Below are 57671 nucleotides of genomic sequence, written 5' to 3' on the forward strand. Positions count from 1 at the left end.
TTATCATCCTCGGACAGTTCCGTCTGTGATGTGGGTTCTTCCACCTTCTTTTCCATTTCCTTAAAAAGAAGATAAGCGTCGATATTACCTGTATTTTCGAATACTTTCCAGGTAAGATTTAACATGAAATACCCCTCCTAATCATCGGCTTACAATTTCAAGTTGCTTAAGATTAGAATAGCCATTTCAAGAGTAAATCATGTAACACAAAATTTAGTAAATCCCCACTTAATATTCGTCGGCTCTAAATCCAAAATCTCTAAGATGTGTGGAACGATTGCGCCAGTCTTTTTGAACCTTTACCCAAAGCTCTAGAAATACTTTAGATCCTAATAAGTTCTCAATATCTACTCGAGCACGTTTTCCAATCTCTTTTAACATTTGCCCTTGTTTCCCAATGATAATCCCTTTTTGCGAAGATCTTTCAACAACAACTGTTGCGCTAACATAAACAGCATTTCCACCTTCACGTCGTTCAATTGCTTCAATCGCAACAGCAATTGAATGAGGAATTTCTTCACGTGTTAAATGAAGTGCCTTTTCACGAATAAGTTCGCTAATAATAAAACGCTCAGGATGGTCTGTTACCTGATCTGCTGGATAGTATTGAGGACCTTCTGGTACATAGCGCTTTACTTGTTCTAGCAATGTATCAACATTGTTTCCTTCCAATGCTGAAATTGGAATAATCTCTTTGAAATCGTAAAGTTCTTTATATTGTTCAATAAGGGGGAAGAGCTCGTCTGGATGAATTTGGTCAATTTTATTCATCACTAAAAAGACAGGAGTGTTTGTTTCCTTTAAACGCTCGATAATAAACTCATCGCCACGCCCAAAACCTTGTTCAACGTTCATCATAAATAAAACAAGGTCAACTTCACGAAGCGTATTTTGAGCCACTTTCATCATAAAGTCACCAAGTTTATGCTTTGGTTTATGAATTCCTGGCGTATCAATGAAAATGACTTGTGAATCGTTGTCTGTGTATACTCCTTGAATTTTGTTTCGGGTTGTTTGAGGTTTGTCACTCATAATCGCAATCTTTTGGCCAATTACTCTGTTTAAAAACGTTGATTTCCCTACATTTGGTCTACCGATAATTGACACGAAACCTGATTTAAACTTTTGTTCACTCATGTAAATCCTCCGCTGTAAATGCGCCCGGCAGCAGTTCGCTTACTGTCATTTCTGCTACGTCGCCTTTTAAATTCGTTAAATATACTTTCATATCGCTTGGACACAGTTCTGAGATAACTTGTCGACATGCGCCACAAGGGGAAACAGGACGATCTGTGTCTGCTACTACAGCAAGTGCTGTATATTGTTTATTCCCATCTGAATGCGCTTTAAACAGCGCCGTTCGCTCCGCACAGTTACACAAGCTATACGCTGCATTTTCAATGTTACATCCTTTGTATACATCACCGTTTTCTGTTAGCAAAGCAGCTCCAACTTTGAACTTTGAATACGGTGCATAAGCAAGTTCTCTTGCCTTCTTGGCTTCTTCCATCAACGCTATTTTATCCATATTCATTCCCCTATTCACTCAGTAGTAAGATAAATACTATCAAAAACTATCTTCTCTCACAACTTTAAATTCCTAGATATGGCCAAAAAATAATTATGCCAATGACCATAGCTCCTATTGCATACACAAGCACAGCTCCTGCAGCAATATCCTTTGCCTTTTTAGCAAGATGATGATAATCTCTTGTAACCAAATCGACTGTTTTCTCTATGGCTGTATTCATCATTTCTAAACTGAACATTCCCATAATCAAAAGAATAATTACAATCCACTCTATTTGTGTAATCTGGAAGTAGAAACCACTGCCCAAAGCTAAGACTCCCGCAAACGAGTGGATTTTAAGATGTAACTCACTTTGAAAAGAGGTCTTTATCCCTGAGAAAGCATAAGAGAAGCTTTTGAGAAACGAATGTTTATCGTGTAAGCCCATAGCGTTCTAAAATTTCTGTTTGTCTAGTGAACATCTCTTTCTCTTCTTCTTCTGTTTCATGATCATACCCTAATAAGTGTAAGAAACCATGCACAGCTAAAAACCCTAGCTCTCTCATAAAGGAATGACCATATTCTTCTGCTTGTTCCTCTGCTTTTGGAATCGAAATGATAATATCTCCTAAAGCTCGTGGTAAATCTTCACCAACAATTTCAAGCTCTCCTTCTCCCATTTCTTCCATAGCAAATGAGATTACATCTGTTGGCTTATCTTTCCCTCGATACTCTCTATTGATGTCTTGAATAGCGTCATTGTCTACAAATGTAAGTGATAGTTCTGCATTGCTTACTTCTTCCATTTGAGCTGCAAGCTTTAATAATCCGTGAATTTTTGTTTCTTGTTCTTCCGTTATGTTTCCTGTTTCGTCAATAAAATCAACTGCTAGAGTCATCTTCATTCTCCTTTTCTTTCTTCATATCCGGATACTCAATGCGCGAATGGAAAATACCATTCAATGTTTCACAAAGTGCTTTCGATACAGTTCCAAGCTCCCGTAGTGTTAAATCACATTCGTTCAACTGTCCGTCTTGAAGTCGATCTTTAATAATATTTGAAACTAAGTTTTCAATTTTTTCAGGAGTTGGATTTGACATCGATCTTACAGCAGCTTCAACGCTGTCCGCAATGCCAATAATTGCTGATTCTTTTGTTTGTGCTTTTGGACCTGGATAACGGTATTCGCACTCAGGTATTTCTTTTTCGCTTTTTTCTACTGCTTTGTAGTAGAAAAATTTAAGTAATGTTGTTCCGTGATGCTCCCGGGCAATATCTACAAATTCTCTTGGAAATTTGTGTTTCCGTAAAATGTCCGCTCCATCAACAGCATGGGCAATAATAATATTTTTACTAACCTCTGGAGGTAGTCGGTCATGTGGATTCTTGATGTTCATCTGATTTTCAATAAAATAGTGAGGACGCCTTGTTTTTCCAATATCATGATAATAAGATCCTACCCTTGCTAACAGTCCGTTTGCTCCTATTGCTTCACAAGCAGCTTCAGCTAAGTTTGCTACCATTACGCTATGATGGTACGTTCCTGGTGTTTCAGTCAAGATTTTTCTTAACAATGGATGATTCGGATTTGAAAGTTCAATAAGCTTGATGCTTGATAAAATACCAAATCCTGCTTCAAAAAAAGGTAGAATTCCGATTGTTAAGACTGAAGATATAATACCAGAAGAAACGGCCATCAAGCTATAATAACCAATCTCCATATTATCAATCTGACCATTTTTCAGAAATACAATCGCAAAAATCGCCACGATGTTCATAAAAGCTATAAATAAACCTGCTTGTAAAATTTGTGATCTCCGCTGTTGGTGATTGATAAATAAAATACCAGCTATAGAGCTAATAAGGAAATAAAGAGCCATTGGCATATTAAAAACGTTTGTAACTTCTTGATTAAAGATAATACTTCCACAAATAGCTACAACAATGCTTGAAATAACAGCTACCTTTTCATTTAAAAGAAGCCTTAATAAAAGTCCTCCTGTTGCGACAGGAGCTAAATAGCCAAGATCAGATATCTCTTGTTCCTGAAATAAACTAACAAGTTTTATAATTGTAATCGTAATCATCATTACGATTACGTAAAGAACAAGAGGCTGATACGTCTTTTGATGAAATTCTTTTAAATAATATACGATAGCACTAATCATGATAACAACAAGCAAGCCAAGCCCAACAAACGGTGGAATAAGATGCTTATTATCTAATAATCCAACAAGCTGTAGCTGATGATAAATATCAGAGGTAATAAGCTGACCTTCTTCAACAAGAATTTGGCCTTGCTTAATACGAACAGGGTCGATTTTTTCCACTGCTTCTTGACGATTTTCTTTTGTTTTGTTCGGATCATAAACTACATTAGGAACAACAGCAAATTCAGCAATAGCTCTCATCGCTTCTTTCACATTATCATCAACATTTGCATACATAAGCTGATTTGCTGTATCTTTGCGTTTATCGCTAATATCTTGAACAGTGACGCGATTTTTCATCGTCTGGTGGATAGCTGTAATAATGGTATCCTTAGCAGCTGAAAGCTGTTCTTTATCCGTTTTAACAAGCGTTTCAAATACATCTTCTGACAAGCCTCGAGAAGCTTCCTTTGGCATCGTCTCTTTGAGCTGACTTTTAACATCTACAATTTCTTCATCCGTAATTCCTTTGTTTTGTTTCTTGAAATCATCTACAGCGTTAAAAATGGCCTCTACAAGATCTATTCGATTTTGGGCATATTCCGTTTTTAACGTATATACATCTGCAACAGATTCCTTTGCTTCCTCACGCTTTTTTTCTGTACTCTCCTTGTCTTCTATGGTAATAGGGGAGTACACAGTTTGTTTTGAGATGGTGAATTTTCGTAAATCAAGCTCTTCTGGCTTTACGTTGTTATACATTATGGAAAATAGAAATACTCCTAACAAGGCGTACAGACCAATCTGGATGAATTTCAGTTTATTCAACTGTTCCATCATTTGTTTCCATAGCTTTAACACAACCTTGTTCCCCCTTTAAAGTAAAAACAAACGCTGTACTGTAACTTCATTATGTAAAAAAGACCCTATCCTTAGGGAAGGGTCTTAGCTGTGCTTGTCATAGGCTTCAATAATTTTCCCAACAAGCGGATGACGGACAACATCAGACTGTTCTAAGTATATAAAAGAGATGCCTTTGATGGAAGCTAAAAATGTTTTAGCTGCTTCAAGACCTGATGACTTTACTCCTTTTGGCAAGTCAACTTGAGAGATATCTCCTGTAATAACCATTTTAGAACCAAATCCTAAGCGAGTTAGAAACATCTTCATCTGTGCTTGTGTTGTATTTTGAGCTTCATCTAAAATAACAAACGCATCGTCAAGTGTTCTGCCGCGCATGTAAGCAAGAGGAGCAATTTCAATAACCCCACGTTCAATTAATCGACCTGTATGCTCTGTTCCTAATACATCGTGAAGAGCGTCATACAGCGGTCGTAAATAAGGGTCAACTTTCTCCTTAAGATCGCCAGGCAAAAACCCTAAACTTTCTCCAGCTTCAACAGCGGGTCTCGTTAAAATAATGCGTTTTACATGTCCATTTTTCAAAGCATTAACAGCCATTACAACGGCTAAATATGTTTTCCCCGTTCCGGCTGGTCCAATGCCAAATACAAGATCATTTCGCTTCATTGCTGAAATGTAGTGTCTTTGTCCAAGCGTTTTAACTCTTATTGGTTTTCCCTTTACATTACGAGCAATCTCTTCTTCATAAAGATCGACAAAAAATTCAAGCGATCCTTTTTTACCCATTTCAATGGCATATACAACATCTCTTTCTGAGATTGTTATATTCTTTCTAATTACGGCTAACAGTTTTTTTAGTACTTCTTCTACTACTTGTACTGCTTCCGCATCGCCTGAAACGCTCACCGTTTCACCGCGCGTCACAATAGACACATTCATTTCTTGTTCAATACGTCGTAAGTTTGCATCTTGAGTACCAAACAAAGCAACAGCTTCATTTGGATTATCAACCTGTAAATTCATCGTAACTAGCTGTTCTGCCATTCTTTAGTCTCCTTGAATAATTGGTTGTGTGCCAACAATGTTTTCTATTACTTGGTAATAAACCACTAATTTTACTTTACCATTGTCCGTCGTTTGGTGCAAAACATTTTCATCCACGATCTTAGCCTCTCCATCAACCTTGCTCAGTAAATCTTCACGAGCAATTTGGAGGCCCCGTTTCACAGCTTCTTTCTTTGTATATTGACGTGTTACTTTTTCGTTTTCCCGAATTACCTGTTTTTCATACTTTAAAGGTGTTTTCCAATTAAAAAAGTAGACGGGTTTTACAATTCTCTCCTTTTTCTTTGTTTTATAATCATCACCGAAAAAGCCCCAAAACGGTAGTTTGCCTCCAAACAAGCTCACTGAATGTTTTGTTTTGCTTTCTCCTGTCAATACTTCAAATTCTGTTTTGATTGGCACTTCTACGGTTGATTTATACCATACTTCACCAAGTATTTCCCCTTTGGCAGAGATGGCTTTGCTTTCTTTTTCATTTCCGATTATGCCTGAAACAAGAGTTTGTCCTTTTTCTACATGTTCATTCACTTCTACGATTGGTTGTCCTTTTTCAACAAACATATAGTTAATAATAGCTTTCTTTTTCGCAATAAGATTTTGAGGTGAAGATCCTTTTGATTCTTTTGGAGCCTTTTTTTCTACAACTTGAAAATGATACGAAGTTCCCCGTAGCTCAACTCCAATCCACGTAATATCTTCGATGCCGTCTGTGATCTTTTTTTGAAGGGTTTCAGGATCGTCAATTGTAAACTGACTTTTTCCTACTTTCACGCCAAGTTCGTCCAATTTCTTCATAATCTCATGCTCTGTTTTAGGGTTAGCCCCTTTTATCTCTATGCTCCACACCATGTTTGATAAAAAGAGGATGACAAATAAGCAAAGGAGTGTACCACATACAAACCCAACGTTTTTTAACAAACGTTTTTGCCAAAAAGGAGCACCCTCACTTTTAGTAAAGTGAATTTTGCAAGGGTGCTTGCGGATGATTGTACGAATTTTTGATAAATCTTTCAATAAAAAAGTGGCTCTTACTTCTCCTTCATTTTTAAACTGTACGTTAAGAACTGAAATATCTTGTCTTGTACAGTCATTCAAAAATCGCTCAATACCTTCACCAGTTAATTTTAAATGAATTTTTCCTACCCAAAAATGCAGCCATTGATTTTTCATGAAGAACCTCCTATTGATCAATATAAAGAACTTGATCGATCTTCCCTTCTACAATGATCTCTTCCGGTAAAATCGCTTTTATAACAAGATCTTCACCTCTTATGATAAGTTGGTTATGCTTTAAGAGGATCCGAATTTCTTTATCTGAAAACGCTAAGAGTCCTTTATGATTCTCTATGTAAATGTGAATATGGCCCACCATTGTAATACGCGCCAAATCCATCGTTACATCTTGGGGTAGTTCCATTTGTCGAGTCATCCATCTCTCCAAGTGCTGTCTCCATTTTTTAGGCATAAAAGAACCCCCTTTCATCTCATATTTATGAAAAAAGGGGGAAATTATCACCGTAAATTATGTTTTCGTTTTGCTCTTGGCTTACCTAATATTTCAGACCAAATCATTCCTTCAACAGCTTTCTTCCTCGAAAGCTCTATTTTAGGCTTTTTGCCTTTTGTTTTAGTGGAAAGAGTAGGCGCTTTCTCAACGCTTTTAAGAGCACTCTTGTAGCGTTCTTGTGCTTCACGAAGTCTTCTCTGCTGTTCTTCTCGTTCACGCTCAAAAGCGGAGTGTGTTTCTTCAACACGATGTGGGGGTGATACCTCTCTTTTCTGTTCTTCTTTCATTTCAACAGGTTGTCGTTCATGTCGCTCTCCCTGCTCTTCGGTTTTTCCAAGCGCCTTTTGAATAATTCCCCAAATAAAGCCAAGAACCGCAATCACAATGACAATATTACTTAACAGAAAGTCAATGAGTGTATCCACTTCTCCACCTCCATTCCATTATTACCATGACTATACTGTTTATTGATCTTCATCATCGTCTTTTGTTAATTTGCCAAATGAATCACGCATATCTGTGTCTGCGTCAATATTCTTAATGTTCATGTAATCCATCACACCAATGTTACCTGAACGAAGCGCTTCTGCCATTGCGAGTGGAACTTCCGCTTCTGCTTCAACAACTTTAGCACGCATTTCTTCTACACGTGCACGCATTTCTTGCTCTTGAGCAACGGCCATTGCACGACGCTCTTCTGCTTTGGCTTGTGCAATGTTTTTGTCTGCTTCAGCCTGATCTGTTTGCAGAACGGCCCCAATATTTTTCCCAATATCAATGTCTGCAATATCAATCGATAGAATTTCAAACGCTGTGCCTGAGTCAAGTCCTTTACTTAATACAGTTTGAGAAATCATGTCCGGATTTTCAAGCACCTTTTTATGATCTATTTGTGAACCAATTGTACTAACAATCCCCTCACCAACACGGGCGATCACTGTATCTTCTCCAGCTCCCCCAACAAGGCGATCAATATTTGCGCGAACCGTTATTCTTGCTTTTGCTTTTACTTCGATTCCATCCATCGCTACCCCTGCAATAAACGGCGTTTCAATAACTTTTGGATTAACGCTCATCTGTACAGCTTCAAGAACATCACGTCCAGCTAAGTCAATAGCTGCACAGCGTTCAAAGCTTAAATCAATGTTAGCACGGTGTGCAGCTATTAGCGCGTTAATGACGCGGTCAACGTTACCACCTGCTAAGTAGTGACTTTCAAGCTGATTAATCGTCACTTCTAGCCCAGCTTTTTTTGCTTTAATTAACGGATTCACAACGCGTGACGGAATAACGCGGCGAAGCCTCATTCCTACAAGAGTAAAAATACTCACTCTCACACCTGCGGCTAATGCTGAAATCCACAGCATTACTGGCACAAAGGTGAAGAAAACCCCTAGTAGAATAATCCCTAATCCAATTAAAATAAGTACGGTAATGTCCATCTTATTCCTCCTCTATTTCTTCTTTGATGGGTCTTACAACAATACGTGAGCCTTCTACCTTTATAATTTTTACTTTTATATCTAAACCAACGTAGCCTCCCTCTGTTACGACGTCTAGATATTCTTCATTTAAAAGAACGGTTCCAGACGGTCTGAGAGGCGTTGTTGTAATCCCTTGCTGTCCTATTAAATCTTTGCGATCCCGGCTTGAAATATAGCCTTTCTCAGTGCTTGTGGAATCACTTAACACAAGCTTTCGGAACCCATTTAATCTACGTTTAAAGAACTTCATTAATATAAATGCCCCCCCAATCGCTACAATAGCAGCAATCGCAATTGAAATAGCCATAAGCATGTAGCTTGTTGTAGCCATAAAAAAACTTGTAAATATTGCGCCTAAACCAATAATTCCAATGATGCCTCCAGGTAGAAAAACTTCTAAAAAGAGGAGAACAAGCCCAATAATAAAGAGAACGATTGTTTCAATTCCTGCAAATCCGGCAATCATATGACCAAAGAAAAACAATAGAAGCGATAAAATCCCTACAAATCCAGCTAATCCAAATGTTGGCGTAAAAAGCTCAATAATAAGGGCTAAACTCCCTATTGAAAGTAAAATAGGTACAACAATTGGATTTGTTACAAAGCGAGCAATCTTTTCGGAAACGGACTCATCAACTGCCGTAATAGAAGCATCACTATAACCAAGCTTTTCTAGTAAACTGTCTAAATTCTCTTCTGTTCCTTTTGAATAGCCAACTTCGAGTGCGTTCTTAGCTGTTAATGTTAACAATTTATCTTCCCCTGCTCCATACTCAGATACATTCACAGATTCATCCGCCATTGCTAACGCATATTTTGAATCAACTCCATAGCTGTTTGCAGCAGATTCCATTGCAGCGTTCCATCGTGATTGTGCTTTCTTACCTGCTGTATTTCCATCCATCGTAATAGGTGCAGCGGCCCCCATAACAGCGGATTTTGTCATATAAATTTCATCTGTGTTTAACGCAATGTAGGCTCCTGCCGAAAGGGCCTCATTATCTACAAATGTGACGATTGGAATTTTTTCGTTAGAAAAGCGCTTTCCAATATCAATAGCACTATCAACCGCTCCTCCAGGTGTGTCCATTTTGATAACAATTAAATCAGCTTCAGCCTTCTCTGCTTCATGAAATCCTCTATTTAAAAATTTATACATTCCTTTTCCAACTTCGTTTTCAAGTGGAATAACGTATACTTTCTTTGAAGCCCCTTGCGATTGACTTGTAAAAGAAAAGAAAGAAAGAACAGAGACAATAATGGTGAAAAATAATAGGGCTTTTCTCTTCAAATGCTCACCTCCCTTTTTACCATTATATCTTCTAGATATCTTTATATACGAATGAACATTGTTTAGGTTCCCACTTTTCTAAATTTATTTTCACATATGAAAAAAGCATCTTACATAGTGTAAGATGCTTTTATGAAAGATGCTCACGAACGAGCTTATTTACTAGTGATCCGTCTGCTTTGCCCTTTACTTTCGGCATTACAGCGCTCATTACTTTTCCCATATCTGATTTAGAAGAAGCTTGTACGTCAGCAATTGCTTTTTTCACAATTTCAACCACTTCTTCTTCAGTTAACTGTTCAGGCATATACTGCTTTAAAATAGCAAGCTCGTGGTTTATTTTCTCAACCAGGTCGCCCCGACCTGCCTGTTCGAATTCATGGAGGGATTCTTTACGTTGCTTTACCTCACGAGAAAGAATGGTTAACTCATCATCTTCTGTTAAAGGTAACCCACTGTTAATGCTCTCATTTTGAAGAGCTGCTTTGGTCATGCGAATAACAGAGAGTTTTTGCTTGTCTTTATCTCTCATCGCCTGTTTCATATCATCATTTAAACGATCGAGAAGACTCATAAATACACCCTCTTTTAAAATTTACGTTTACGTGCTGCTTCAGACTTTTTCTTGCGTTTTACGCTAGGCTTTTCATAGAATTCACGCTTACGTGCTTCTTGCAAAGTACCAGTTTTTGATACTTGACGTTTAAAGCGTCGAAGAGCATCTTCAAGCGATTCGTTTTTACGAACGGTCGTTTTTGACATTCTATTTCCCTCCCTCCGAACAAACCACTACCATCGATTAATTACATGTGAAAAAACATGTCTTTTGCAATTATAATACAAATGATTTTAAAGGTCAACTGTATTCGCATATAAGTTGAATGAGAAAATAACGTCTTTTCTGTCCTAAAAAGTTGGCATAGAAAAACATCTCTTTTCACTATAATGAGAAGAGGTGAAATTTATGATTGAAGTGCTTTCTTTTTTCGCTGTCTTTTTGACAATTTTTCTTTTTGGAATGCTCCTTTTAAAGATAGGACTTCAAAATTTTGAGAACCAACCTTTAAGAAATCAGCTTTCCTTTCTTACAAAAACATCTGTACACAGTTTCCTTACAGGGATACTTATCACATTTATTACTCAAAGCAGTTCTGTTGTTATAATCATTGCCATTGTGCTTGTTTCAGCTAGATTTCTCACCCTTCATAAAGCACTATCTGTTACACTAGGAGCAAACATTGGAGCTTGGATTCCTAGCTTCGTTTTCTTCCCTGTTTCAAATTTGGTGTTACCACTTTTACTTCTCGGTACACTTCTTATTATGTTATCATCTCGAAAAAGTTTTTCAATTGGTGTTATTCTTTTTGGACTTGGATGTTTAACAGTCTCTCTAAATGGATGCAAGGAGCTTTCACATACCCTTTTCCCCCTTACTTTTGTACAAGACTCTATGAATGCTTTGTCATCAAACGAACTTCTTGGTTCAATTATTGGAGTATTATTAGGAGGAATTATTCAGTCCCATACATTTCTATTTGAAATTGTGCTGGAGGCTATTAAAGAACAAGCCTTATCTTTTAAATCTTCTCTTTTTCTGCTTTGGGGAATCAGTATTGGCACCTCTCTCTTTCCTTTAGTAGCAAGTATTGGGAGCAATAAAGAAGGAAAGTTTTTAGCTTTATTTTATATACTAATCAACACTTTAGGAACAAGTATCTTTCTTCCGCTATTCTATGCATTTCATCACGTACTCTCGATGCTATTTTTCACAGAAGAAGAATTGTTACGCTTATTTTTCTTAGGTTCTCACATCTTTTTAGCAGCTGTATTTCTTCCACTCCTACAATTGATTATTCATGTTAAAGAGAAAAAAAGACCTTACCGCCCAACATAAAAAAGGAGGTACGGCATAAGCCGCTCCTCCTTAATAATCAGTATCTGCTGTATAGCCGTTTACAATAGCAATGCCTGAGCTTGCACCAATACGAGTAGCTCCTGCTTCAATTACTGCTTTTGCTCCTTCTGCGTTACGTACGCCCCCAGATGCTTTCACACCAACGTCTGGTCCAACTGTTTTGCGCATTAATGCTACGTCTTCTACAGTTGCTCCGCCTGTTGAGAATCCTGTTGATGTCTTCACATAGTCCGCTCCTGCTTCAACTGCAAGTTTGCATGCACGAATTTTTTCGTCCTCTGTTAATAGACAAGTTTCAATAATGACTTTTACAAGAACACCTTTTGATGCTTCAACAACTGCTTGAATATCACGCTTTACTTCTTGATCATTTCCATCTTTAAGAGCTCCAATGTTAATGACCATATCAACTTCTGTTGCTCCATTTGAGATAGCATTTTGGGCTTCAAACGCTTTCACTTCAGGCGTGTTTGCTCCAAGTGGAAAACCAATAACTGTACATACTTTTACATCTGTTCCTTCTAATAGAGAAGAAGATAAACTTACCCATGTTGGGTTAACACATACAGAAGCAAAATGATGTTCTTTTGCTTCCTCACAAAGCTTTTCAATTTCCTCTTTTTTAGCATCTGCTTTTAGCAGTGTATGATCAATCATTTTAGCGATCTCTTTTGACATAATATTTGCTCCTTTCAAAGCACCTTATAGTTGTCCGTACCTGTTGATTCTATCATTTTCTTCCCAAAAAAACGAGTCGAATTCAATATTTACGAAAAGAAAACTCTGTATCCAGAATATGGACACAGAGTTTTTATTATGAGCTTAGTTTTATATGTTCAGAAGTAAGCGTATCTTCTACAACACGAAGGAATTGTCCTTCATTATATGGATATCCTGATTTCGTAATCTTTATACGAACGAGTTTACCAATCATATCTTCTGTTGCTTGGAATTTCACTTTCAAATAGTTATCAGTATAGCCAATGAAAAGGCCGCTTTCTGGGTTTTCCTTATCCACTTCTTCTGGAATAACTTCCAACACTTCACCTTCATAGTTTGAAGCATATTCTTTTGCTAGCTGATCTGAAAGTTCAATAAGGCGATGAACCCGTTCATTTTTAACTTCTTCATCAATTTGATCTTCCATACGAGCTGCTGGTGTTCCCGTACGTTTTGAATATGGGAAAACATGAAGCTCAGAGAAGTTGTAGTCTTTAATAAAATTATAAGTTTCCATAAATTCTTCTTCTGTTTCACCAGGGAAGCCAACGATAACGTCAGAAGTAATGGCAACGCCAGGAAGAGCTTCACGAAGACGATCAAGTCTCTCACCGAAGAATTCCATTGTATATTTACGACGCATTCTTTTTAAAACAGTGTTAGATCCTGACTGAAGAGGCACATGTAAGTGACGAACAACAATGTTAGAGTTGTTTAAAACGTCAATTACTTCATCTGTAATCTGACTAGCTTCAATAGATGAAATACGAATTCTCTTTAATCCAGCTACTCTCGCTTCTAAATCACGAAGCAGAGCTGCAAGATTATAATCTTTCATATCTTCACCATATCCACCTGTATGAATACCTGTTAACACAATCTCTTTATAACCTGCATCAACAAGCTGCTGCGCTTGACGAATGACTTCTTCTGGATCACGAGAACGCATAAGACCACGAGCCCAAGGGATGATGCAGAACGTACAGAAGTTATTACATCCTTCTTGGATTTTTAAGGACGCACGCGTACGGTCAGTGAAAGCCGGTACGTCTAGCTCTTCATACACACGGTTTCTCATAATATTTGTTACACCGTTAATTGGCTGGCGCTCTTTTTTATATTGTTCAATGTACTCAAGCATTTTAATACGATCTTGTGTTCCAACAACAATATCAACACCAGGAATAGCCATAATTTCTGCTGGTGATGTTTGCGCATAGCATCCTGTTACACAAATAACTGCGTCAGGATTTTTACGAATGGCACGACGAATAACTTGGCGACTCTTTTTGTCTCCAGTATTCGTCACAGTACAGGTATTGATAACATATACATCTGATGTTTGCTCGTATTCAACGCGCTCATATCCGTTATTTTGGAAAAGCTGCCAAATTGCTTCTGTTTCGTAATGGTTTACTTTACAACCTAATGTATGGAATGCCACTTTTGGCATTGTAATCACCTCATTAATTCAGTCTCGTAGGAAACAGCAGAAAGTGCATAAAAAGGGGCTGTTTCTGTACGTAATATTCTTGGTCCAAAGCTGCATGGAACAAAGTTAGCTTGCCTTAACTTTTCCACTTCTTCCTCTGTTAGACCTCCCTCAGGCCCAACAACAATAATAATTGAATCGCCCTTTTGAAGACGTGACAAAATGGAGGCAAAATTAGCTTTCTCACCACGTTTTGCTTCTTCTTCATACGCGACAATTTTATGTGTATACGTTTCACTAACCTCTATAAGCTTATTCAATGAGCATGGTTCAACAACACTTGGGACAACAGTACGATGTGACTGTTCTGCTGCTTCTTTTGCAATCTTTTTGAAACGCTCTACTTTTTTAGAAGCTTTCTTACTATCCCATTTAACAATTGAACGAGCAGCAATGAAAGGGATAAACTCGGCTGCTCCAAGCTCGGTTCCCTTTTGGATAACAAGCTCAAGCTTATCCCCTTTAGGCAGCCCGTTCGCAATTGTTACGGAAACAGGAAGCTCTTTTTCTTCTTCCTGCCACTCTTCTACCTCTAAAAGAACACAATCATTTGCTATCTCTGTAATCATGCTTAGCGCTGTTTTGCCTTCCTTCGTACAGCAAAGCACTTTATCACCGCTTGTCATTCTCATCACTTTTACAATATGACGAGCATCTTCTCCACAAATCTCAATTTTATTATCAACGTGTTTTTCTACGAAATATCGCTGCATATTTACACCACTTACTGTTCTTTCTTCGCAATAATCGCTACCCAGTCTTCCATAACCATAACTTCTTCAATAAGGAAGCCTGCTTTTGTTAATGCTTCTTTCACTTCTTCTTTCTTGGTCATAATAATACCTGATGTAATAAACGTACCGCCATTTTTCACAAGCTTATAAGCATCGTCAACAAAACGAACGATAATTTCAGCTAAAATATTGGCCACAATAATATCAGCTTGTCCTTCCACATCGTTCAGTAAGTTGTTTTGACCAACTGTTACGACTTCATTCACACTGTTTAGCTCAATGTTTTCACGCGCTGATTTTACCGCTACTTCATCTAAATCATACGCTCGCACATGTGAAGCTTCAAGAAGGGCTGCTCCAATACTTAATACACCAGAACCTGTTCCAACATCAATTACCGTATCACCTTTTTGAACTGTTGCTTCAAGTGCTTGAAGAGACATAACTGTTGTTGGATGTGTTCCAGTTCCAAAAGCCATCCCTGGATCCAATTCAATAATAAGTTCATCTGTACTTACTGGCTCATAGTCTTCCCACGTTGGCACAATAGTAAAACGCTGTGAGATTTTGACCGGGTGATAATACTTTTTCCAAGCTGTTGCCCACTCTTCTTCATGAACTTCACTAATTGTCACTTTATTTAGACCAAGATCAAAATTATAGGATAAAAGACCGTTAATAGACTCTTTAATGCCATCTACTGTCTCAGGAAGAAAACTATTTAGAGGTAAATAGGCTTTTACAATAACCCCATCATCTGGATAATCTTCAGAATTGAGTTGGTAGATTTCACCAAAAGTTGTATCATACTCCTTCACTAAATCCGTAGGGTCTTCAATTACGACCCCACTTGCACCTGCTTCATGTAAAATATTCGAAATCGGTTCAATTGCTTCATTCGTTGTATGAATACAAATTTCAGACCATTTCATATCTACCAACTCCATTCTATTCTAAATTCTCTTTTATTTTTATATTATTCACCTTTGAACGCGCGTTTCACACGGTCAAAGAATGAATTTTCATGTTCATCAACTGCTTCGCCACTCTCTTCAGCAAAATCGCGGAGAAGCTCTTTTTGCTTTTCAGACAATTTTGTTGGCGTAATAACACGAATAACAACATGTTGATCTCCTTGGCCATAGCCGCGCACATTAGGCACACCTTTACCACGGAGTCGGAAGTTCGTACCTGTTTGGGTTCCTGCTGGTACTTTAAGTTTTACTTTTCCATGCAGTGTTGGTACTTCTACCTCATCACCAAGTGCTGCTTGTGAAAATGTGATTGGCATTTCACAATAAATGTCGTCTCCCTCGCGCTCGAAAAATTCATGTGCACGAATTGAGAATACAACAAATAAATCTCCTGGAGGGCCACCGTTCACCCCTGGTTCACCTTGACCTGCAACACGCAGCTGCTGACCATCATCAACGCCTGCTGGAATTTTCACGCTGATCTTCTTCTGTTTTTTAACTTTTCCTGCTCCATGACATGTTGAACATTTATCACGAATAATTTTTCCGCTGCCATTACAATGATGACAAACACGACGGTTAACAATACGACCAAATGGTGTATTTTGTTCAACATTTAACTGACCGCTTCCGTTACAGTGTGAGCATGTGTCAACTTTCGATCCTGATTTAGCACCGCTTCCATCACATGTGTCACACGTTTCCTCACGTGGAATCTCAATTGTTGTATCTTTTCCAAATGCCGCTTCTTCAAAAGAAAGCGTCATTGTATATTGTAAATCTGCTCCTTGTCGAGGGGCGTTTGGATCACGACGTCTGCCGCCACCGCCACCGAAAAACGAGCTAAAAATATCCTCAAAGCCGAACCCGCCGCCGAAGTCTCCTCCGCCGCCAAATCCACCTTGGTTTGGATCTGTATGGCCGAATTGATCATAGTGGGCACGCTTCTGATCATCACTTAACACTTCGTAAGCTTCTTTAATTTCCTTAAATTTTTCAGGTGCATCCGCATCTTTGTTAATGTCCGGATGATACTTTTTTGAGAGCTTACGATACGATTTTTTAATTTCATCTTTGGTAGCAGATTTCCCTACTCCAAGTACTTCATAATAATCTCTTTTACTCATTCGTTCTCACTCCCGATTCTTCACATAGAGGTAATTGTATCACCAAAACAAACATAGTGGCAACATTAAAAAAACCTCTTTCGTGATGATTAAATGGTTCCTTTTGTTTTGATTTCTTATCTCAAAAAAAAAGCCAAAGTCAAGGCAAGCCTGACTTTGACTTTTCAATCACACTCTTATTTGCTTTCTTTGTCGTCTTTTACTTCTTCATACTCAGCGTCAACAACGTTGTCATCTCCATTTGAAGAAGCTTCGCCGCCAGCTTGCTGCTGTGCTTGTTGTGCTTGCTCATAAAGCTTCATTGTTAAAGCTTGAACGATTTCTTGAAGTTCATCTTTCTTCGCTTTGATTTCTTCAAGTTCGTTTTTCTCAATTGCAGCTTTTAGAGCGTCTTTTGCTTCATTAGCTTTCGTTACTTCAGCTTCATCAACTTTACCTTCAAGATCTTTTAACGTTTTCTCAGTTGTGAAAACAAGTTGATCTGCTTCATTACGTAATTCAATTTCTTCTTTACGTTTTGCATCAGCATCCGCATTTTCTTCTGCTTCTTTTACCATGCGTTCTACTTCTTCATCAGAAAGACCTGAAGAAGACTTGATTGTGATGTTTTGTTCTTTACCTGTACCAAGGTCTTTTGCACTTACGTTTACGATACCGTTCTTATCAATATCAAATGATACTTCAATTTGTGGTACTCCGCGTGGTGCTGCTGGAATGTCTGATAATTGGAAACGACCTAATGTTTTGTTGTCAGCAGACATTGGACGCTCACCTTGTAGTACGTGGATATCTACAGCTGTTTGGTTATCAGCAGCTGTTGAGAACACTTGTGATTTGCTTGTTGGAATCGTTGTATTACGCTCAATAAGTTTTGTGAACACGCCACCCATTGTTTCAATTCCCAGTGAAAGTGGTGTTACGTCAAGTAAAACAACGTCTTTAACATCACCTGTTAAAACTCCACCTTGAACAGCTGCACCAAGTGCTACAACCTCGTCAGGGTTTACGCCTTTATGTGGCTCTTGACCAACTTCTTTTTGAATTGCTTCTTGAACAGCTGGGATACGAGTTGAACCACCAACAAGAATAACTTTATTAATTTCATTTTTTGTAACGCCAGCATCTTTAATTGCTTGACGAACAGGACCCATTGTTTTCTCTACAAGGTGTGCTGAAAGCTCTTCGAACTTAGCGCGGCTTAATGTAAGCTCTAAGTGAAGTGGACCTGCTTCTCCAGCTGTGATGAATGGTAGAGAAATTTGTGTTGAAGATACACCTGAAAGATCTTTTTTCGCTTTTTCTGCAGCGTCTTTTAGACGTTGTAGAGCCATTTTATCTTTAGAAAGGTCAATACCGTTCTCTTTTTTGAATTCTTCTACTAAATGATCAATGATTACTTGGTCAAAGTCATCTCCACCAAGACGGTTGTCACCCGCTGTTGAACGTACTTCGAAAACGCCATCTCCTAGTTCAAGAATCGATACGTCAAAAGTACCGCCACCAAGGTCATATACTAAAACAGTTTGATCTTCGTCTGTTTTTTCTAAACCGTAAGAAAGAGCTGCTGCTGTTGGCTCGTTGATGATACGCTCAACTTCAAGTCCAGCAATTTTACCAGCGTCTTTTGTTGCTTGACGCTCTGCATCGTTAAAATAAGCAGGTACTGTGATAACAGCTTTTGTTACAGGCTCGCCAAGATAGTCTTCTGCATATGATTTTAAATACTGAAGAATAACAGCTGAAAGCTCTTGTGGAGTATATTCTTTTCCTTCTACTTCCACTTTATGATCTGTACCCATATGACGTTTGATTGAGATGATTGTGTTAGGGTTTGTAATTGCTTGACGTTTTGCAACTTCCCCTACTTGACGCTCACCATTTTTAAACGCGATAACAGATGGAGTCGTACGTCCACCTTCTGGGTTAGGGATTACTTTTGGTTCCCCACCTTCTAATACTGCAACACATGAGTTTGTAGTTCCTAAGTCAATACCAATAATCTTACTCACTTAAGATTCCCTCCTTGAAATATGTAAGTTTTTATTCGTTTACTTTTACCATTGCAGGTCGAATGATACGATCTTTCAATTTGTATCCTTTTTGTAGTTCTTCTACTACAACGTTTGAATCAAAAGAATCATCCGAAACTTGCATAATTGCTTGATGCTGATATGGATCAAATGGTTGCCCAACAGCCTCAATTGCCTCTACGCCTTCTTTCTTCAGCGCTTCAACAAGCTGATTGTACACCATTGTCATTCCTTTTAGAATAGACTGTGTTTGCTCATCGTCTGTTTCAACGCTAAGCGCTCTGTCAAAGTTATCAAGAGCAGGTAAAATATCTTCTGCTAAACTTTGAGCACGATACTTACGCTCTGCCTCTAGATCAAGCTTAGCACGACGACGTGAGTTATCGAAGTCAGCTTGTAGACGAAGATAGCGATTTTCTTGCTCTTCAAGCTTACGTTTAAGCTCTTCAATTTCGCTTTCTTCAGCTTCTTGTTCTTCAATGCCCTCTTCCTGTCCTTCAACAGGCTGAGATTCGTTTGCTTCAGGTTCAATATCCTCTTGTACTTCATCTTTAGCTTCTACTTCTTCATTGATTACGTTTTTTTCGTTTGACATGCCTGTTCACCTCCCTCTAATGGCTAAAATAACTTTTATCAATATTTCCCTTGTTACTCTTTTTGATACAAATGTGTTAATACTTTAGAAAGGTCACTTGTAATAAGCTGTAACAAGCTAATAATACGTCCATACGGCATTCTTGTTGGCCCTAAGATAGCAATTGTGCCAAACTGCTGAGCTTTTATAGAATACGTTGCAGTAATTAAACTGCATTCATCCATTTGCGCCATATTAATCTCACGGCCTATTTTCACCTGAATCCCTGCTTCATCTGTGTGAAGCAAAGGATAAAATGGATCTCCTTTTTCCATCACTTCAAGCAGAGAACGCATTTTAGACACATCGTGAAATTCAGGCTGTGTTAAAATATTAGTTTTGCCCCCAATGTAAATCTTTTGAGAACTTGGAAACGTTAAAATACCATCAAGCATTTCGATTGTTTCTTCGTAGTTTTCCAAGTGCGATTTTAACAGAGTAGCAACTTCTTTGTAAATCTTATCATGCAATTCACTAATTGGAACATCAACAAGCCGTTCATTTAAAATATTTACCATCTTTTCTAAATCGCTTGAGCGAACAGCAGAAGGCAATGTAATAGTTTTACTTTCTACATATCCTGTATCCGTTACAATAATTGCAACAGCCATCCCTTCTGAAAGAGGTAAAATTTGGAGTTGACGTACTTTGTGACTCACTGCACTAGGTCCTAAAGCAATGGACGTTAAATTCGTCATTTCTGAAAGAATTGTTGCTGTATTTTGAACTACTTTTTCAAGTTCAAAAACTTGCTCAGCAAAAAGCGATTTAACAACTTTCATCTCTGATCCTGTTAAAAGCTGTGGAGACAGCAGATGATCAACATAATAGCGATAGCCCTTCTCACTTGGAACACGCCCAGATGAGCTGTGGGTCTTTTCAATAAATCCAAGCTCCTCTAAGTCAGCCATTTCATTACGAATTGTTGCAGAACTAAATTGAATGGTATCTTTCTTAGAAAGAGTTCTTGATCCAATTGGCTGAGCAGACTGAACAAAGTCATCAACAATTGCTTGTAGAATCAATAATTGACGCATTGTAAGCACTTGACATCACCTCTGTTAGCACTCTAGTCAGATGAGTGCTAAATCTATTATTAAGTTACCAAATCAGATTGTGGCTGTCAATAATTTAGATAACACCAATAAATTGCGAAAAAACTTCGTTACCAAGAAGTTTTCCTTGACGAGTCAGAAATACGCTTTGTTTATCTTCTTCAAGAAGCCCTCTTTTTTTCAAATCTTCAATTTGTTCATGGAAAATGCTATCCATTGAACGAGAAAACTTTGTTTCGAAAATGGCTTTGTTCACACCCTCGCCTTTTCTTAATCCAAGAAACATTTCCTCTTCCATCTTTTCAGCTTCTGTTACTTTATGCTCTTCAATATAAGCATGTCCTTTTTCTTCCACAGCATGAATATATTTTTTTAAAGGTCCTGCATTTGCTCGGCGTACCTCATTCATATACCCATGTGCACCAGCACCTATTCCAAAATATTCGTTATTCTCCCAATACGTTAAATTATGTTTACTTTCAAAGCCTTTTTTAGCAAAGTTACTAATTTCGTATTGCTCATATCCTTCACTTGCTAGTATATCCATTAAGTATTCATACATTTCGGCTTCTTTCTCTTGAGGAAGCAAGTGAAGCTTTCCTTTTCGATGCAAATTATAGAATACAGTCTTCGGTTCTACAATAAGTGAGTAAGAAGAGATATGCGGAACATTCAGTAAAACAGCTTTTTCAATAGACTGCTTAAAATCTTCCATTGTTTGACCTGGTAAGTTATACATGAGATCAATGCTTATATTATGAAACCCATGATCTTTTGCTTGTGCAATAACTTGTTCAACTTGACTGTTAGTATGCACACGCCCAATTTTTTTTAAAAGCTCTTCGTTAAATGTTTGTACACCGATGCTTAATCTATTTACTCCATACTTTTTCATAAGTTGAAGCTTTTCTACTGTTAGTTCATTTGGATTTGCCTCAAATGTATACTCTGTTTCCTCATCAAACGGTAAGTATTTTTTAACTCCCTGTAAGAATACTTCAAGCTGCTCTTCTGTTAAAGCCGTTGGTGTTCCTCCTCCAACAAAAATAGTTTTAAAATAATCTGTTGGAAAGTTTTCCATCGTCTTTTCCATCTCTTTATTGACAGCTTCTAAATATTGTTCAACAGGCTGATTTTCAAAAAAGACTTTATTAAAATCACAGTAGTGACAAATGTGATGACAAAACGGAATATGCAAGTATGCAGCGCGAATCATACGGTTTCACCTCTTTATATGATTAAAACATAGCGAATACCGCAGAGCAGGCTCTGCGGTATTCGTCTTTTTTATTTATCGTCTTCGTCCATTTGAAGTACAGCCATGAAAGCTTCTTGTGGTACTTCAACAGATCCGATTTGTTTCATTCTCTTCTTACCTTCTTTTTGTTTCTCTAACAGCTTACGCTTACGAGAAATATCTCCTCCGTAACATTTAGACAATACGTTTTTACGAATTGCTTTAATGTTGGAACGAGCTACAATCTTTTGACCAATGGCTGCTTGAATTGGAACTTCAAACTGCTGGCGAGGAATTAATTTTTTCAGTTTTTCAACGATGACTTTTCCACGTTCATATGCAAAGTCTCTATGCACGATAAAGGATAGAGCATCAACATTTTCACCGTTTAACAAAATATCCATCTTCACAAGCTTAGATTCTTTATATCCAATCAACTCATAGTCAAATGAAGCATAGCCTTTTGTATTCGACTTAAGCTGGTCAAAGAAATCATAAACAATTTCAGAAAGTGGAATTTCATATACAACGTTCACTCGGTTTTCGTCCAAGTATTGCATATCAATGAAATCACCACGTTTACGCTGACAAAGTTCCATAACTGGACCAACATAATCGTTCGGCACCATAATAGTTGCTTTAACATAAGGCTCTTCAACATGATTAATTTTCTGCGCATCAGGCATATTAGATGGGTTGTCAATAACTAAACGCTCATCACTTGTTGTATGCACTTCATAAATTACGCTTGGCGCTGTTGTAATTAAATCAATGTTAAATTCACGCTCAATACGCTCTTGAATGATTTCCATATGAAGAAGTCCTAAAAATCCACAGCGGAAACCAAATCCTAACGCTTGTGATGTTTCAGGCTCAAATTCTAGCGCTGAGTCATTTAATTCAAGCTTCTCAAGCGCGTCACGAAGGTCGTTGTATCTTGCAGAATCAACAGGATAAAGCCCGCAGAACACCATTGGCTTTAAGCGACGGTAACCTGGAAGAGGTTCCGATGCCCCGTTCTTCACGTGAGTAATCGTATCCCCTACGCGTGTATCTCCTACATTTTTAATTGCTGCTGTTAAGAATCCTACGTCTCCAACGCTTAGCTCATCTTTTGCAATAGGTTTTGGATTAAAAACTCCAAGCTCTGTTACTTCAAATTCTTTGCCTGTTGCCATCATTTTAATTTTGTCTCCTACTTTAACAGAACCTTCTACGATTCGGATGTAGGCAACAACCCCTCTGTAGGGATCGTATAATGAATCAAAGATAAGAGCTTGTAACGGACCGAACGGATCTCCTGTTGGTGCAGGAACTTTTTTAACGATTTCTTCTAAAATTTCTTCGATTCCGATTCCCGCTTTTGCTGAAGCGAGAACAGCTTCTGATGCATCTAAACCAATTACATCTTCCACTTCTTGGCGGACGCGCTCAGGCTCTGCACTTGGTAAATCAATTTTATTAATAACAGGTAAAATTTCAAGATCGTTATCAAGTGCTAAATAAACGTTCGCTAATGTTTGAGCTTCAATTCCCTGTGCCGCATCTACAACAAGAATGGCCCCTTCACAAGCAGCTAGGCTTCGCGATACTTCATACGTAAAATCGACGTGTCCAGGCGTGTCGATTAAATGAAAGATATACTCCTCGCCATCGCTAGCTTTATATGTTAACTGAACGGCATTTAACTTAATTGTAATTCCGCGTTCACGTTCTAAATCCATTGAATCTAAAAGTTGTTGCTTCATTTCACGCTGTGACAGCGCATTCGTTTTCTCTAAAATCCGGTCTGCTAGCGTCGATTTTCCATGATCAATATGAGCAATAATGGAAAAGTTTCGAATGCGTGACTGACGCTCTAGCTTTGCTTGTTTATCCATACGTATCCACACTCCTACTAAACTACACAATACACTAGCATAAATTATAACAGTGTATTGGTAAAGATTCAATCTTATTCAACGTAGGGTGCACTGTTTTGCATCTTATACAATTCCATCAATAAAATTAAAAAAGGCATCAACTCCACCTTTTACCATTTTTGATAGATGCTGACCTGTAGAAGAAAAGATGTTGAATGCTTTTCGTTCTTCAAGCATTCTTTGCTTTTCTTCAATGTCAAGAAGCTCTACATTCTCTCCTAACACTTCGGCTTCTGCATATCCTCGCTCGTTTTTCTCCACTGTTAAAGCGTTTGAGAAGTTAGGATCATCATAGCCCTTCATTTTGATAAGCCCTTCATTAGACACCTGCATTCCAACTAATACCCCAAAAGCAAGCAAAAGCGTGATAAAAAAACATTTTATAAAAAAACGAAACATTTTTTCGCCCCCACTTTTTTGATTTACTTTCCATTATGACTAATCAACAGTTTTTTCATACAAAAGCAAGAGAGGATAGCAGGGTGTTATCACCTTAAACATACCAAAATGTTCTACTCTCTCAATTTCTCTATCATAACTATGTGAGAAAAAGAAAGAGTAGAACATCTCATAGATTTTTAATGAGTATATGAGCCGAAGTTTTCTTGATCAATCTTTTCATGTAAAGCCGCATTCAGTCCACCTGCTAATACATTAGCCATTGATCCGATAAAAGAATCTACTTCCTTTGGGGTGACCATTAAATTGTGCCCAAGTGGAGAAAGAACTTCATGAATAAGGCGACGCTTCTCTTCTTCTTCAAGGGTCCCTACAACTCCCATATACGTTTGTCTTTCTTGTTCACTTGGCAAATCTTCATCTGTTAACGTTCTTTTTTCTCCAAATGTCATACCAGCTGGAACGAGCGATTTAGACGGTTTTCCTTGTTCACTTTGTTCGCGCCCTAAATGCTTCAGGATAAAATCAATCGTATCGCTTGTAATGGAAACAGCATCAACAACCGTTGGAATGCCAATTGCAATTACAGGAATACCAAGCGTCTCATAGCTAAGCTCTTTTCGTTTGTTGCCAACTCCAGAGCCTGGATGAATTCCGCTATCAGCAATCTGAATGGTTGCATTCACTCTTTCAAGCGAACGCGCAGCAAGTGCATCAATAGCCACAACAAAATCAGGATTTACCTTTTTTATAACTCCGTCAATAATGTCGCTTGTTTCAATTCCTGTTACCCCCATCACTCCTGGAGTTAGCGCACTTACTGATCTAAATCCTTCTTCAACACTTTCAGGCTCGATTTTAAATAAGTGACGTGTAATTACGAGGTTTTCTGTTACAAGAGGACCAAGCGCATCAGGAGTAACATTTCGGTTTCCTAAACCAACGATAAGACAGCTCATTTCCTTTGTGACTCCAATTCCTTCTAAGAAATGATGAAACTCTTTAGCAAATACCCTCTCCACTTCTTCCTGAAGTTCTGTATCTTGATTACGAATTCCCACTGTTTCAAGTGTCAAATATTGTCCTTTCTTCTTCCCCATTTTTTCAGCGCCTTCTTCCGTAATCTCTACAGAGGTAATTTTCACGCCGCCATCTTCTCTTTCTTTGATAATAACTCCTTCTATTGCACCTTCACTTTCCTTAACATTTGCTTTTGTTTCTCGTTCTTGGACAAGCATCTCATGTTCTTCAATAGCTAAATCCGTTCTGACTCCGTATTTACTTAAATCTAATTTTTCACTCACTTTTTTTCCTCCTTCTTGCGAATCATACGGATAGTTTCACCTATTAGAATCTGTTCATGCACTTCTCCTCCTTTTTTAAGACACCCTTTTTACAGCTTGAAACCCTTTTTTAAATAAATTTCTTTCTTTCCATTTTTCTTTCTATTGCATTCTAATGCGGTGTTTGATAGAATATCACTTGTTCTTATTGCAATAACATCGAGCGGTTAAACCTCGATTTTTATCTTTCTAGGAGGTGAAAAGATTGGCTAATATCAAATCTGCTATTAAACGTGTTAAAACAAACGACGCTCGTCGTGTTCATAATGCACAAATTAAATCTGCTATGCGTACTGCAGTGAAAAACTTCGAAGCTCTTGTTACTAACCAAGACGCTGACAACGCTAAAGCTGCTTATGCAACAGCATCTAAAAAAATTGACAAAGCTGCACGCAAAGGAATCATCCATAAAAACGCGGCTGCTCGTCAAAAATCTCGTCTAGCAAAACAATTAAACAGCATCTCTGCATAATTGTAAAAAAACCCCCAACATTCGTGTTGGGGGTTTTTTTAGGCTTCATATTTTTTCATAAACAAAAGCTCAAGTAAAAGAGCTTTGTCCATTTTTCCCGTTTTCATCTCGAAATCAGCTCGTGCTAAATCTTTTAACAAATTCAGAAGATGATCTGTAGAGAAGCTTCGACCTTGTCCAATAGCTAGTTTAACTCGGAAAGGATGAACTTTTAAAGCTTGACTAATTTGTTTTTGACCGTAACCTTGATTCGATAAGCGCTTTGAGTGATAAACAAGTCGGATTTGCGATACAAGCAAAGCCAAAATCTTAATTGGCTCCTCATTATTTCGAAGTAAATCTCTGTAAATCGTAATAGTGTCAACAGTTCGGCCATGAATGAATGCTTCAACAAGCGCGAATACATTTTGTTCAAGCGACTTTGAAACAAGCTGGTGAACAAGCTCTGCTGTAATTTCCTCCCCGTATAAGAGGAGTTTTGCAAGCTCCATATGTACAATTGTTAGCTTCATCCCTGTTAGCTCTATAAATTCCGAAAGAGCTTCATCCGTTATGGTTAGTCCAGCCTGTGCTACTTCTGCTTTAACCCAGTTTTTAAGCTCACCTTCTGTTAATTCATTTGCTTCAAGATGAGTGCTTTTCGCTTTTAGCTTCTTTGTTACTTTCTTTCGCTCGTCCAATTTCTCATAAGGAGCTACAATGATAAGAACACTGAACGGCGCAGGTTCTTCTAAATAGCGAATAAGTACATCTACATTATGCTCAACTTTTTGCTTTTCAGCTGTCAAAAAGGTCGCATTTTCTGCTATAACTACTCTTTTTTCCCCTAAAAAAGGCAATGTTTCCGCATCTTCTATAACCGTTTCAATTGGTATTTCCTCTAAATCAAATGAGGCTAAATTAAATTCCTGCTCTTCCTCTGTAAGTGTTTTTTCAATGATTTTCTGCTTTGCATCCTTCAATAAGAACGAATTAACTCCTTGTAGCAAATAAACCGGTGATAGTGACTTTATTTCTTTTAGTTCTTGTACTTTCACACTTTTGTCTCCCTTATTTTCTACGTCTCCTTCTATCTTAGCTTTGTCCTTTTAAATTGACAACTGTTACAATATTCTTGCATAAACTAAGTGAGAGCACCTCAAAAAGGTGCTCTCAAATCTATAGTAAACATTAACCGAAAAGCCCTAGGTTACTTTTTAGTTAATGAGAATTCTTACTACATATCATGACCTTTTGCAGGGAAAGTATTTGTGACAACTCTTTCTAAACGTGGAAGCTCGGTATGTGAGAAAGGTGTAGATTTTTTCCAATTTAATGTTTATACTTAAATTAAATTAGGAGGGGGTACAATGAATAAATTTGAACAAAGTGTTCAAAGCAAGCGAAATGACGCTGTTGATTCAGCTGTTGGTTTTGTTGTTTCTTTTGGCTTCTTTGCAACCATATTTATTATTGGCACTCTAGTTGATTACTTTGCATCTTAAAAATTGAAAACGCTTCTATTTCTAAAACATCTCAAGCCGTTGTAAATGTACAGCGGCTTGAGGCTTTTTTATATTGTACTACATACTATGGCAAAGTCGTCTGAAACGTTCCAGCTTTCCTTGAAAAACGGTAAATAAGTGCACCTTGTTTATCTGTTCTAAAAATTTTTACATGATTTTGTTCTAAGCGTTCTAAAACTTCACGATGCGGGTGATTATAGCGGTTACCTTCTCCTGTTGAAACTAGTCCGTAAGAAGGTTGTATCTTCTCTAGAAAAAAGGGAGATGTTGAAGTTTTGCTACCATGATGTCCGACTTTTAGAACATCAACTTCCAAAGCAGGAAACGTTTCTATTAATTTTTTCTCTCCCTCCTCACCTAAATCTCCTGTAAAGAGCCAACGGTGATTTCCGAATACTGTATATATAACAATTGACTGCTCATTTGTGTTCTCCTCCATTCCAAAAGGAGCGAGCACATTAAAAGTATGTTCTCCTTCTTTCCAAACATCGCCGCTTCCTACAAGAGTTAATGGAGTACCTCTCTTCATAGTTTCTCTTACCAATTCTTGTTCAAGCGCTGAAAACAATTTCTTCCTGCCAAGAACAAGTTCTTTTATGTCTACAAGATCTAACAGTTCTAACGCACTTCCTCCATGATCATGATCTCCGTGCGTTATAATAAGTTTAGTAATTGAAGTAATACCCTTTGATTTTAAGTATGGATGAACAATGTCTTTTCCTACGCTAAATGTTGTTTGGCGCTTCTCCCATTCTTCTTGTTGAAATGAGATCGAGCCCCCTGTATCAATTAAATAAACGGCTTTGCGAAATGGGAGTTGAATTAAGATGCTGTCTCCTTGCCCAACATCAATGACAGAAACCTCTCCGTTTGGATTCATGTAAGGCATAAAACAGTAGACACTTAAACAAATCACAAGAAGTAATGAAGAGGGTAGGATATCTTTTAATCTTTGTGCTTTTTCAATTTGAAAGCAAACGTAAAAGATAACTACATAAAGAAGACAAAACTGCCATGCATTCAACTTTCCTGTTGTAATAATCGAAAAATGAACATTCTCTGCGTTGCGAAGCAGTTCTGTACTCCATTCCACAAAAAAGAGGGTAACTGTTTCAACAACTTGAGGAATAACAGGCACTATTCCACTTGTAAAAAAAAGAAAAAGACTTGCTGGCAGCAGTATAAAAGAGAAAAACGGGACAAAAAAAAGATTTAAGAAAAAACTTAAAAGCGAAAATTCATAGAAATGATAAAGTAAAAGAGGAATGGAAGCGAGCTGAGCTATGAGGGATAGAGCGATAAGCTGCCATAGAAAGTGAGAGGATTTGGAGATAATACGATGTGATAATAATATAAAAAAAGTAACAACAAAAGATAATTGGAAACCTGCATTAAATACAGCATATGGTGATTTCATTGTAAGGGCTAGAAAACAGAGAGCTAGAACATCAACCCCACTCAGCTTACGTCTCCATCCTGTTATATATATAAAGAGCACAATCATACTCATCACAACTGATCTTACAACAGATGGAGAAGAACCTGTTAAGATACTATATATTGGTAAAGTAAAAAGGAGAAAGAGGGCACTATGCTCTCTTGTTAAACCAAGACGAAGTAAGATTAAAAATGCTCCCCCAACCAAAAGGCCAACATGCAAACCTGAAATGGCCAAAAGGTGTACAACTCCTTGTGTTTCATATAACATAATTGTTTCTTCATTAAAGTCTTCCCGACTCCCGAAAACAAGTGCATTAACGAATGCATTAAGAGGTGTACTAATATGTGTATTCATACGTTGGATTCCTGATTGTCTTAGTCCAGCAAAAAACATCGTTCTTTGTTGATATTGACATTCTTTGATGTCCCTTACAGTCATTGTCCAATGGATTCTTTGAAAATACAAATATTCTCTGTAATTAAAAAGACCTGGATTTCGATTTTGCTTCGGAATTTCTAATGCACCTTCTATCTTACAATTCATTCCTATCCTTAACTGTTTTAGCAACTTTTGCTCCTCTTCATTTCTTATTTTGTAATAAGACTGAACTATTTCACCTTGTTCTGTTTGAAAAGAAAAAGAAAGAAAATTACCGTTTATACGAGGAATAGAAGAAAGATTTCCGTTGAAAATCGTCTGATGAGGAGAAAGAACAGAGTTATTTGTACTTTCAGTATAGAAGTAATAAAAAATAGTAAGAAAAAAAGCGAGGAAACAAATCACAGCAGTCGTGGAGCTTGTTCTTTTTATAACAAAGATACTAACCATTATAACCACTATATAAAGGGTGATTTCATTATAAAAACGGCTAATAAAAAGAGCTAAACTTACAAACAAAGATACATAAATCCACTGTCCTTTCACAAAAACTCCTTTCTTTTAAAAAGGGAGGAGCAAAACGCTCTCTCCTCCTTTTATCAAGGTTATATTAAAATTTTGCTGCAAAAAGTTTTTTTGCTTTTTCAAGTAGCTCTTTTTGTTCTTTTTTATCAGCTTTTTGCAATAGCTCTTGAATAAATGCTAGCTGCTCGTCGTTATAGCTGTTTAATGAACTCGTATCAAATTCTACCTTTTCAGTTTTTACACCTGACTGTTCAAAAAGCTCGACAGCATGAGGGTGGTTTTTGTAATCATTTGCGTAATACACTGTGCTGATGCCAGCTTGAATAATTCCTTTGCAGCAGTTTAGACAAGGAAAATGTGTTACATAAATATCCGCACCCTCTGTCTTCACTCCAAATTTTGCACATTGAATGATAGCGTTCATTTCGGCATGAATCGTTCGTACACAGTGACCGTCAATAACGTAGCATCCTTCATCAACACAATGAACCCCACCGCTAATTGATCCGTTATATCCGCCTGCAATAATGCGCGTATCTCTAACAATTGTTGCTCCAACAGACAAGCGCTCACAGGTGCTTCTAGAGGCTAATAAGTGGCTTTGAGCCATAAAGTATTGGTGCCATGAAATTCGTTCCATCTCTTTCCCTACTTTCTCGTTATACAAGTTCCTTTTATAAGTGTAGCGAGAAAGGTTGAGAAACGTCAACAGGCTTTTCAATTGTTAATATACTTATCGTTATACAGTAATTTGTTCTTTTATTTTTTCAAATGATTTCTCTCCAAATCCACTAACATTCATAATGTCTTCAGGAGCTTTAAATGGACCATTCTCTTCTCTATAAGTAATAATTGCCTCTGCTTTTGAAGGACCCACACCGTTTAACTTTTGCAATTCTTCACTTTGAGCATTGTTAATGTTAATAAGAGCGCTCTTTTCTGTATCAGTTCCTCCAACCGGTATAGAAGTTAATTCTTTCTCACCTTCAGAAGGAACGTAAACAACCATTTCATCAGTTACTTTTTGAGCTAGATTAACAGCTGCTACTTCTGCATTTTTTGTAAATCCCCCTGCTTTATTAATGGCATCATCAATTCTTTCTCCATCTTTCATTGTATAGATACCTGGGTTTTGCACGCTCCCTTTTACATCAATTACAATCGGAAGTTCAGCTTCCTCTTTCTTTTGATGCTCTTCATTGGTCTCTTCTTTCGAAAACACTAAACTTTCACTGGCTGTTGCTGGTTTTTTCTCTTCTTTGTCTCCACCTAACACAATAGACAACAAGAGAAGCAGACAAACCAGACCTCCACAAATAGCAGACAACCATTTATGGGTTCGTAACCATTCCATTGAGTCCACTCCTTTTTAACACATATTCATAAGACAAGGGATTATCACATATCGTTTAGGAGATAAAGTTTTGAAGGAGAGATGAAGTGATGAATATTGGATTTATCGGAACAGGAAACATGGGGAGTATTTTAATTGAGTCTTTCATTGAGTCAAATGCTGTAAATCCTTCTGACATTACAATTACAAATCGAACTCGTGCAAAAGCTGAAAGTTTACAAAAGAGCTATCCTTCCTTGCATGTAGCTTCAGATGCTTCAGAAGTCATTCATAAATCAAATATTATTTTTCTATGTGTGAAACCATTGGATATTCACCCCCTTTTAGAAAAAGTACGTCCATTATTAAAACCACATCATTGTCTTGTATCTATTACGAGCCCTATTTCTGTTAAACAGCTTGAGGAGCTTGTAGATTGCCAAGTAGCTCGGATTATTCCAAGCATTACAAACCGAGCGTTCAGCGGTGTTTCTCTCGTCACGTATGGCGAAAGTTGCAAACAGCATTATCGCTTATTTTTAGATCACTTATTATCAAAAATATCGACACCTTTATCAATTGAAAATAATATTACTCGCGTTTCATCTGATATTGTAAGCTGTGGTCCTGCTTTCTTTAGTTATTTACTGCAAAGATTTATTGACTCTGCTGTTGAAGAAACAGAAATCACAAAAGATCAAGCAACAAAAATGATCAGTGAAATGGTTGTAGGGTTTGGGAAGTTGTTAGAAACAAATCTTTATACATTACCAACTCTTCAAGAGAAAGTATGTGTAAAAGGCGGCGTTACTGGCGAAGGAATCAAAGTGCTTGAGGAACATGTTGGGGAGATGTTCAATAAGGTATTTCAACAAACACACGCAAAATACGACGAGGATTTAGAAAAAGTCGGATATCAATTCAATAAATAATTCGCTCTCTAAAGTAAAATTCCTTCTAAAAATAAAAAACCTACCAATAATAAATTGGTAGGTTTTTTCCTATTCACTTCTTAAATGAAAAGAAAAGGCGTTCACTTTCTTCAGAAGGCGGGCAATTTTTGAAATCACTGCTTACTTCCATAGAAGTGAAACCAGCTTCTTTTCCCCACTGCATATATTGAGAAATGGAAAACGTGCGCTGATAGTGTTCTTCTTCAAAGCGGTCATATGCCTGTTTATTCTCATTCCAAGCAAAAAAAGTGAGCTCATGAACGACAGAGTGAGGATATTCTCCTTCAAAACTGTTCCAAATGTAAGCATTCTCTATTCCATCATAAGCAAATGTTTGACCGATAAAAAGCTCGTCTATTTTAAAGATGGAATGAACGTCGAAAAGAAGAAGTCCTCCCTCTTCAAGATGACTATATGCTTGTTTAAACGTTTGTCTTACACGTTCTTCATCTTGTAAATAATTAAGAGAATCACAATAAATTACAATACAGTTAAACATTTGACCGAGATCTAACTCGCTCATATCTTGTTGGAAAAGCTCTGGTTTAATGCTATGTTTTTCTAGTTTTTGCTTAGCCATCATAAGCATCTCATCTGAGAGATCCACACCAACTGCATATAGCCCATGCTTTGCAAATTGAAGTAGCATAGACCCTGTTCCACACCCTAAATCTAGGATTTTTGGGGATTGTAATCCTGCTTTACTTATTTCGCTTTTCGTATATTCCACCCATTTATCATAAGGAGCATCGCTCATTAGCTCATCATAGATAGAAGCAAAGCGCTCATAACTCATTATTTTGATTCTTCTCCAAGGGAAACAAGCGGTGCATCGCCCCAAAGGCGCTCTAGGTTATAATAGCCGCGTTCGTCTTTATGGAAGACATGAGCTACAACATCTCCTAAATCAATTAAAATCCAGCGAGCTTCGTTAAATCCTTCAAGACGTTTCACTTCAATTTCGTGCTCATTTGCTTGTTCTTTAATTTCTCGCGCAATTGCTTGAACTTGACGATCTGAATTTCCGTGACAGATCATAAAGTAGTCCGCAACAAGAGAAATTCCTTTCATATCTAGAGCTATTACGTCTTCCGCTCTTTTGTCATCTGCTGCTTTCGCAACAAGGGATAGTAGTTCTAGTTCTTTCATATCAATGACCTCCTCATTGTACTAAACTATTGTATGTGTTAATTGTCATTGGGTAGATTGGCTGTTTGCGTCCAATTAGAAATACAATGGTATTCCTAAGACATAAAAACAAAGCTTCATCCAAGCTGTTCTCAGCAGACTGTCTTACTTCCTCAACACCAGGGAAACTACGGCCTGGTTCAATGTAGTCCGCAACGTATACAATTTTCTCAAGCATTGTCATGTTTGGACGTCCATACGTGTGATACTCAATAGCACGTAAAACAGCTTCATCTTCTATTCCCACTTCTTTTTGAACAAGATAAGCTCCAACTGGCGCATGCCAAAGTGAGTGATGATGCTCTAATAAATCTTTACTCATATTTTGCTCTATAATAATTTCTTTCATTTCATCTTTAGGACGAAACTTTGCGTAATCATGAAAAATAGCTGCAAGTTCAGCCTTCTTTACATCCTCACCATATTTCTCAGCAAGCTTAATGGCTGTTTCCATTACGCCAACTGTATGAGTATAGCGAGCTTCATTCAGCTGTTCTTTTACGATTTCTAACGCTTCTTTACGATTCATACAACCTCTGCTCCTCTATGTAGTTTCGGACATTTTCTGGAACAAAATAGCGAATGCTCTTCTGCTTCTCGTATTTCTCGCGAATAAGGCTTGATGAAATCTCAATTTGAGGAACGTCCGCTTCTAAAATAGAGTATGGTGTACTTATCGTATGATGAGGTCTTTTCACCCCTATAAATGTGACGAGCTCTAGCAGTTTCTCAATGTTATACCACTTTGGCAAGTATTCAACCATATCCCCACCAATAATAAAATAAAACTGTTCCTCTTGATAACGGTCTTTTAAAATCTTCATTGTCTCAAATGTATAGGACGTTCCTTCTTTTTCAAACTCAATTGGCTGCAATTTAAAACAAGGATTGTCTTCAATTGCTAGCTCAGTCATTCTCAAGCGGTGTTTTGAATCTGTAACCTTCTTTTTTTCTTTATGAGGAGGGGAGTATGAAGGCATAAACCATACCTCATCAAGCTGGTATTGTTCTAATGCCTCATTGGCAATAATAAGATGCCCCAGATGCGGCGGATTAAAAGTTCCTCCTAATATTCCCACTTTTTTCATACTCGCTACCTCCTTTCATCTTTATGGTAAAGAAATTTGTTTGTTTTCTGTTGATTCCTTATAAAGAACAATCGTATTTCCAATCACTTGTACAAGCTCAGCATGTGTACCTTTGCTCAGCTTGTCTGCTACTGTATCACGATCTTCTAAACAGTTTTGAAGAACACTTACCTTTAAAAGCTCACGCGCTTCTAAAGCATCTTCAATTTGATTAATCATATTATCATTAACACCACTTTTTCCTACTTGAAAAATAGGGTTAAGATGGTGTGCTTTTGAACGTAAAAAACGTTTTTGTTTCCCAGTTAACATTATATTCCTCCTGTAACATCTTTACTTCTTTTGTAGATGGCGTAAAACAACATCTTCCATCACTTTTACATCTGGCTGCACTCCTGTCCACTTTTCAAAAGCAAGTGCACCTTGCATAACAAACATTCCTATACCTGTATGAGCTAAAGCTCCACGTTCTTTAGCTTCACGCAGGAGCTTTGTTTCAAGTGGGTTATATATAATATCACTAACTGTTGCGCCTTTTTTTACATGTTGAAGAGAAAGTGGGCTCTCCTCAACGTTTGGACTCATTCCAACAGCAGTCGTATTAATGATAATATCATAACGTCCAAGGTTTTCTTCTGCTTCTGTTATTGATAAAACTGTTCCCTCGTTATCAATTGGACAAGAAGTGATAAGCTCTTGTGCTTTCGAAAGCGTGCGATTCGCTATGTCGATGCAATTCGCTTGGCCTTTTGCTGCAATAGTAAAGAGAAGTGCTCTTGCTGCACCTCCAGCACCTAAAATAAGCACGCTTTGGTCTTGAAGCGACGGTCGCTCTAAAAATGTTAAAAGCGATTGAAGATAACCGTCACCATCTGTATTATACCCAACATAGCGACCATTTTCATTGACAACCGTATTTACGGCTCCAATTTCACGTGCTAACTCATCAATTTCATCAAGGAAATCCATCACTTTCACTTTATATGGAATTGTGACATTAAATCCTTTTATATTTAATGCTTTCAGACCTTTTATTCCTTCTTCAACCTTCTCTGGTGCTATCTCAAACGCATGATAATAACCGTCAATAGAATGGTGATCCAATACAGCATTTTGCATATGTGGAGACAGCGAATGCCCAATTGGATAACCAATAACACTGTAGAGTTCTTTCATACGTACCGTATCCCCCTTGCCCTTAAATTAATGATGGACGAACAAATACACCAACGCCCTTAGGCGCATGAGCAACAATTTTAGCTCCCGGATCGTTTATCGTTACCCAGCCAAGTCCAGAGAAAACAACATCTATTTTTGGCTCTTTAATCGTAAATGAATGTGCAACAAGCTCTGGAAATTCATCAAGCTGCTCACGACGAGGTGGTGTTAGCATTTCTCCTGCGTGATCTTCATATAGCTTATCTGCTTTCTCAAGCTTTGTACGATGAATATGAAGCTCACTCGGAATGTAACATGTAAATGAACGTCTTCCACCGCTCACATAGTCAAAACGAGAAAGCCCACCAAAAAAGAGCGTTTGCTCCTCATTAAGCTGGAATACTTTTGGCTTGATTTCCTTTTTTGGCATAATAATTTTTAAATCCCGTTTATCAACATAGTGAGCCATTTGATGATGGTTAATAATTCCTGGTGTATCATATAGCGTTGAGCCATCATCAAGCGGAATTTCAATTAAATCAAGCGTTGTTCCTGGATACTGAGACGTTGTAATAACGTTGTCTTCTCCGCTAAATTGTTTTAAGATGTTATTAATAAACGTTGACTTTCCAACATTTGTACACCCTACAACATACACATCTTTTCCATTACGATAACGATCAATAATTTGAGCTACATCCTCAACACCTTGTCCTTTTACAGCACTAATTAAGCAAACATCAATAGGTTTTAAGCCATTTTCTTTTGCTTCTTTTTTCATCCAGTTAATTACTTTGTTTTGTTTTACAGACTTCGGAAGCAAGTCAACTTTATTACCGATTAACAATACATCATTATTGCCAACAAAACGCTGTAGCCCAGAAATCCAGCTCCCATTAAAATCAAAAATGTCTACAATTTTAACGATCAGGCCATCTGATTCTCCAATTCCATGAAGGATTTTTAAGAAATCGTCATCTGTTAATGAAACATCTTGAATTTCATTATAATGTTTCAAACGGAAACAGCGCTGACAAATAATTTGCTCTTTCTCAAGTGCAGATGGCGGCGTGTACCCTAGCTTCTTTGGATCTTCTGTTTGTATATCAACACCGCACCCTACGCAGTACATTTCTTGTTCACTCACCTAATTATTCCTCCCAATTTATCATGCCTTTTTTCTTCATCCATGTTAAAATTCTTCGTTCCATCTGACGGTTAAATTTTGTAAAAAATCCGTCTGTTTGAGCAACTGGAACAACAAGAATGGTATATAATTTCATACGATTTCCACCTAGGACATCTGTCATTAGCTGATCTCCAATTACAACGATTTCATTACGGTTTACATCCATGTTCCGAATTGCTTTTTTAAATGCTCGTCCCATTGGCTTACGCGCTTTATAAATAAACGGAATGCCAAGCGGATCTGAGAAAAGGCGAACTCGTTTTTCTACATTATTAGAAACAATAGTTACTTGAATATTATGTTGCTGCATGTTTTCAAACCATTCAATAAGTTTCGGAGTCGCATCAGGTCGGTCCCATTCAACAAGGGTATTATCTAAATCCGTAATAATCCCTTTAACTCCTCTTTCTTTTAAATCTTCAGGTTTTATTTCAAATACACTTTTCACATGCTGATCTGGCAAAAATAACTTTAACACAGCTTATCACACCTTTAACGACTAGTTCACTTCCATTTTGCTATTATACTCAATATACTGCCCTACTTTAAAGAGCAAATCATCTTTTTCTTCTTATTCCTCCGACTAACAAGAAAACTAACAAGAAAACAAACGCTTCGACAACATCCATTAATACCCAAAAAACTTTTCGACAAAATTCAAGCTACTCCAAATTTGTGGATAACTTTATTCACACTATACATCCTGTTTCTTCAACAATCTTAAAAGTTACGAACATTATACCCACAACTTATCCACTCTCTTTTGTGGATAACGGAACGATTGTTCTAACTTTTAAAACATGATAGATTAAGGTTACAGAAATTCACATAACCTACTTATCTATGCCTGAAAACGTTTATATAGAACACCCTAAAGTTTTTTTAAACGATAAAGTCTTTTTTTGAAAATGCTCTCATACTATAGGAGGTGACAGGAGTGGAAAAGCTGTCAGATAAGGTATTAGTTGAATCATATTGCAAAGCAAATGAATTAAAATTGAGTCCTGAGTTTATTAAGCTTATCGAAAAAGAAATTGAAAGACGTTCTCTTCATGCTAAAATCAAAATTTCTTCCTAAGTTATTACTTCACGATTGAAATCGACCGAGCGTTTGGCCAACCTTCACTTTTTGACCTTTTTGAATAGATGCATCTGTTACAAAAGAATCTTTTTCAAAAAGTAAAATGACAGTTGAGCCGAATGAAAAATACGCAATTTCATCTCCTTTGTTAATAGACTTCTCATCATGAGTCATTGTAATGCTATTTACAAACATTGCGCCAACTTTTACTAATAAAAAGCGATGCTCATTGTAAGCAAGTTCTGTTAACTTGCGATAATTTTTCACTAACGGTGCTTTGCCGTATTTTAAACCAAGCTGATTTACTGGATATGACTTATTTCCAAGAGTCCATGTCTTCATAATATCGGCATCAGCAGGACTATGAATTCGATGATAGTCACTCGGACTTAGATATAGGATAAAATAAGTACCTCCTATATACTTTTGCAGTTCGTAAGCATTTCCAACAAGCTCTTTTACAGAATACGGCTTTTCTTTTACAATCATTTCTGTTTTATTTGTTAAAGTACCGTATTGTTCGATTTCCCCATCTACAGGACTAATAATCACCTCTTTTTGTAAAGAAAATGGGCGAGCTTGATCTTTTAACTTTCTAGTAAAAAGTTCGTGTAGCGTTCCGTATTCATTAAGTTCCTTGCTCATTTCTTCCTGTTTAACATTATAAAGTTTTGCATATGACCGAATGAATTTTCTGCTAAATGGAGAGCACGAAAAACGCTCTATTAACTTTGAAGTAAAAGGTCTATTTGTTAATTCTATAAAAGACTGATAAAGGATTTTTTTCATAAATTTCCTCTCTATCACAATTTTTCCCACTGTTTTTCTTTACTATCCTACTTTTTAGACTTACAATAATTTTATCTGTATAATTTCTTTATTTTTATGAGTCAGCTCTTTAAGGAGTGAAAAATTTGTTTTTATTAGATTATCTTGATTATACTTTAAAAAAGCTTAAGGCCCATTCTGCAAATTGTTTAACGTTAATAAATCTGTCTTTAGGAACTTTTGCTCTTATCTCTATTTTTCATCATGAATTTCGATTAAGCTTGTTTCTCATTTTTCTTGCTGCATTTGCTGACAGGTTTGACGGCATGGTTGCTCGAAAATTTGGTGTTGAATCTGAATTTGGTAAACAACTAGACTCCATGTGTGACATTATTTCATTTGGAATCGCACCAGCTTTACTCGTTTATCAAGGGGTATTACATGAATATGGAACACCTGGCACGCTTTTCACAATTTTTTATGTAGCCTGCAGCGCTATGCGTCTCGCACGCTTTAACATTTCAGAAAACAACGGATATTTCACAGGTCTTCCTATTACAGCAGCAGGCTGTTTAATCACATTTTCTTTTTTATTTCATAAAGTGATTCCAGGGCATCTTTTCATGTTTCTTGTAGTGATCTTATCTGTTCTAATGATTAGTAACTTCAAACTTAAAAAAGTATAACACAACTTAGCGTACAATGTTTATTTGTTTCTTACAATAATGAATAAATAAAAAAGAAGTGGCATAAACACCACTTCTTTTTTATTTCCAACAGTATCCAAAATAATAGAATCCACCGAAAATAAGCAAAATGACTACAAGAATGATAATCAAGGCAAAAGCCCAGCCCCCGCCTCCGTAGCCTCCTCCATATGGAGTATAACTATCACAGTATGGCGAGCATCCTCCATACCCATACATGTACATTCACCTCTTTATTTTATACTATGTACAGGAATGGAGTTCGTGTAGGCATATATGTATATTTTGTCTCTGTTCTAATTTGAAAGCTCAACTTTCCCTTTAAAGTGTTCATAAGAATGAATAACTGCCTTGTCTCCCTTTTTTATTATTCCTGGTTTTTCTACAACACAAACGATTCCTCTTCTATCATAAGCCATTTTTACAAATTTTCCGGCTATCTTTTTTTCCGGATATTGACTTTGAATAACCTTTCCCGGATGGATACAAGGATGATTGGCCCCTTCACAAAGTAAAGCGGCTCCGCTAGGAAAAACAATGCGGCTTCCTTCTTTTAAAAGTGTAAAATTATCGATTCCTTCAACAATAAGGTTTGCTCCAAGCCATTCAGGACGCACTTCCTCAATTTTCAACAATTGCGCCACTTCCGCACATTCTTCAGCTGAAACGATAGAAATTTGTCTTCGATTAAAGATCTCTGTTCCCTTTTCATACATTGGCTCTCTTTCTCCAGCTTTCTTCGTTAAACCAAAATGAAGGTCACCAGGAATTCCTCCAAATTCCACCTGTACTTCTGCTCGTTCTTCTGTAATAAATGACCCCTTCTCTGTTGCCATAAAAACCCCTAGAACTTTTGCTTCTATTTTTTGAAACATCGGACCCTTCCTTCCAAAGTATGGTATAAGTTTCTCTGTATTTATTATAATCATGATTGATCCCTTAATCATAGAACATGATGCAAAATTTATTAACTAGCTTATAGCGTATTACGTTTTCTTCTTAAAATTAGGTATAAACTATGTACTTTCTTTTAACTATACTCATACTCTAAACTATCACTTTAACCTTATTTTTCTATTTTAAACGCTTTTTTTCTTATTTTTCTAGGCATATCTCCTCAGAGAGTTCCAAGCTCCTTAAAAGGACATTGTACAGACACAAACTAGGCTCCTGTCACATATAAATAAAGTATCGTTACAATGGTGGTAATTTCTACGGAGGTGGTATGATGCCCGGCTTTTTTACGACTTTAGGTTACTTTGTTAAAGAGCTCGTTTTCCTTGTTTCCTACGTTAAGAACAACGCTTTTCCACAACCTCTCTCGCCGCAAGAAGAAAAAAAATACTTACTGCTTATGGAGCAAGGGGACGCACATGCTCGCAATATGTTAATTGAACATAACTTACGTCTTGTGGCACACATTGTAAAGAAATTTGAAAATACAGGAGAAGACTCAGAGGATCTTATCTCCATCGGAACAATCGGGCTTATTAAAGCAATTGAGAGCTATTCACAAGGCAAAGGAACAAAGCTTGCAACATATGCTGCTAGATGTATTGAAAATGAAATCTTAATGCATCTCCGTGCTCTAAAGAAAACGAAGAAAGATGTTTCTCTTCATGATCCAATCGGGCAAGATAAAGAAGGAAATGAAATTTCTTTAATTGATGTGTTAAAATCTGAAGCAGACGACGTAATTGAAACGATTCAGCTTAATATGGAACTTGAAAAGATTCGTGAATATATCGATATTTTGGACGACAGAGAGCGAGAAGTGATTGTTGGACGGTTCGGACTTGATTTAAAGAAAGAGAAAACACAGCGAGAAATTGCAAAAGAGCTCGGGATTTCAAGGAGTTATGTATCACGAATTGAGAAGAGAGCTCTCATGAAGATGTTTCATGAATTTTATCGGGCCGAAAAAGAAAAGAAGAAAAAGAAAAACAGCCTTGATTAATTTCAAGGCTGTTTTTTTATTCTTCTAAAGAGCTACGCAGTTTTTTGACTTTGTAACTAAATAGAAAAGAAACGAATAAAAGTACAAAAGTTCCACTCATCATAATTGTCATTGGGCCACCATGGTGCTCATGATTGCTAATTAAGGTACCAATATATAAGAATCCGCTCAATGCGAGTAAAATATAAATAAAACGTGTATAATCTTCAATTTTCGCTCGTACTTGACGTGCTGTATTTGTTTTCAAATCAAATCACCTCACGTAATTTCTATATTTCTACTATAACATAGAATATACGTGTGAAATGATAGCAATATCCACCACTGCTGGCAACTTTGACATTAGATTTTTTCAACCATTCTCAAAATAAGGTCTGCAGAGTTTTTCGCTGCTTTTGGTAAATACTGATCAAATGAAATATTTGATTCTTTTCCAGCAATATCTGAAAGAGAACGAATAATAACAAACGGTGCTCCGAACTGATGACAAACTTGAGCCACAGCGGCAGCTTCCATTTCAGCTGCTTGAAGCGCTGGAAATTTAGAACGTACAAACTCTACTCGATCAGCATCGTTCATAAATGAGTCTCCTGTTGCAATAAGTCCTGTTACAATCTTCATACCTTGGATTTCTTCCGCACTTTTCTCTGCTACAGCAACAAGCTTCTCATCTGGTAAAAATGCTGCAGGCATATTTGGCACTTGACCATATTCATAGTTGAAGATGGTTACATCTACATCATGGTGGCGAACTTCTGAAGAAATAACAACATCTCCAACGTTTAGCTCTGGATTGAAACCACCAGCAGAGCCTGTATTAATAATATAATCAGGCTTGAATCTTTCAAGTAGAACAGCTGTTGATAAAGCTGCGGTTACTTTTCCAATACCTGATTTTAGTAAGATAATTTCTTTTCCTTCATATTTTCCTGTTGTATATTCACAGCCTGCAATAACCGTTACATCGCGGTCTGTTAATTTTTCTCGTAAGATTGTCACTTCTTCTTCCATTGCTCCAATAATTGCGATTTTCATTTTTTGGCCTCTTTTCTTCAACAAATTTTGCATATAGTGCTTATTCTAACATTATAAAGAGGAAGTCGCTATATTTCTTCCTAAAACACATGCTAAAATAAAGAAACGTACTGACCAAACAGGAGGTGAAGAGTTGATGGGGTTACAGCTACAAATGATTCAAGATAAAGTCGAATTTTTTGAGGAGACAAGCATCGAAAAACTCGAATCAAAAATCAATGAGCAAATTGAAAATAACCGAGCTATTTTCCTAGAAGTACATCATGTTGGACATCAAACAATTGTTCACCCTGAGACAGGTGCTCGCCTTTATACAGCTGTTGTTCATTTTAAATTTAAAAAATAGCGCAGGAATACTCCTGCGCTATTTCTATTAGTTTACTTTTTCTGTTCCAATCGGCTGCCAGCCTTGACCTTCAACCCAGCGGATTTGAACTTTATATTGTTCACCAGTTGATTTGGATTTGATTGTTGCTTGTGATTCACTTCCAACAGTTCCACCAGGATTACGTCCTAGCCAGAGAACTGTCATATCATCTGTTGAAACACCTGTTGCTCCACTTACAGCTTGAAGCTGTGCATTCCAATCAGAAGTTCCTTTGTCATATGATGCTGTATGACTTCCTGCTTCTTTTTCTTTATTTTCTTTAATTTCTTCCTTACTTGAAGCCGCTGATGAAGAATCTTCTTTTTCATCTTCGTCGCCGTCCTCTTTTGTTGCTGTTTCATCATCTTCTTTTGAAGACTTTTCGTCATCTTTTGAAGATTTTTCTTCTTCTGCATCATTTGATGATTCGTCTTCATCATCGTTTGTTGCTACTTGCTCTTCATCTTCACTATCACTTGCTGAAGAATCATCTGTTGCTTCATCTTCACTATCACTTGTTGAATCATCATTTGATGATTCATCTGATGATGATTCATTATCTTTATTTTGCTCTGCGTTATCTTCGTCACTATTGCTCTTATTGGTTTGAACGTTTGCTGACTTTTGGTCACTATTCGCTGTAGTACTTTGCTTATCATCTTTACCATTCATAAACATTGTTCCAGCAATAAGGACAATTAAGACAGCCACAACAGCAATCAGCACGTTATAAACGCGATTCATTTTACGATTTTTATCGTGTTTTTGTGATCGTCTATTTTCCATTTGTTGCTTTCCTCCATCTTCATCACATAATGAATTATTGTAACATTACATTCCTGCTTCATGAACGGTTTTTAATAAGTTGAAGCATAATTGTAATATTTCATTTACGTTCACTCTGGTGATCGAGCTCATATACATTGTTTACTATATCATAAAATACGCCATTTGTTTTAGCCTCTTCATCTTTTACAGATAAATCAACGACCACAAGAGCATACTTTGGATTTTCTCTTGGAAAATAGCCAGCAAACCACTTATTAACAAGTGCCTTTTTATCACTGATTTGTGCAGTGCCTGATTTTCCAGCTACTTCATATGGAAGAGAAGCAAAGCGACGTCCTGTTCCTTTTTCTTCCTCTACAACACCATTAAGAAGCGTTTGAAGCTTTTCAGCCGTTTCTTTCTTAATCCCACCATCTTCTAACTCTTGTTTGGGAAAGGAGAAGAGCGTATTTCCATTTTTATATTGAATCTTATCAACGGCTCTCACTTCATATGCCTTCCCTCCACGTCCAATAGTCGCCATCATGTTTGCAAGCTCTAACGGTGAAGCTTTAACATTCAGCTGTCCAATTGATGTTTGAGAAATCGCATTTGGACTTTTAGTCGTATTATTTGTCCACACCATCCCCTTTTTCTCTTCTGGAAGCTGTGCAAAGTTTTGAAGATGAAACACTTCCCCGCTCCATCCTGCCTTCGTTGTTAATCCTAGCTTTTTAGCATACGTTTCTATCATATGCTCGTCTTTTGCCGTTATGTCTTTTCCGAGCTGTCCAAATGTAGCATTACAGCTTTCTGCAAAACTATCGTGAAAAGATAATGTACCTTGGTCTTTTTGGGCTTTTTTTCCGTAAATATTTGTTGAACAGTTAAATGTTCGGTTCTCCACGTTTGGTAATTGTTCAAGAGCTGCAGCTGCAATAACAGTTTTGAAAACAGATCCAGGGGTATAAGGAATAAGCATACGGTTATAGACTCCACCATCTCCATAAGGCTTGACCTCATTAATCTCAGGGCGGCTTACAAGTGCTTCAACAGTATTATTTTCAATATTCACAAGAACTGCTCCACCTTGCTTCAAACCGCTGCTGTCTACAATTTTCTCCACTGCACTTTGCTTTTCTTTATTGAGCGTTGTTTTCACTTTAACAGGATAAAAAGGGTTAGGAGCTCCCGTATACTTTACGTTCAAGCCAAATAAAGGGTTTCCTTGCCGATCTACATGATAGAGAAGCTTCGACTCCTCTTCCTGAATTAAAAATTCATCAAAAGCTGACTGCAGCCCTGTAATACCAACAGACGTTTGAGTAGAAAGTTCGCCTTCTTTTAGTCTCTCATCATAACGTTCGACAAGGAGATCTCTGTTTTGTCCTGTTAAACCAATTAAATGTTCTGCCAAATGTCCTCCGTCATCCTTTTGAAGAGGCACAGCAAAAAGGCCAGGAATCTTTAAACTATTGATGCTTTTCATTTCAGTTTCTGTGATTTCTTTCTCAATGACAACAGGCTCACTTGCTTTGTTTAACTTGTCTTTGAGCGCATATTCAGACATGCCAACAAAGGATGCCACCTTATCACTTGGCCACTTCAGTTCTTTTAAAAAAGGAAACATAACAAGAGATAATGAAGAATGGTGGGTAAGCGGCTCTCCATTTTGATCTACGAATTTTCCTCTCCCATCATCAATTACCATTTCTTGAGTACGCTGTCTTACACTTGCTTCTATTAAATTAATATGATGACGTGAAAAAGATTCTGTTTGAATAAGCTGAATTTGTGCAAGACGTGCTACAAGAATAAGCATAAAACATAAGAGGACAAAAGCTAATTTTTTCATTCGTTTATATGGTTTCATAAAAAAACACCTCGTTACAATTGTCGACGAGGTGTTCTTGTTTCAATCATTTTTTTATTAATTTACAGCTGTAATCTTAACAAGCATCTCTCCACCTGGTGTTTGAACAAGAACTTCATCACCAATGTGTTTGCCCATAAGCGCTTTTGCAATTGGAGAATCGTTAGAAATGCGGCCTTCAAATGGATCTGCTTCTGCGCTTCCTACAATTGTATACTGTTCTTCATCTCCATCAGGTTGCTCTACAAATGTAATCGTTTTACCAAGAGAGACTGTTGAAGAATTTTCGTCTCCTTCAATAATCTTAGCGTTACGAATCATTGTTTCAAGAGTTGAAATGCGGCCTTCAACGAAAGCTTGCTCATCTTTTGCAGCATCGTACTCTGAGTTCTCTGAAAGGTCTCCAAAGCTACGTGCAATTTTAATTCTTTCTACAACTTCTTTACGTTTTACTGTTTTCAGTTGCTCTAACTCCGCCTCAAGCTTTTCTTTCCCTTCTTGAGTCATTGGATATTCTTTTTCCGTTGCCATAACTCTTCACTCCTTCATATATAAGCGTGTCTCTACTTTGTAAAGAGATGCTTGTAAATAAACAGGCTATGTACTATAAGAAAGAAAATTTGTGAAATGGCGCCTAATAGGCGCCATTCTTCGTTCTTATCGTTTATCATATGCATCTTCTCTATACAAATACATTTTAAATGTTATCTACCATATCGTATTATAAAATAGCGTTTTGTTCAAGAATTGTTTGAATCTTAGTACACATCAAGTCAATTGCGACATGGTTTTGTCCACCTTCTGGCACAATGATATCTGCGTATCGTTTTGTTGGTTCTATGAACTGGTTATGCATTGGACGAACAACTTGTACGTATTGATCAATAACAGATTCCAGTGAACGACCTCGTTCTTTAATGTCACGTAGAAGACGACGCACAATTCGTAAATCTGCATCAGTGTCAACATAAAGTTTAATATCCATTAAATCACGCAGGCGATCATCTTCTAGTACAAGAATTCCTTCTACAATAATTACATCTTTTGGCTCTTCAATAATGATTTCTTCAGAACGAGTATGCATTGTATAGTCATATACAGGCTTTTCAATACTCTCGTAGCGAAGAAGGTTTTCAAGATGTTCTACTAAAAGATCATTGTCAAAAGCAAGCGGATGATCATAATTTGTTTGCAAACGCTGCTCAAGCGGTACACTGCTTTGGTCCTTATAATAGAAGTCTTGTTCTAAAAGCATAATAGAATGCCCTTGGAAATGTTCATAAATTGCTTTTGTTACGGTCGTCTTGCCTGAGCCTGAGCCTCCTGCAATTCCAATAACAACTGGTTTTTTCCCCATTTTAAATCTCCTTCCGCATCATGTTGTATGGGTAAAGGGGTTGTTCTACTTTAAATTGAACAATTTGCAATGGGTGTCTAGCTGCATCAAGCTCATTGCCTTTTTCATCCCAAATTTGCTCTACAACTGTTGTAAATGTCCCAATCTCTGGTCCAAAAAACTCGACTTCTTGTCCACGTTTGAAGAAATTACGTTGTTGCAATGTCACCATTTTCGTTTCTTCATTATAATCAAGCACAAGACCACAGAAATCATGTGTTGTTGTTTTGCTATGCTCTCCAAACATCTGCTCTTCATGTCCTGGTACGCCTTCAAAGAAAGCTGTTGCTGTTTCTCTATTTGCACATTTATTAAGCTCTCTTAGCCATTCTTCTTGAATTGTAAAATTGTCAGGATCTGCACAGTAAGCATCAATAACTTTGCGATAAACTGTTACAACTGTTGCAACGTAGTGAATAGATTTCATACGTCCTTCAATTTTCAAACTATCGATGCCCATCTCAATCATTTTAGGGATAGATTGAATTAAATTCAAGTCTTTTGGACTCATTGCAAATGGAGCATCTCCCTCGTTAAACAAAGGAGCTTCTTCATTATTTTCATCCATTTCGAATAAGTCATAGTCCCAGCGACATGACTGACAGCAACCACCGCGGTTTGAATCCCGCGCTGTCATATGATTGCTTAATACACATCGACCAGAATAAGCAATACACATTGCACCGTGGATAAACGATTCAATTTCAATATCTACTTTTTCTTTCATCTCACGAATTTCTTCTGCACTTGTTTCCCGAGCAAGTACAACGCGCTCTAATCCTTCTTCTTTCCAAAACTGGACAGCTTTCCAGTTAGCAAGCGACTGCTGGGTACTTAAATGTACTTCTAGTGATGGAGCTACCTTTCGACAGGTTTCAACAATTAGTGGATCAGCAACGATAATACCTGCTACTCCCGCTTTTTCAAGACCTTCTAGGTACTCTTCAAGACCATCGATGTTCTCATTATGCGCATAAATATTTGTTGTAACATAGATGCGTGCTCCATATTTCCGTGCAAAAGCCGCCCCTTCAGCCATTTCTTCCATTGAGAAGTTATCTGCATTTGAACGGAGGCCATATTCACGTCCACCGATAAAAACCGCATCTGCTCCGTAATGAACTGCTACTTTTAATTTTTCTAAATTCCCCGCTGGAGCAAGCAGTTCTGGTTTTTTAGTAATAACGCGTTTTCCATCTACAACCTCGTCTACTTTAATTGCCATTCCCTCTTCACTCCTCTTTAATAAACGGTTTCTTTAAAGAAAAACCCTGTATCAAGCATACGATTTTTCGGCTGAATTGCTTCTAATTCTTCTAATAATGCTTCCTTAACTTCTTCATATTTCTCTCGATTTTCAACACATAAATCAATAGCTTGACGATATTTCTTTGTGACGTCCAAAAGGTAATCGATAGATTTTAAAATCCCGTCAATTTTAAATGAATCAACGCCTGCATCTATCATTTCTTCAAGTTCATCAATAATACAAACATCATTTGGACTCATAATATGTGTTCCATTTTCATCTTCAAAAATCGGATACTTATTTCCACGTTCTTTATCTAACAAAAACATATTTTTAGTATCTTTTCGATTTTCAATTTCCATCGCTTTTTCTTGATATAAGAAATAGTGACCTAAAAGCGGGCGTTTTGATTGGAACATGCATGTCATCCCATGAACCTGAACTTCGATTTCTACTTCTGCATTTTCTTTAATTTCCACAATAGCATCCATGTTTAGCTCGCGCGCCAAAACAGCACGTTTTGAGCCTTTGCGTCCCCAATAGTTACAAACATACCAGTTTGTTCCTGTTGTTTCCGTACTCCAATGAAGAGTCATAGTTGGAGCTACTTCACGTGCTGTCATTAAGACAGCTGGATCCCCATAAACAATTGCATCAACACCTGCATCTTGTAAAAACAAAATATAGTTTTTTAATTCATCTACTTTGTCATTATGAAAAATAGCATTCATAGCTACGTACACTTTCTTATGAAGCCGATGAGCAACGTTGATAGCTTCTACAACGTCTTCACGCTTAAATTCTCCTGCTAAGCGTAAGCCGTAACGAGCCTCCCCAATTAAAAAAGCATCCGCTCCTGCTAAAGCTAATTTCTCAATGTCCCCAACACATGTGGGAGTAAGTAAAATCTCCGGTTTCTTCACATGTTTCACCTCTTTTGTGTACTAATTGCGATTCCATCTCCAATTGGTAATATTGCCGTTTGGAAATCTGAATGACCCATTAACCATTCATTATAGTCATTTATCTTCTTAATCAAACTTCGCTTACGACGTGTTTCAGCTTGGATTTCTCCTGTTACATACCCTTTAAAGAGCACGTTATCACTGACAACAATCCCTCGTTCAGAAAGCATTGGTGTATAAGCGTCAAAGAAACGCTTATATTGACCTTTGGCCGCATCGATAAAAATGACATCATAAGGTGCTTTGGCGTTTGCTTCTTCCACAGCTTCTAAAGCATCACCAAAGATAAGGGTAATATTTTCTTGTTGATCTGATTGAGCTAAAAAACGCTGCGCTTGCTTGTATCGCTCTTCATTACGTTCTATTGTTACAACCTCTGCTCCAAGCTCTTTTGCCATTCTTAAAGATGAATAGCCAATTGCTGTACCAATTTCTAAAATGCGTTTTGGCTGATAAAGGCGTAAAACTTGCAGAAGAGACTCAATGCTAACAAGTTCCATAATTGGAACGTGATTTTCTAAAGCGTACTCCTCCATTTCTAGGAGCAAATCATCTCTTTTTGGAACTAGATTTTCAATATAAGCGTTTATTTCATGAGAAAGCACTTGTCTTTCCTCCGATCATTTCAGTCCTGTTGATTGATATAGAACTACAATTCTAATATTATAAAGGTTTTCCCCTATAGAGTAAACCTTTATACTACGAAAATAATCTTTCTCACAAAAAAGGCTGTGAAAGATTCACAACCTTTTTTGTGGTACTTATTTTTGAAAACGTTCTTCTGTAATATGCTTTTCTTTTTCCTTGTTATGTTCTTCAAGCGTTTTTGTAAAGATGACCTCTCCACTTTCTGTTGCTAAGAAATATACATAATCCGTTTGTTCAGGAGATAAAGCAGCCTCAATCGATTCTTTCCCAGCACTTGCAATTGGTCCCGGTGTTAAACCTTTCACCTTATACGTATTGTAAGGTGAGTCCACTTCCAAATCTTTATAAAGTACTCGATCTTTATGACTTCCTAGTGAGTAAAGAACAGTTGGATCTGTTTGAAGACGCATACCTTTTTCTAGTCGATTATAAAATACGCTCGCTATCTTTTTACGATCGGTTTGGTCTGTTGCTTCTTCTTCGACAAGAGATGCCATTGTTAATATTTTATGAACCGTCGTTTTTTGTTTTTTTATCTCTGGTTGATATGGAGCAATAACATTGTTTGTTTTTTCAATCATTGCTTCTAGAATTTCCTCTAACGGAACATCTTTCTTATAAAATGAGTATGTAGCAGGATATAAATAGCCTTCTAGAGGATGCTTAATCTTTGAGTTATCAATCTCAGATGTAACTAAATCCGGATATTTCTTTTTCATATTGTTAATGAAAGCTTTATCTTCTAACTTTTGCTCTATTTCCTCTTTTGAAAACTTCGTTTCTTTTGAAATAAGAGTAGAAATTTCATCAAGCTGACGACCTTCTGGAACCGTAATTTTAACAGTTGCTTTGTTTGATACTTTTCCTTCTTGCAGGCGATTAATCATTTCTTTTGGACTCATTGCCTTTGTGAACTCATAGTTGCCTGCTTGGAAGTCGTTTAAGTTAGAAAACTTAGCATAGTAGCGAAACACAGTAGCGTTTTTTATTAAATCTTTATCTTCTAGCGTGTGAGCAATTGTGGAAACTGTTGAGCCTGTTGGCACAGACACAATAATTTCTTTCTTGTTTTCTTCGTCTACAGGGCTTAGAGCTGAATGAATATAAATATAAAGCCCAAGCGCTAAACCAACGAATAAAACAAATAAAATGGACAACACCCACAAAACCGCTTTGCGCACTTTTTTAGCTTCATTTTGTTGCTGCATTAACGTTTGTGAAAAATCAATCGGTTTATTTTTTCGTGCCAATCGTCACTCCTCCCTTTCCGCGATTAATTATACTACATCTTTAACTATTTTTCGCCAATATCGGACAAAAAAACACCTCTCCCTTCTTGCATAATTTTTCTTTATGCTTAAAATTACTCCGTTCTGTTCAAGATACAAATTATTGTACATAAAAAAAGCCGCTTCCTAAGCTTAGGAAGCGGCTTTTACTTTTTTACTCTTCTTCTGAATCAAGCGCATATAGCACTTCTTCAAGCATGTTCCATTCTTCTTCAGTTTCGATTGGCTGAAGTTCGCCATCTTCGCCTTCTCCATTTGGAATGAAGCTAGATGCATGAACGATTACTTCGCCTTCTTCTTCTGATTGAGCAATTGGAGAATAAAGAACGTATGCTTTGTTGAACTGATCAGAGTGGAATGTTGTAATAACCTCACAAAGCTGCTCGTCTCCATTTTCGTCAATTACTGTGATATGTTGTTCTCCGTGATCCATTTTGTCACCTCATTATGTTTTTTAAAATTGCTTGCTATCTAAATAACCTTGCAGAATAACGACAGCCGCCATCTTATCAATTACTTGTTTACGCTTTTTACGGCTTACATCAGCAGAAATAAGCATTCGCTGTGCCGCCATTGTTGAAAGACGCTCGTCCCACATTTCAACTTCAAGGTCAAATGTTGATTTTAGCTTTTCTGCGAAGGAAAGGCAAGCTTCACCTCTTGGACCAATTGTATTATTCATGTTTTTAGGTAATCCAACAATAATTTTGCTTACCTCATGTTCTTTAATAAGTTCTTCCAAGCGTGGCAATGCCTTGTTCAGTTGGTTTTCTGGAAACTTAATTGTTTCAATCCCCTGAGCTGTCCATCCCATTGCATCACTTGCTGCCACACCAATTGTTCTTGTACCAACGTCTAATCCTAATGTTCGCAATTTACGCTTCCTCTCGGTGGTTCTTTAAATAGGATTTCACAAGCTCTTCAATTAATTCATCTCGCTCAAGCTTGCGAATAATGTTACGTGCATCCTTATGTCTTGGAATGTAAGCTGGGTCCCCAGATAGCAAATAACCGACAATTTGATTAATTGGGTTGTAGCCTTTTTCTTTTAGTGCCTCATAAACCGTAAAAAGCACTTCATTTACGTTTGTATCTACTGGGTCTTCATGAAAATCAAATTTCATCGTTCGATCAAATGAACTCATTTTTTCCACCTCACTCATCGTCAACAAAAGAAACAGTTTTAATGCTTATTTTCATTGTACACGAAAAGTACGATGAATTAAACGGATTTTATCCACTGTTTCGCTGCGGACAAAGCATCTTGAATTTTACTTGGGTCTTTCCCGCCTGCCTGAGCCATGTCTGGACGTCCACCACCGCCGCCACCGCATACAGCAGCAACTTCTTTAACAAGCTTACCAGCATGATAGCCGTTCGAAATTAAATCTTTTGTAACTCCTGCAATAATATTTACTTTTTCATTTTGAGCAGAAGCTAAGACTACAATACCTGTCCCGATTTTGTTCTTCAAGTCATCAACCATCGTACGTAAATTATTCATGTCTGCTCCATTAACGCTATGAGCAATCACTTTCACACCGTTTACTTCTTCCACTTCATTGATTAAGTTCCCTGCTTCAATGTTTCCAAGCTTTGCTGCAAGAGATTCGTTTTCACGCTGTAGTGTACGAATTTCGTCTTTTAGTCCTTCTACACGCGTTACAACATCGCGAGGATTTGCTTTTAACACACTTGCTGCTTGATGTAACAGTGATACTTGCTCATTCATCACTTTGTAAGCAGCTTGACCTGTTACAGCTTCAATACGACGCGTTCCTGCTCCAATTCCTGACTCTGAAACAATTTTGAAAATACCGATAGAAGAAGTGTTCTCAACATGACAACCGCCGCAAAGTTCAAGGCTATAATCGCCAACTTGAACAACGCGTACAATATCACCATACTTCTCTCCGAATAAAGCCATTGCGCCCATTTTCTTCGCTTCATCAAGCGATTTGTTTGAAATAGCTACAGGAATGCTTTCCCATACTTTTTCATTAACAATTGTTTCAATTTTTTCAATCTCTTCAGGTTGAATTTGACCAAAGTGTGTAAAGTCAAAACGAAGACGATCCTGTGTTACAAGAGAACCTGCTTGGTTTACGTGCTCACCTAACACATCTTTTAATGCTTGATGAAGAAGATGTGTTGCTGTATGGTTTTTTACGATACTGTTGCGTTTATCAGTCGAAATTTCCGCTAAAACGGCCTGACCTTTTGCTAGCGTTCCTTCTACAACTTCTACTGTGTGAAGGTTTTGTCCATTTGGCGCCTTTTGAACATCTTTGACAAAAGCTTTTACACCTTCTCCTATGATTGTTCCTTTGTCAGCTACTTGTCCACCGCTTTCTGCATAAAACGGCGTTTCATTTAGCATAATCTGAACTTCGCCACTTGATGCTTCCTCCACAAGTTCACCGTCTTGAATAATAACTGATACAGCTGTATGAAGGCTTTCTTGACTATAACCAACAAACGTACTTTCTTCTTTAACCTCTCCAAGAAGTGCGTCTTGAACTTTCATTGAGCCCACATCTTGACGAGCTTCACGCGCTCTTGTACGCTGTGCTTCCATTTCTGCTTTGAAGCCTTCATAATCAATTGTCATGTTATGTTCTTCAGCGTATTCTTCTGTAAGCTCAATTGGGAAACCATATGTGTCATAAAGACGGAACGCATCTTCACCAGAAATGATTGTACTATCTTTTTCTTTTTCTTTAGCAATGACATCATTTAAGATTGCTAATCCTTCATGAAGTGTTTCATGGAAACGATCTTCTTCTGTTTTCATCACTTTTTGAATGAATTCGCTTTTTTCTTTTACTTCTGGATAGAAATCAACCATAATTTCAGCAACTGTTGGAACAAGCTCATACATGAATGGACGGTTAATATTAATTTGTTTTGCATAACGGACAGCACGACGTAATAAACGACGTAATACATAACCACGGCCTTCATTTGATGGAAGAGCTCCGTCCCCAACAGCAAATGCTACAGTACGAACGTGGTCTGCAACTACTTTAAATGCTACATCATGATCTGTATTCTCACCGTATTTTAAGCCCGAAATCTGTTCTGTTGCATCAATGATTGGTGTGAATAAATCAGTCTCAAAGTTTGTTTTTGTTTCTTGGATGATTGAGCACATACGTTCAAGGCCCATACCTGTATCAATATTTTTCTTTGGAAGTGGTGTGTATGTGCCATCTGGATTGTGGTTAAATTGAGAGAACACAAGGTTCCATACTTCTAAATAACGCTCGTTTTCCCCACCTGGATATAGTTCTGGATCACTTTCATCATCACCGTATTCTGGTCCACGATCATAGAAAATCTCCGTGTTTGGTCCACTAGGGCCTTCTCCAATATCCCAGAAGTTCCCTTCTAAACGAATAATGCGTTCTTCAGGTACTCCAATTTTATCTTTCCAGTAATCAAATGCTTCATGGTCTTCAGGATGAACTGTTACAGAAAGCTTTTCTGGCTCAAATCCAATCCAATTTTCACTTGTTAGAAACTCCCATGCCCATTCAATTGCTTCTTCTTTAAAGTATTCCCCAATTGAGAAATTACCTAACATTTCAAAAAAAGTATGGTGACGTGCTGTTTTCCCTACATTTTCGATATCGTTTGTACGAATTGCTTTTTGAGCATTACAAATGCGAGGATTATCTGGAATAACGCGACCATCAAAATATTTCTTTAAAGTAGCAACCCCACTATTGATCCAAAGCAGCGTCGGATCCTCGTGCGGCACAAGTGATGCACTTGGTTCAACGCTGTGTCCCTTCTCTTTAAAAAAGTCTAAAAACATTTGGCGAACTTCAGCTGAACTTAGCTTTTTCATGCTAATTCCTCCTTGTATACTATGTAAATGAAAACACAAAAAAAGCCCTAATCCCTCATTAATAGCAGGGACGAGAGCATTACTCGCGGTACCACCCTGATTACGAACCTTTTCGTTCGTCACCTCGATAGAGCACTAACGTAGCCTGCACGATAGGTTTATAAGCCTACACTCCGGATTAGCTTTCTGCTACTCTTCGCTTGGAACATTTTACAGCCTTGAATATTCCTCTCTTTGTAAGCGGGCTTTAGCATACTCTTTCCATCATCGTTTTGTTATATATTATAACCATTATGGCGCTATTATAGACAACTTTCCATGTGGTTGTCAATCACTTGGAGATGGGGATCTAATATAAGTGATCGTTACTTTCAATATAGCTAACAGCGGGACAGCTAAAATTAATCCTAATACTCCTCCAACTTCTCCCCCAAGTAAAAGAGCGAGCATAATGAGAAGCGGGTGAATGTGCAAGGATTTTCCAACAATAAGAGGAGACAATACATTACCTTCTAAAAATTGAAGCACGAAAATAATAATAACTACAATTACGACCATTTTCACTGAAATCGTAAAAGCAATAACAGCAGATGGAATTGCTCCAATAACAGGTCCGAAATATGGAATGATGTTTGTAACGCCAATGATTGTCCCAAGAAAAAATGGGTATGGCATATGAAAAATCCATAAAAGGATTGTTGCACATGCTCCAATGATAAAACAGACAAGAAATTGACCTCTTAAATAACTCCCTAGCGAATGGTCTACATCTTTAAGAAAACTCTTTCCTTTATCTCTCCATTTCGCAGGAGTGAGGATAAAAACAAAGTGCTTTATTTTATCGAAGTCTTTCAACATATAAAAAGCAATGAAAGGAATGAGGATGAGAAGAAAAAACATACTAAAAGCAGAGCGAATGCCGTCCGCAATTCGATTTAATATCCCTTCAAGCATTTTTTCTGTATCATCAATTGCTCCCTCAATTTTTGTATGAATACCGTCTGGTAAGGAAGATGTATGGTAATGAACTTGGCTTACCCATTCCTTATATGTTTCTACAAAAAGAGGAAGCTGATCCCCCACTTCCATTACCTGAACAAGAAAGAGTGGAATTCCCTTGTAAAGTCCATATCCGACTCCTCCAAAAAAGAGCAAATAAATAATAAAAAGGGCAAGAGGTCTTTGAATACCGCTTTTATGCAATTTCTCGACTGTTGGATGAAGCAAATATGTAATAAGCGCTGCTACGATAAATGGAGACAGTACTTTTAATAACATAAATAAAATTGGCAGCCATATATGCTGTAATTTAAAAAAGATAAACAGCGTTAAAAACAGTAGTAATAGAACACTTAATCGATAAAGCCAGCGAAAAGATACAGCTTTCATCATATCTTCCCTCCCTTCAAACTATAGTTTTGATTAAATGAAAAAAAACATGCACAAAAGAAAAGCCTTTTGAATCATTTTGATTCAAAAGGCTTTATTTAAAAAAAATTTTTCATAACGCGCTTGCGCATTTTTTTCATATTTCGTTTTGAAAAAAGATCGCTTTGACCATCTGTAACACGATTATATGCATATAAGCCAACACCTAAAGCAAGGACAGAAGAAAAAACTTTGTTCATGTCGACTCCTCCAAATTAAAAGTTAATTGTTCGATCTTCATCTGAAAACAAGTCATCGAGTGAACTTAAGCTCCCGTCTTCTTCAACTTGATGTGTATTAATTTTCCCTTTTGCAATTGTCATCTCAATGAAGCAGCCCCAGCAGTAATATTGATTGACTCCAATTTTCCCAACATCAATACTTTGACAATTTGGACAGCGTAACAATGTACAACACCTCTTTGTTCGTTTATAAGTGTTATCCATTGTTTCCACCATAAGGGAAAAACATACTACATAACAGAAGAACCTGAACACCTAAGTTGTTTCTTCGATTACATTTAGGTTATGAAATTTGGGTGAAATCATGTACTGTAACCTTTTCCATTCATACTGATTCCCTCGTTATGTTTTAGCCATGCAAGGGTATTCTAAAAAATAATAAGTGTATTTGTTTCATTTTTTTAAGCTTTTCTACTGTTTATTTAGAGGATTACAGGGTATTCATACATTGAAAGGAGGCCAGTTAGTATGTGGAATGCAGCAATGTGGGGCGGAATTTCAGGTTCTGCCGTATTAATCGGTGCACTAGCAGCTATGTTTATCCCTATTCGGAAAAAGATAATTGGTTATATTATGGCCTTTGGGACAGGTGTTTTAATTGGAGCCGCAGCATATGAACTTCTTGGTGATTCTCTCAATAGTGGTGGAGTAATTCCTACAAGCATTGGATTTGTAGCAGGAGCCTTTATTTTTACTTTTTTTAATTATATTGTTTCCAAAAAAGGAGCTGCAGAACGGAAACGATCAGAACAAAAGGTAGCGGCAAGCGGCGGTATTGCTATCTTTATCGGAACCATTATGGATGCAATACCAGAATCCATTATGATTGGAGCAAGTCTTTTAGAGGGACAATCTGTAAGTTTTCTGCTTGTTATTGCCATCTTTATTAGCAATATTCCTGAAGGGCTTTCAAGCACAGCTGGCATGAAAGATAACGGATATTCCAAGCAGAAAATCTTAATTTTATGGATTGCCGTTCTTGCTATTTCCACCTTTGCGTCATGGTCAGGATATTTCTTTCTTGATGGTGCTTCTGAAGCTGTTATGGCTAGTATTGCTGCATTTGCAGGAGGCGGAATTATTGCAATGGTCGCTTCAACAATGATGCCTGAAGCATATGACGATAGCGGTTCAACAACAGGACTTATTACTTCTCTTGGGCTACTCGTGTCCCTTTTATTAAATAATTTTTCATAAAAAAGTCCACAAAGAAGTTTCTCCTTCCTTGTGGACTTTTTTCAATCTGCTTCCATAAAATCATAAGGGGTAACGTTTTCCATCCCAATCATTGCATCTTTCATGAAAGGAGCTTCATTCTCATTCCATTCTTGCTCGTCTGCTTTTAAGAACGAAGCTAAAGT

At 37.4% G+C, this 57671-nt stretch carries 68 protein-coding genes (2 of these 68 running past the window's edge); 9 read left to right on the forward strand and 59 right to left on the reverse strand.

All coding sequences use genetic code 11. The features are described 5' to 3' along the window. The 14 genes from BM012_RS02670 to rpsU all read right to left on the reverse strand — a co-directional run. Positions 1 to 125: the 5' portion of a YqzL family protein gene (locus tag BM012_RS02670; protein ID WP_019391444.1), read on the reverse strand. It extends 16 nt beyond the left edge of the window; the window shows 125 of its 141 coding nt (coding positions 1–125); its start codon is at positions 123 to 125; its stop codon lies off the left edge, out of view. Between the two features lie 103 nt (positions 126 to 228). Further along, positions 229 to 1137, reverse strand: coding sequence for a GTPase Era (era, locus tag BM012_RS02675; protein ID WP_061802018.1), 909 nt, complete (start codon positions 1135 to 1137; stop codon positions 229 to 231). After that, a complete protein-coding gene (locus tag BM012_RS02680; protein ID WP_061802019.1) occupies positions 1130 to 1528 on the reverse strand; it encodes a cytidine deaminase in 399 nt (132 codons plus the stop codon). Before BM012_RS02680 ends, era begins: the two co-directional genes overlap by 8 nt. A 64-nt stretch (positions 1529 to 1592) precedes the next feature. Then, on the reverse strand, positions 1593 to 1958 hold the full coding sequence (locus BM012_RS02685) for a diacylglycerol kinase family protein (protein WP_061802020.1): 366 nt from the start codon (positions 1956 to 1958) through the stop codon (positions 1593 to 1595). After that, positions 1942 to 2409, reverse strand: coding sequence for an rRNA maturation RNase YbeY (gene ybeY / locus BM012_RS02690; RefSeq protein ID WP_061802021.1), 468 nt, complete (start codon positions 2407 to 2409; stop codon positions 1942 to 1944). Before ybeY ends, BM012_RS02685 begins: the two co-directional genes overlap by 17 nt. Next, a complete protein-coding gene (locus tag BM012_RS02695) occupies positions 2393 to 4501 on the reverse strand; it encodes an HD family phosphohydrolase (protein WP_082802469.1) in 2109 nt (702 codons plus the stop codon). Before BM012_RS02695 ends, ybeY begins: the two co-directional genes overlap by 17 nt. 105 nt (positions 4502 to 4606) lie before the next feature. Next, positions 4607 to 5569, reverse strand: a complete 963-nt coding sequence (locus BM012_RS02700) for a PhoH family protein (RefSeq protein ID WP_061802023.1) — start codon at positions 5567 to 5569, stop codon at positions 4607 to 4609. A gap of 3 nt (positions 5570 to 5572) precedes the next feature. After that, positions 5573 to 6760, reverse strand: coding sequence for a sporulation protein YqfD (gene yqfD / locus BM012_RS02705; protein WP_061802024.1), 1188 nt, complete (start codon positions 6758 to 6760; stop codon positions 5573 to 5575). Between the two features lie 10 nt (positions 6761 to 6770). After that, entirely contained in the window at positions 6771 to 7055 is a 285-nt protein-coding gene (gene yqfC, locus BM012_RS02710; RefSeq protein ID WP_019391436.1) for a sporulation protein YqfC, read from the reverse strand. Positions 7056 to 7102: 47 nt separating this feature from the next. Then, a complete protein-coding gene (locus BM012_RS02715) occupies positions 7103 to 7522 on the reverse strand; it encodes a hypothetical protein (RefSeq protein WP_061802025.1) in 420 nt (139 codons plus the stop codon). A 39-nt stretch (positions 7523 to 7561) separates the two neighbouring features. Further along, the gene (gene floA, locus BM012_RS02720) at positions 7562 to 8539 is read right to left on the reverse strand and encodes a flotillin-like protein FloA (protein WP_061802026.1); all 978 of its coding nucleotides are present in this window, start codon (positions 8537 to 8539) and stop codon (positions 7562 to 7564) included. Position 8540: 1 nt separating this feature from the next. Beyond that, positions 8541 to 9872 (reverse strand): NfeD family protein, encoded by a 1332-nt coding sequence (locus tag BM012_RS02725; RefSeq protein WP_061802027.1) that lies wholly within the window; start codon positions 9870 to 9872, stop codon positions 8541 to 8543. Positions 9873 to 10002: 130 nt separating this feature from the next. Further along, positions 10003 to 10446, reverse strand: coding sequence for a GatB/YqeY domain-containing protein (locus BM012_RS02730; protein WP_061802028.1), 444 nt, complete (start codon positions 10444 to 10446; stop codon positions 10003 to 10005). A gap of 14 nt (positions 10447 to 10460) precedes the next feature. Next, positions 10461 to 10634, reverse strand: coding sequence for a 30S ribosomal protein S21 (gene rpsU, locus BM012_RS02735; RefSeq protein ID WP_061802029.1), 174 nt, complete (start codon positions 10632 to 10634; stop codon positions 10461 to 10463). 202 nt (positions 10635 to 10836) lie between these two features. On the opposite strand from rpsU, the gene BM012_RS02740 reads away from it, so the two are divergent. Beyond that, positions 10837 to 11766, forward strand: a complete 930-nt coding sequence (locus BM012_RS02740) for a Na/Pi symporter (protein WP_061802030.1) — start codon at positions 10837 to 10839, stop codon at positions 11764 to 11766. A gap of 30 nt (positions 11767 to 11796) precedes the next feature. Here the strand turns inward: BM012_RS02740 and deoC are convergent, their stop codons facing one another. The 12 genes from deoC to gpr all read right to left on the reverse strand — a co-directional run bounded on the left by deoC (position 11797) and on the right by gpr (position 25415). After that, the gene (deoC, locus tag BM012_RS02745) at positions 11797 to 12465 is read right to left on the reverse strand and encodes a deoxyribose-phosphate aldolase (RefSeq protein ID WP_019391429.1); all 669 of its coding nucleotides are present in this window, start codon (positions 12463 to 12465) and stop codon (positions 11797 to 11799) included. Between the two features lie 136 nt (positions 12466 to 12601). Beyond that, positions 12602 to 13960, reverse strand: coding sequence for a tRNA (N(6)-L-threonylcarbamoyladenosine(37)-C(2))-methylthiotransferase MtaB (mtaB, locus tag BM012_RS02750; protein ID WP_061802031.1), 1359 nt, complete (start codon positions 13958 to 13960; stop codon positions 12602 to 12604). 5 nt (positions 13961 to 13965) lie between these two features. After that, a complete protein-coding gene (locus tag BM012_RS02755) occupies positions 13966 to 14712 on the reverse strand; it encodes a 16S rRNA (uracil(1498)-N(3))-methyltransferase (protein ID WP_019391427.1) in 747 nt (248 codons plus the stop codon). Between the two features lie 11 nt (positions 14713 to 14723). Continuing rightward, complete coding sequence (gene prmA, locus BM012_RS02760) at positions 14724 to 15665, reverse strand: 50S ribosomal protein L11 methyltransferase (protein ID WP_061802032.1); 942 nt, start codon at positions 15663 to 15665, stop codon at positions 14724 to 14726. A gap of 44 nt (positions 15666 to 15709) precedes the next feature. Beyond that, entirely contained in the window at positions 15710 to 16834 is a 1125-nt protein-coding gene (gene dnaJ, locus BM012_RS02765; RefSeq protein WP_061802033.1) for a molecular chaperone DnaJ, read from the reverse strand. A gap of 176 nt (positions 16835 to 17010) precedes the next feature. Then, entirely contained in the window at positions 17011 to 18843 is a 1833-nt protein-coding gene (gene dnaK, locus BM012_RS02770; protein ID WP_061802034.1) for a molecular chaperone DnaK, read from the reverse strand. Positions 18844 to 18874: 31 nt separating this feature from the next. Then, positions 18875 to 19459 (reverse strand): nucleotide exchange factor GrpE, encoded by a 585-nt coding sequence (gene grpE / locus BM012_RS02775; RefSeq protein ID WP_061802035.1) that lies wholly within the window; start codon positions 19457 to 19459, stop codon positions 18875 to 18877. 53 nt (positions 19460 to 19512) lie between these two features. Next, entirely contained in the window at positions 19513 to 20544 is a 1032-nt protein-coding gene (gene hrcA / locus BM012_RS02780; RefSeq protein ID WP_061802036.1) for a heat-inducible transcriptional repressor HrcA, read from the reverse strand. Positions 20545 to 20629: 85 nt separating this feature from the next. After that, a complete protein-coding gene (gene hemW / locus BM012_RS02785; protein ID WP_061802037.1) occupies positions 20630 to 21769 on the reverse strand; it encodes a radical SAM family heme chaperone HemW in 1140 nt (379 codons plus the stop codon). A gap of 71 nt (positions 21770 to 21840) precedes the next feature. Continuing rightward, a complete protein-coding gene (lepA, locus tag BM012_RS02790) occupies positions 21841 to 23670 on the reverse strand; it encodes a translation elongation factor 4 (RefSeq protein ID WP_061802038.1) in 1830 nt (609 codons plus the stop codon). A 105-nt stretch (positions 23671 to 23775) separates the two neighbouring features. Then, positions 23776 to 24111, reverse strand: coding sequence for a YqxA family protein (locus tag BM012_RS02795; protein ID WP_061802039.1), 336 nt, complete (start codon positions 24109 to 24111; stop codon positions 23776 to 23778). A 179-nt stretch (positions 24112 to 24290) separates the two neighbouring features. Beyond that, entirely contained in the window at positions 24291 to 25415 is a 1125-nt protein-coding gene (gpr, locus tag BM012_RS02800; protein WP_061802040.1) for a GPR endopeptidase, read from the reverse strand. Positions 25416 to 25659: 244 nt separating this feature from the next. Here gpr and rpsT point away from each other — a divergent pair, with 244 nt between their 5' ends. Beyond that, a complete protein-coding gene (gene rpsT, locus BM012_RS02805; protein ID WP_061802041.1) occupies positions 25660 to 25926 on the forward strand; it encodes a 30S ribosomal protein S20 in 267 nt (88 codons plus the stop codon). Between the two features lie 38 nt (positions 25927 to 25964). Here rpsT and holA read toward each other — a convergent pair whose 3' ends face one another. Further along, positions 25965 to 26963 carry a DNA polymerase III subunit delta gene (holA, locus tag BM012_RS02810; RefSeq protein ID WP_061802042.1) on the reverse strand — a complete coding sequence of 333 codons (999 nt, stop codon included), beginning with the start codon at positions 26961 to 26963 and terminating at the stop codon, positions 25965 to 25967. A gap of 312 nt (positions 26964 to 27275) precedes the next feature. Between holA and BM012_RS02815 the strand changes: the two genes are divergently transcribed. Next, positions 27276 to 27410, forward strand: coding sequence for a YqzM family protein (locus tag BM012_RS02815; protein ID WP_064504929.1), 135 nt, complete (start codon positions 27276 to 27278; stop codon positions 27408 to 27410). Between the two features lie 85 nt (positions 27411 to 27495). Here BM012_RS02815 and BM012_RS02820 read toward each other — a convergent pair whose 3' ends face one another. From BM012_RS02820 to BM012_RS02830, 3 genes are all read right to left on the reverse strand, one after another. After that, positions 27496 to 29796, reverse strand: a complete 2301-nt coding sequence (locus BM012_RS02820; RefSeq protein WP_061802043.1) for a DNA internalization-related competence protein ComEC/Rec2 — start codon at positions 29794 to 29796, stop codon at positions 27496 to 27498. Positions 29797 to 29860: 64 nt separating this feature from the next. Continuing rightward, entirely contained in the window at positions 29861 to 30415 is a 555-nt protein-coding gene (locus BM012_RS02825; protein ID WP_061802044.1) for a ComE operon protein 2, read from the reverse strand. Positions 30416 to 30514: 99 nt separating this feature from the next. Further along, positions 30515 to 31129: a helix-hairpin-helix domain-containing protein gene (locus BM012_RS02830; protein WP_061802045.1), complete on the reverse strand. Its 615-nt coding sequence runs from the start codon at positions 31127 to 31129 to the stop codon at positions 30515 to 30517. Positions 31130 to 31218: 89 nt separating this feature from the next. Here BM012_RS02830 and comER point away from each other — a divergent pair, with 89 nt between their 5' ends. Further along, positions 31219 to 32040, forward strand: coding sequence for a late competence protein ComER (comER, locus tag BM012_RS02835; RefSeq protein ID WP_061802046.1), 822 nt, complete (start codon positions 31219 to 31221; stop codon positions 32038 to 32040). 73 nt (positions 32041 to 32113) lie between these two features. Here comER and BM012_RS02840 read toward each other — a convergent pair whose 3' ends face one another. Genes BM012_RS02840 through BM012_RS02875 form a run of 8 tightly spaced genes read right to left on the reverse strand, consistent with a single transcriptional unit; the run spans position 32114 to position 37162 of the window. Continuing rightward, complete coding sequence (locus BM012_RS02840) at positions 32114 to 32857, reverse strand: class I SAM-dependent DNA methyltransferase (protein WP_061802047.1); 744 nt, start codon at positions 32855 to 32857, stop codon at positions 32114 to 32116. Beyond that, on the reverse strand, positions 32857 to 33210 hold the full coding sequence (gene rsfS, locus BM012_RS02845; protein WP_019391409.1) for a ribosome silencing factor: 354 nt from the start codon (positions 33208 to 33210) through the stop codon (positions 32857 to 32859). The genes BM012_RS02840 and rsfS overlap by 1 nt, the downstream gene beginning before the upstream one ends. Positions 33211 to 33223: 13 nt before the next feature. Then, a complete protein-coding gene (gene yqeK / locus BM012_RS02850; RefSeq protein ID WP_061802048.1) occupies positions 33224 to 33778 on the reverse strand; it encodes a bis(5'-nucleosyl)-tetraphosphatase (symmetrical) YqeK in 555 nt (184 codons plus the stop codon). Then, a complete protein-coding gene (locus BM012_RS02855) occupies positions 33768 to 34337 on the reverse strand; it encodes a nicotinate-nucleotide adenylyltransferase (RefSeq protein WP_061802049.1) in 570 nt (189 codons plus the stop codon). The genes yqeK and BM012_RS02855 overlap by 11 nt, the downstream gene beginning before the upstream one ends. Before the next feature lie 21 nt (positions 34338 to 34358). Then, the gene (yhbY, locus tag BM012_RS02860) at positions 34359 to 34649 is read right to left on the reverse strand and encodes a ribosome assembly RNA-binding protein YhbY (protein WP_061802050.1); all 291 of its coding nucleotides are present in this window, start codon (positions 34647 to 34649) and stop codon (positions 34359 to 34361) included. A gap of 21 nt (positions 34650 to 34670) precedes the next feature. Continuing rightward, positions 34671 to 35513: a shikimate dehydrogenase gene (gene aroE, locus BM012_RS02865; RefSeq protein WP_061802051.1), complete on the reverse strand. Its 843-nt coding sequence runs from the start codon at positions 35511 to 35513 to the stop codon at positions 34671 to 34673. A gap of 22 nt (positions 35514 to 35535) precedes the next feature. Further along, positions 35536 to 36627: a ribosome biogenesis GTPase YqeH gene (yqeH, locus tag BM012_RS02870; protein WP_206765278.1), complete on the reverse strand. Its 1092-nt coding sequence runs from the start codon at positions 36625 to 36627 to the stop codon at positions 35536 to 35538. 19 nt (positions 36628 to 36646) lie between these two features. Further along, positions 36647 to 37162: a YqeG family HAD IIIA-type phosphatase gene (locus BM012_RS02875; protein ID WP_019391403.1), complete on the reverse strand. Its 516-nt coding sequence runs from the start codon at positions 37160 to 37162 to the stop codon at positions 36647 to 36649. Between the two features lie 459 nt (positions 37163 to 37621). Between BM012_RS02875 and sda the strand changes: the two genes are divergently transcribed. Beyond that, positions 37622 to 37762, forward strand: coding sequence for a sporulation histidine kinase inhibitor Sda (sda, locus tag BM012_RS02880; protein WP_019391402.1), 141 nt, complete (start codon positions 37622 to 37624; stop codon positions 37760 to 37762). Positions 37763 to 37771: 9 nt separating this feature from the next. Here the strand turns inward: sda and BM012_RS02885 are convergent, their stop codons facing one another. Further along, positions 37772 to 38554: a phosphatidylserine decarboxylase gene (locus BM012_RS02885; protein ID WP_061802053.1), complete on the reverse strand. Its 783-nt coding sequence runs from the start codon at positions 38552 to 38554 to the stop codon at positions 37772 to 37774. A 125-nt stretch (positions 38555 to 38679) separates the two neighbouring features. Here BM012_RS02885 and pssA point away from each other — a divergent pair, with 125 nt between their 5' ends. Next, complete coding sequence (gene pssA / locus BM012_RS02890) at positions 38680 to 39219, forward strand: CDP-diacylglycerol--serine O-phosphatidyltransferase (RefSeq protein ID WP_061802054.1); 540 nt, start codon at positions 38680 to 38682, stop codon at positions 39217 to 39219. Positions 39220 to 39300: 81 nt separating this feature from the next. Here the strand turns inward: pssA and BM012_RS26255 are convergent, their stop codons facing one another. Further along, positions 39301 to 39459: a hypothetical protein gene (locus BM012_RS26255; RefSeq protein WP_167360129.1), complete on the reverse strand. Its 159-nt coding sequence runs from the start codon at positions 39457 to 39459 to the stop codon at positions 39301 to 39303. Between the two features lie 77 nt (positions 39460 to 39536). Further along, positions 39537 to 40115: an MOSC domain-containing protein gene (locus tag BM012_RS02895; protein ID WP_061802055.1), complete on the reverse strand. Its 579-nt coding sequence runs from the start codon at positions 40113 to 40115 to the stop codon at positions 39537 to 39539. A 353-nt stretch (positions 40116 to 40468) separates the two neighbouring features. On the opposite strand from BM012_RS02895, the gene sigK reads away from it, so the two are divergent. Then, positions 40469 to 41197, forward strand: a complete 729-nt coding sequence (gene sigK, locus BM012_RS02900) for an RNA polymerase sporulation sigma factor SigK (RefSeq protein ID WP_061802056.1) — start codon at positions 40469 to 40471, stop codon at positions 41195 to 41197. Positions 41198 to 41213: 16 nt separating this feature from the next. On the opposite strand, the gene BM012_RS02905 is transcribed toward sigK, so the two are convergent. Next, on the reverse strand, positions 41214 to 41444 hold the full coding sequence (locus BM012_RS02905) for a YrhC family protein (protein WP_061802057.1): 231 nt from the start codon (positions 41442 to 41444) through the stop codon (positions 41214 to 41216). Positions 41445 to 41539: 95 nt separating this feature from the next. Continuing rightward, positions 41540 to 42232, reverse strand: coding sequence for a 5'-methylthioadenosine/S-adenosylhomocysteine nucleosidase (gene mtnN, locus BM012_RS02910; protein WP_061802058.1), 693 nt, complete (start codon positions 42230 to 42232; stop codon positions 41540 to 41542). 136 nt (positions 42233 to 42368) lie between these two features. Here mtnN and BM012_RS02915 point away from each other — a divergent pair, with 136 nt between their 5' ends. After that, positions 42369 to 42578: a DUF2536 family protein gene (locus BM012_RS02915; protein ID WP_019391394.1), complete on the forward strand. Its 210-nt coding sequence runs from the start codon at positions 42369 to 42371 to the stop codon at positions 42576 to 42578. Between the two features lie 27 nt (positions 42579 to 42605). Here BM012_RS02915 and BM012_RS02920 read toward each other — a convergent pair whose 3' ends face one another. From BM012_RS02920 to BM012_RS02990, 15 genes are all read right to left on the reverse strand, one after another. Continuing rightward, the gene (locus tag BM012_RS02920) at positions 42606 to 43385 is read right to left on the reverse strand and encodes a YrrS family protein (RefSeq protein ID WP_061802059.1); all 780 of its coding nucleotides are present in this window, start codon (positions 43383 to 43385) and stop codon (positions 42606 to 42608) included. Between the two features lie 100 nt (positions 43386 to 43485). Further along, entirely contained in the window at positions 43486 to 45240 is a 1755-nt protein-coding gene (locus BM012_RS02925) for a peptidoglycan D,D-transpeptidase FtsI family protein (RefSeq protein ID WP_061802060.1), read from the reverse strand. Positions 45241 to 45297: 57 nt separating this feature from the next. Further along, entirely contained in the window at positions 45298 to 45771 is a 474-nt protein-coding gene (gene greA / locus BM012_RS02930; RefSeq protein ID WP_019391391.1) for a transcription elongation factor GreA, read from the reverse strand. A gap of 190 nt (positions 45772 to 45961) precedes the next feature. Next, a complete protein-coding gene (udk, locus tag BM012_RS02935; protein ID WP_061802061.1) occupies positions 45962 to 46597 on the reverse strand; it encodes a uridine kinase in 636 nt (211 codons plus the stop codon). A 1-nt stretch (position 46598) separates the two neighbouring features. Further along, positions 46599 to 47861 carry a peptidase U32 family protein gene (locus tag BM012_RS02940; RefSeq protein ID WP_061802062.1) on the reverse strand — a complete coding sequence of 421 codons (1263 nt, stop codon included), beginning with the start codon at positions 47859 to 47861 and terminating at the stop codon, positions 46599 to 46601. A gap of 17 nt (positions 47862 to 47878) precedes the next feature. Continuing rightward, entirely contained in the window at positions 47879 to 48808 is a 930-nt protein-coding gene (locus BM012_RS02945) for a peptidase U32 family protein (protein WP_061802063.1), read from the reverse strand. Between the two features lie 5 nt (positions 48809 to 48813). After that, positions 48814 to 49455, reverse strand: coding sequence for an O-methyltransferase (locus BM012_RS02950; RefSeq protein ID WP_061802064.1), 642 nt, complete (start codon positions 49453 to 49455; stop codon positions 48814 to 48816). Between the two features lie 156 nt (positions 49456 to 49611). Next, on the reverse strand, positions 49612 to 50706 hold the full coding sequence (gene mltG / locus BM012_RS02955) for an endolytic transglycosylase MltG (RefSeq protein WP_061802328.1): 1095 nt from the start codon (positions 50704 to 50706) through the stop codon (positions 49612 to 49614). A gap of 235 nt (positions 50707 to 50941) precedes the next feature. Continuing rightward, positions 50942 to 51220, reverse strand: a complete 279-nt coding sequence (locus BM012_RS02960; protein ID WP_019391385.1) for a DUF1292 domain-containing protein — start codon at positions 51218 to 51220, stop codon at positions 50942 to 50944. A 21-nt stretch (positions 51221 to 51241) separates the two neighbouring features. Beyond that, positions 51242 to 51661 (reverse strand): Holliday junction resolvase RuvX, encoded by a 420-nt coding sequence (gene ruvX, locus BM012_RS02965; protein WP_061802065.1) that lies wholly within the window; start codon positions 51659 to 51661, stop codon positions 51242 to 51244. A 1-nt stretch (position 51662) separates the two neighbouring features. Next, positions 51663 to 51932: an IreB family regulatory phosphoprotein gene (locus BM012_RS02970; RefSeq protein WP_019391383.1), complete on the reverse strand. Its 270-nt coding sequence runs from the start codon at positions 51930 to 51932 to the stop codon at positions 51663 to 51665. 77 nt (positions 51933 to 52009) lie between these two features. Beyond that, positions 52010 to 54640: an alanine--tRNA ligase gene (gene alaS / locus BM012_RS02975; protein ID WP_061802066.1), complete on the reverse strand. Its 2631-nt coding sequence runs from the start codon at positions 54638 to 54640 to the stop codon at positions 52010 to 52012. Between the two features lie 327 nt (positions 54641 to 54967). Continuing rightward, positions 54968 to 56032, reverse strand: coding sequence for an AI-2E family transporter (locus tag BM012_RS02980; RefSeq protein WP_172461068.1), 1065 nt, complete (start codon positions 56030 to 56032; stop codon positions 54968 to 54970). A gap of 95 nt (positions 56033 to 56127) precedes the next feature. Then, on the reverse strand, positions 56128 to 56268 hold the full coding sequence (locus tag BM012_RS02985) for a YrzQ family protein (protein WP_074842759.1): 141 nt from the start codon (positions 56266 to 56268) through the stop codon (positions 56128 to 56130). A 15-nt stretch (positions 56269 to 56283) separates the two neighbouring features. Then, a complete protein-coding gene (locus tag BM012_RS02990) occupies positions 56284 to 56475 on the reverse strand; it encodes a hypothetical protein (RefSeq protein ID WP_061802067.1) in 192 nt (63 codons plus the stop codon). Between the two features lie 303 nt (positions 56476 to 56778). On the opposite strand from BM012_RS02990, the gene BM012_RS02995 reads away from it, so the two are divergent. After that, the gene (locus BM012_RS02995) at positions 56779 to 57507 is read left to right on the forward strand and encodes a ZIP family metal transporter (RefSeq protein ID WP_061802068.1); all 729 of its coding nucleotides are present in this window, start codon (positions 56779 to 56781) and stop codon (positions 57505 to 57507) included. Positions 57508 to 57548: 41 nt separating this feature from the next. On the opposite strand, the gene recD2 is transcribed toward BM012_RS02995, so the two are convergent. Then, positions 57549 to 57671: the final stretch of an SF1B family DNA helicase RecD2 gene (recD2, locus tag BM012_RS03000; RefSeq protein ID WP_061802069.1), read on the reverse strand. The gene runs 2241 nt beyond the window's last position; the window shows 123 of its 2364 coding nt (coding positions 2242–2364); the start codon falls outside the window, past its right edge; the stop codon is at positions 57549 to 57551.

It is taken from the genome of Priestia endophytica DSM 13796 (assembly GCF_900115845.1).
Taxonomy (GTDB): domain Bacteria; phylum Bacillota; class Bacilli; order Bacillales; family Bacillaceae_H; genus Bacillus_I; species Bacillus_I endophytica.

Excerpts from the sequence above, each read along its gene's own strand:
- era (WP_061802018.1), bottom strand. The coding sequence starts at position 1,137 with ATGAGTGAACAAAAGTTTAAATCAGGTTTCGTGTCAATTATCGGTAGA.
- BM012_RS02680 (WP_061802019.1), bottom strand. The coding sequence starts at position 1,528 with ATGGATAAAATAGCGTTGATGGAAGAAGCCAAGAAGGCAAGAGAACTT.
- BM012_RS02685 (WP_061802020.1), bottom strand. The coding sequence starts at position 1,958 with ATGGGCTTACACGATAAACATTCGTTTCTCAAAAGCTTCTCTTATGCT.
- ybeY (WP_061802021.1), bottom strand. The coding sequence starts at position 2,409 with ATGACTCTAGCAGTTGATTTTATTGACGAAACAGGAAACATAACGGAA.
- BM012_RS02695 (WP_082802469.1), bottom strand. The coding sequence starts at position 4,501 with ATGATGGAACAGTTGAATAAACTGAAATTCATCCAGATTGGTCTGTAC.
- BM012_RS02700 (WP_061802023.1), bottom strand. The coding sequence starts at position 5,569 with ATGGCAGAACAGCTAGTTACGATGAATTTACAGGTTGATAATCCAAAT.
- yqfD (WP_061802024.1), bottom strand. The coding sequence starts at position 6,760 with ATGAAAAATCAATGGCTGCATTTTTGGGTAGGAAAAATTCATTTAAAA.
- yqfC (WP_019391436.1), bottom strand. The coding sequence starts at position 7,055 with ATGCCTAAAAAATGGAGACAGCACTTGGAGAGATGGATGACTCGACAA.
- floA (WP_061802026.1), bottom strand. The coding sequence starts at position 8,539 with ATGGACATTACCGTACTTATTTTAATTGGATTAGGGATTATTCTACTA.
- BM012_RS02730 (WP_061802028.1), bottom strand. The coding sequence starts at position 10,446 with ATGAGTCTTCTCGATCGTTTAAATGATGATATGAAACAGGCGATGAGA.
- rpsU (WP_061802029.1), bottom strand. The coding sequence starts at position 10,634 with ATGTCAAAAACGACCGTTCGTAAAAACGAATCGCTTGAAGATGCTCTT.
- BM012_RS02740 (WP_061802030.1), top strand. The coding sequence starts at position 10,837 with ATGATTGAAGTGCTTTCTTTTTTCGCTGTCTTTTTGACAATTTTTCTT.
- deoC (WP_019391429.1), bottom strand. The coding sequence starts at position 12,465 with ATGTCAAAAGAGATCGCTAAAATGATTGATCATACACTGCTAAAAGCA.
- mtaB (WP_061802031.1), bottom strand. The coding sequence starts at position 13,960 with ATGCCAAAAGTGGCATTCCATACATTAGGTTGTAAAGTAAACCATTAC.
- BM012_RS02755 (WP_019391427.1), bottom strand. The coding sequence starts at position 14,712 with ATGCAGCGATATTTCGTAGAAAAACACGTTGATAATAAAATTGAGATT.
- prmA (WP_061802032.1), bottom strand. The coding sequence starts at position 15,665 with ATGAAATGGTCTGAAATTTGTATTCATACAACGAATGAAGCAATTGAA.
- dnaJ (WP_061802033.1), bottom strand. The coding sequence starts at position 16,834 with ATGAGTAAAAGAGATTATTATGAAGTACTTGGAGTAGGGAAATCTGCT.
- grpE (WP_061802035.1), bottom strand. The coding sequence starts at position 19,459 with ATGTCAAACGAAAAAAACGTAATCAATGAAGAAGTAGAAGCTAAAGAT.
- hemW (WP_061802037.1), bottom strand. The coding sequence starts at position 21,769 with ATGATTCGCGCTGCATACTTGCATATTCCGTTTTGTCATCACATTTGT.
- lepA (WP_061802038.1), bottom strand. The coding sequence starts at position 23,670 with ATGGATAAACAAGCAAAGCTAGAGCGTCAGTCACGCATTCGAAACTTT.
- BM012_RS02795 (WP_061802039.1), bottom strand. The coding sequence starts at position 24,111 with ATGTTTCGTTTTTTTATAAAATGTTTTTTTATCACGCTTTTGCTTGCT.
- BM012_RS02815 (WP_064504929.1), top strand. The coding sequence starts at position 27,276 with ATGAATAAATTTGAACAAAGTGTTCAAAGCAAGCGAAATGACGCTGTT.
- BM012_RS02825 (WP_061802044.1), bottom strand. The coding sequence starts at position 30,415 with ATGGAACGAATTTCATGGCACCAATACTTTATGGCTCAAAGCCACTTA.
- BM012_RS02830 (WP_061802045.1), bottom strand. The coding sequence starts at position 31,129 with ATGGAATGGTTACGAACCCATAAATGGTTGTCTGCTATTTGTGGAGGT.
- comER (WP_061802046.1), top strand. The coding sequence starts at position 31,219 with ATGAATATTGGATTTATCGGAACAGGAAACATGGGGAGTATTTTAATT.
- BM012_RS02840 (WP_061802047.1), bottom strand. The coding sequence starts at position 32,857 with ATGAGTTATGAGCGCTTTGCTTCTATCTATGATGAGCTAATGAGCGAT.
- rsfS (WP_019391409.1), bottom strand. The coding sequence starts at position 33,210 with ATGAAAGAACTAGAACTACTATCCCTTGTTGCGAAAGCAGCAGATGAC.
- yqeK (WP_061802048.1), bottom strand. The coding sequence starts at position 33,778 with ATGAATCGTAAAGAAGCGTTAGAAATCGTAAAAGAACAGCTGAATGAA.
- BM012_RS02855 (WP_061802049.1), bottom strand. The coding sequence starts at position 34,337 with ATGAAAAAAGTGGGAATATTAGGAGGAACTTTTAATCCGCCGCATCTG.
- yhbY (WP_061802050.1), bottom strand. The coding sequence starts at position 34,649 with ATGTTAACTGGGAAACAAAAACGTTTTTTACGTTCAAAAGCACACCAT.
- aroE (WP_061802051.1), bottom strand. The coding sequence starts at position 35,513 with ATGAAAGAACTCTACAGTGTTATTGGTTATCCAATTGGGCATTCGCTG.
- yqeH (WP_206765278.1), bottom strand. The coding sequence starts at position 36,627 with ATGTACTGCGTAGGGTGCGGTGTTGATATACAAACAGAAGATCCAAAG.
- BM012_RS02885 (WP_061802053.1), bottom strand. The coding sequence starts at position 38,554 with ATGAAAAAAATCCTTTATCAGTCTTTTATAGAATTAACAAATAGACCT.
- BM012_RS26255 (WP_167360129.1), bottom strand. The coding sequence starts at position 39,459 with ATGTATGGGTATGGAGGATGCTCGCCATACTGTGATAGTTATACTCCA.
- BM012_RS02895 (WP_061802055.1), bottom strand. The coding sequence starts at position 40,115 with ATGTTTCAAAAAATAGAAGCAAAAGTTCTAGGGGTTTTTATGGCAACA.
- sigK (WP_061802056.1), top strand. The coding sequence starts at position 40,469 with ATGCCCGGCTTTTTTACGACTTTAGGTTACTTTGTTAAAGAGCTCGTT.
- mtnN (WP_061802058.1), bottom strand. The coding sequence starts at position 42,232 with ATGAAAATCGCAATTATTGGAGCAATGGAAGAAGAAGTGACAATCTTA.
- BM012_RS02915 (WP_019391394.1), top strand. The coding sequence starts at position 42,369 with ATGGGGTTACAGCTACAAATGATTCAAGATAAAGTCGAATTTTTTGAG.
- BM012_RS02920 (WP_061802059.1), bottom strand. The coding sequence starts at position 43,385 with ATGGAAAATAGACGATCACAAAAACACGATAAAAATCGTAAAATGAAT.
- BM012_RS02925 (WP_061802060.1), bottom strand. The coding sequence starts at position 45,240 with ATGAAACCATATAAACGAATGAAAAAATTAGCTTTTGTCCTCTTATGT.
- greA (WP_019391391.1), bottom strand. The coding sequence starts at position 45,771 with ATGGCAACGGAAAAAGAATATCCAATGACTCAAGAAGGGAAAGAAAAG.
- udk (WP_061802061.1), bottom strand. The coding sequence starts at position 46,597 with ATGGGGAAAAAACCAGTTGTTATTGGAATTGCAGGAGGCTCAGGCTCA.
- BM012_RS02940 (WP_061802062.1), bottom strand. The coding sequence starts at position 47,861 with ATGGCAATTAAAGTAGACGAGGTTGTAGATGGAAAACGCGTTATTACT.
- mltG (WP_061802328.1), bottom strand. The coding sequence starts at position 50,706 with ATGCAGCAACAAAATGAAGCTAAAAAAGTGCGCAAAGCGGTTTTGTGG.
- BM012_RS02960 (WP_019391385.1), bottom strand. The coding sequence starts at position 51,220 with ATGGATCACGGAGAACAACATATCACAGTAATTGACGAAAATGGAGAC.
- BM012_RS02970 (WP_019391383.1), bottom strand. The coding sequence starts at position 51,932 with ATGAGTTCATTTGATCGAACGATGAAATTTGATTTTCATGAAGACCCA.
- alaS (WP_061802066.1), bottom strand. The coding sequence starts at position 54,640 with ATGAAAAAGCTAAGTTCAGCTGAAGTTCGCCAAATGTTTTTAGACTTT.
- BM012_RS02980 (WP_172461068.1), bottom strand. The coding sequence starts at position 56,032 with ATGATGAAAGCTGTATCTTTTCGCTGGCTTTATCGATTAAGTGTTCTA.
- BM012_RS02985 (WP_074842759.1), bottom strand. The coding sequence starts at position 56,268 with ATGAACAAAGTTTTTTCTTCTGTCCTTGCTTTAGGTGTTGGCTTATAT.
- BM012_RS02995 (WP_061802068.1), top strand. The coding sequence starts at position 56,779 with ATGTGGAATGCAGCAATGTGGGGCGGAATTTCAGGTTCTGCCGTATTA.